The following is a 41,446-nucleotide window of genomic DNA, read 5'->3' on the forward strand; positions in this document are numbered from 1 at the left end:
ATAAGAAACTGTATGCAAGATGGAGTAAGCTTAGTGTAGGTAAGGGAAAAACACCAACATTAAAAAATAGTGCAAAAGGGAAACTAAGTGTGAAATATGGTAAGGTAACCTACGCAAAGGGATATCAGATTACGTATTCCACGAGTTCAAAGTTTACGAAAAGTACAACCAAAAGCTTGTATACCAGTGCCACTTCAAAAACGCTGAGCAATATGAAAATAAAGAAAACGTATTATGTTAAGGTACGGGCCTATCAAACAGATTCTTTAGGCAGCAAAGTTTTTGGTTCCTATAGTACCGTTAGAAAAGTATATATTAAATATTAGTTAAGGAAGGACATCCTTCCTTTTCTTTATAATATTATTTACATGATCACTTCTTTAAGGAAAAAGGAATCGATTACGATGTAACCGATTCCTCATGTATCGTCACTTGTTTTAAGTTTTCTTTTTCAGCATCCAAGCGATGTTTCTTTTCAATTAGCTTATCCATGATATCTTCTGCCATCTCTATTTTTTGTTCATTTAATAGATGATCATCAAAAAATAATTTCATAATTTGATAAGCTTCCCAGTTTACTTTTTCATCCATCAAAAGACGATGATGTCCTTCGTGAAGAATAATGAGCTTTTTACGTTCATGTGGGACTTTATCGTATGCATTTATGGAGCTTTTGATTGAGATAACTTCATCTTCATCACCATGTAGAAATAAGATTGGGCAATCAACCTTTGTAATATACTTTTTAAGGTTTTTAATGAGTTCACTAAAAGCACTATAAAAGGAACGGGGAAGTTGTATTTCTTCTTTTTTATCATTGGTCCATAAAGAAATTGCCGATTTGGTGATCGCATCCGTAATCATATCCATATTTATATAGCTAAATGCCGGCGCAAGTAAAACTAATTTTTTTACAGGTACCATAGCGGCTAAATAAGAAGCTATAACACCGCCCATAGAAAAGCCCACTAGGTAAATATCGCGATTTGTTTTTTTATATTGATCTAGCTGATCTTTTGCACGTTGTACCCAGCACATCCAATCATGATCTTCTTCATCAAATAAATCATACATATCAAACTGGACGATATCATATCCATCTTTTTTACCCCATAAGGCAAGATTATCAAATTCATGTTTACGTCTTCTTCCATAGCCATGAATTGTTAGGATTACAGGCTTTGTTTTTGGGGTTGTTGCTGGATTCTCTTTCTCGAAGTGTTTTTTTAGCCAATCAAACATAACATCCCTCCTTTACTTGTTTAATTATATCATAATTTACTTTTCTTTCTGTGTGAAATTGTCATATAATAAGAGAAGTCTATAAGGAGAATTCATGAAGAAAAAAGCAACGTTACTCATTACAAATCTTGAGAAAATTTATACTATGCAAACAATTAAACAAAAAGATGTTATTTATTCACACGCCTATTTGGCAATGCATCATGATGTCATATTGGAAATCGGTGAGGGAAGCTATACACATCTTTTGGATAAAGATACGCGAATCTTAGAAGGACGCAGTCATTTTGCGATTCCAGCATTTATTGAAACTGATGCAGTTTACCCTGCATGTGATGAATGGAATAAAACCAGAAAGTTGCAAGAATATCGCATGCAGTATATGCAGCATGGGGTCTTAACGATGGCGATGGATAGCCATGCACAATCCTTTCTTGAAATGGATATTGTCCCCAAACAAGCATTGACCTATCCTATTCTATATGGGAATGCTATTATCAAAGCATCAACAAAATATACCAAAAAACGGTTTTGTATTAGTACCAGAGATAACCATTTCATCATGCAGGATCCATTATTGCTGGCACAGTTGCTACATATCAAGCAGGGCATGGATGCCTTATTGCTTTTAAAGGCATTGACATGCTATCCTGCTAAAGCGCTACAATTACCCCATGTTGGTGTATTAAAAAAAGGAAAACAGGCGGATATCTTGATTTGTCATGGTAATTCTTTATCACATCTGTTTCAAGGTTTATATGAGAATCATATAACGCAAATCGTGAAGAAAGGTGTCCGCATCTATCCAAATCTGCTCATATAACACAAAGTTCGACAGTTTTTCAGCTCTTCGTCATATAGTATGTTAGAGAGGTGAAAACAAGTGGAAATCATACAACATGAAAAGGAAAAACAGAATGTGCTTCTGACAGGTGATTATTGTCCTAATCAGGCTCTCATTAATGAATTTCAAACAATCTTTTTTACTTGCAAGGTGACAAAAATTGAATTACCGGGTAAGGAATTAAAAGATTTTGTAGTTGAGGAGCAAGCGCAGTTTCTAATGCTGCATGTCCGCATCAAAAATATAACAAATGAAATATTAAATATGTACAAGGATGACTTTATGATAACTTTTGATGAGGAAGGCCCATTCGAAGCAGAGGATTATTTTGGTGTAAAAAATCAGCTTCCTGATGAATATGCGTTAAAACCAATGGAAGAAATATATGGCTCTTTGATCTTTATCATTTCATCTACAGCCAAAAAAATCATCTTTAGCTATACGGAATATTTTGATGATGAAAGTGAGGGGAAAACGTACAAGCTTAAATATAAAATAGGGTAAGATCCGTCTTAGGGGCGGATTTTATATTACAGAGTTCTTTAAAGCTAGTTGCATTGCATTTACAGCTATAGCAAATCGCTTTTCTTTATTATTTGTGAAAATAAGGTAAATGTTGCTTTGGCTAAGATTTTTCCATAAGCTTTGCTTTCTCTCTGTGCTAGACGATGCTTCTTTTGCTGTTGGATATAAGAAAACTTTCGACAACTAGATAGCTGCTTTTATTATCTTTTTATGTGTCTTTTGTAAACAATGCATAAGGGTGTAAGGATGGCGTTATGCAAAGTACACTTGCTATAAGCTTTTAAAATGTGCTAAACTTTATTTGACGTTTGATAAAGGATACGATGATACTACATCATAGGAGAATGACAGGGGAATAAGACATGGAGAAAGAAGAGCTATTGCAGAAAGCGCGCAAAGAGAATCAGCATGGTGATGAGCGAATAACCTATTTGGATGAGCGTTCCAGTTCATGGAGCTTTCGTGTTATTATGAGTGTGTTGATTGTATATGATGTTGTGGTTTGGCTTATAGGGCCGCCATATACAGATCGCTATTATTATCTTCATAGCTTTGCCCAAATAGGCATGTTTTTATATAATTTGGCGCAATTTTATTACACTCGAAAGAAAAGCAATTTTTTCTTTGTCATTATTTTTGGAGTCAATGCTGTTTACTTCTTATACTGGTTAGTGACAGGAACTTTCCTCTGTGTTGTACGATGAAATAAGAGTGAATCAACATCATTATTGTGTCGTATATGCTTTTGTTGGTATGAGCAAAGTGTCTCGCTATATGGTTTTTCCAATTGAAATAGGTTCGTTTTATCCGAAAGCTATATTGGTGGCAATCTTATGTGTGACAGTAAACAAAACGTTTGAAGAAGCGTTTATTTGGAATAATTCAGAATTTTGTTTTATTTCACTTGACGAATCTAGGAAAATAAAGTAACATTATTCACGTAAACAAAATGACGTAGAAAAGAAGAGTAGACAGTGTATACTTTCTCAGAGAGTTCTCATTTGGTGCAAGAGGATAAAGCGAAGCTGTTGAAAATGGTCTTGGAGTCGCATGGTCGAAGAACGTTTAGGCTATGACGTGTTCGCTCGTTACAGCGATAGAGTATAACTTTCTGTTTGAAGGCGTACTTGATGAGATCTATCTTGCAAAAGATGGGTGAATTTAGGTGGTAACACGATAAGCACAAGCTTTCGTCCTAATGGATGAGAGCTTTTTTTTATAAGAAGGAGGTAGTTGGATGATTCGTTTAGAGCATGTCAGTAAAACATTTGATACCGTTTCCGGTGATGTGCATGCAGTAAAAGAGGTCAATCTGGAAATCCAGGATGGTGAAATCTTTGGCATCATTGGTTTCAGCGGTGCCGGTAAATCGACCTTGGTACGTTGTATCAATCTGTTGGAACGCCCTAGCAACGGCAAAGTTTGGATTGACGACGAGGAATTGACGAAAATGAGTGAAAAGGCATTACGTGAGGTGCGTAAGAAAATCGGTATGATCTTTCAGCATTTTAACTTGATGCGTTCACGTACCGTATATCAAAATATCGCCTTTCCATTAAAGGGGAGTGGCTTATCAAAAGAGGAAATGGATAAGAAAATCACTTCATTATTAGAATTAGTCGATTTAGGCGATAAAAAAGATGCGTATCCATCACAGTTAAGCGGTGGACAGAAACAACGCGTGGCAATTGCCAGGGCCTTGGCAAATGATCCAAAGGTCTTATTATGCGATGAGGCAACCAGTGCCTTAGATCCGCAAACGACGAAGAGCATTTTGAAATTATTAAAACAGGTAAATGAAAAACTGGGGATTACCATCGTTTTGATTACTCATGAAATGGCTGTTATAAAAGAAATTTGCGACCGTGTTGCGGTAATGGAAAAAGGTAAAGTCATAGAAGAAGGAAATATCTTAGAAGTTTTCTGTAAACCACAGGCGAAGGTAACCAAAGATTTCATTGCGACTACAAGCAATATATCCCGTATTTACGAAATGGTAGATGAGGGTAGTGCATTAACAGAATTAAAACCAGGACAGCATCTAGTGAAATTAAATTATGATGCGGTAAATACTTCGAAGGCGTTAATATCCGAAATCTCCCGTGATTTCCATGTGGATACGAATATCATCTTTGGCAATGTAGAAATCATCAAAGACAGCCCATTAGGAGATTTGGTTGTAATCTTTGGTGGCCAAAAAGAAGATATTCAAAATGCAATTGCTTATATGGAAAAACATGATGTGAAAGTTGAGGTGCTGAAAGAATGTTAGAAGTACTAAATGATTTAATTCCAAACATTATGAATAAACTTCCGGAATTCTGGCAAGCCATTCTTGACTTCTTTATCATGTTGGGAATTACCGGTGCTGTATCCTTTATTTTTGGTACATTATTTGGTGTTATTTTAACTGTTACAAGACGTGGTGATATTTTAGAGAATAAAGTGATTTATTTCATTTTGGGAAAAATTATTGATTTGTTTCGTGCGATTCCCTTTGTTATCTTGATTTTCTTCTTAGGGCCAATGACACGCATTATTGCGGGAACGACGATTGGTTTGCGCGGAGCTTTGTTTCCTTTAATGGTAGGAACGATTCCTTTTTTTGCCCGTCAGGTAGAGAGTGCATTGGCTGAAATCGATCGCGGATTAATTGAAGCCAGTCAGGCAATGGGAAGCTCGCCAATGGAAATTATCTTTCGGGTATATTTGAAAGAAAGTATTCCTGGCATTATACGTGCAACAACGATCACCTTGATTTCACTGATTGGTTTGATCACCATGGTCGGTGCTGTCGGCGGTGGTGGCATCGGTGATTTTGCTATTCGCTATGGTTATAATAGTATGCAAAATGATGTGACTTATGTTTGTGTGATTATCTTATTGTTGATTACGACAACGATTCAGGGTGTAGGAAATATCTTAATCCGGAAAACCACCCATTAGAGGTGAAATATGAAACATATATTAAAACAAGGAAGCCGAATCTGTCGAATGTGTTGTACCTGTCAGGCAGGTTTGGATGAAATATAAAAAAATAGAAAGAAAGAGGGAAAAAACAATGAAAAAATTAGTAGCAGGATTCTTAGCTGTTGTCTTACTTGCAGGCTGCGGCGCAAAAAGTGATGATACAGGTAAGGAAGATAAGACATTGCGTATTGGTGCTAGTACAACACCTCATGCAGAAATTATTAAGCATATTCAGCCGGCTTTGGAAAAAGAAGGCTATACGGTGAAAATTACGGAATTCACAGACTATGTAAAACCAAATCAGGCATTAGTAGATGGTGATCTGGATGCAAACTTCTTCCAGCACAAACCATATATGGATGATTGGGCGAAAAAAGCGGGTGCTCAAGATAAGATCACAAGTGTGTTCTCTGTTCACTTTGAACCAATCGGTATTTATTCGGTAAATCATAAATCATTGGATGAAGTGAAAGATGGTATGAAAATTTCAGTACCTAACGATCCTACCAATGGTGGACGTGCTTTAAAATTATTAGCGGATAATAACATCATCACTTTGAAGGATGGAAAAGGTGTAGATGCAACAAAGAGCGATATCGCCAAATATAATGTTAAAGTCGAAATTATCGAGATGCAGGCAGAAACATGTGCAGCCAGCATTCAAGATGTTGACTATGCCGTTGTTAATGGGAATAATGCTTTAAATGCCAAAATCAGTGAAAATGTTCTTACAACCGAATCAAAAGACAGTGAGGCTGCAAAAACATATGGCAATATCATCGCTGTACAAACAGCACATAAAGATGATGAGAAAATTAAAGCATTGATCAATGCCTTAAATACAGAAGATGTGAAAAACTATATTGACGAAACATATCATGGGATTGTCGTGCCTTTAGTTCCGACAAAATAGGCTGAAAAAGTGTCCATTACGGATGCTTTTTTTTCTTAAGAGCCGTCTGCCATTATTAGGAAAAGCTAAGGGAATTGTTGTAAAGGCATGAGAAAGAGTGGTTTTTTTCACCAAAAAACAGTATAATAAATAAAAACATGAACAGGAGGAGATCGTATGGATAAAGAAAAAGGGTTTATTCGCAGAAACAAATTTTTTGTATTACTGCTGAGTGTCTTATTGCTAATCATCCTATCTTTAACGATCTATATCCTAACCCAGAAATTAGTAGAGAAAAACAATACACCGATTGATGTACCGACACAAGAAGAACCTACGCAAGAAGATGCTATGATTACCGAATTTTTAGGAACCTATAATCGCATGGATGATCAAATTCATTTCCATTGGAGCTATTCTGCAGGAAAAACTGAAATCGAAAGTGTTCATTTGTATCATTCAAAGGATAATCCCATTGATGTATCTTCCTATAGCTCTTGGACTTTACCAAGAGATAGCTATGGCTTAACGACAGGGGATAATGATTTTACCTTGATCATTACACAGGCAAATGGTAAGGAAATCAAAAAGACAATAAATGTATTTGTGAAATATGTCGTTCGTTTTGATCAACAGGTGAAGCAGGAAGAGGGACGTACTAGAGTAACACTAACATATCAATATCAAAAGGAACATCCGGTTAAGGTGCCCAAATTGATCATGTTGGATGATACGATTAATTATAATCGTATGGATTATATTGATACGAAATATAAAGAAGAAAATGGAATGATTATCGCGAAAACAACATATGAATTCCAATGGTATGAATATCCAGTCGAGTATCAGCAATTTTCCATCCGCTGGGCTTTTGAGGATATTAATGACAGTGTTGATTTTACATTAGAAAAGGGAAACGCAACGCAGGCAAATCCTAATGAAAATTAAATGGTTCGTGATAAAATGACCGCGTTTCCTCAGCTTTTTACAATGCGTAGTTCACAAAGATGTGTGAGAGGATCTTTCGCCATCTTTTTTCAATTTTTTATAGAAGGGTCAAACGATGTAAGCTGGTAGCAAATAGAAAGAGGAATACCTATTTGCATATAATATCAAAATGCTATCAAATAGAATATGAGAATAGGGCATCTTGATTTACTAGACGAAAATAATGCGAAGAAATAAAAGGAAACGGGGTATCACAATGAAAATATTACATACGGCGGATTGGCATCTGGGCATTGATTTGCATAAGGTATCTTTACTGGAAGATCAAAAATATGCTTTATGGCAAATAAAGAAAATCGTTATGGAAGAAGATGTGGATGTAATCGTAATTGCTGGAGATGTGTACGATACGACCTTGGCAAGCAAAGAAGCGATTGAACTTTATAATCGTTGTATGAGCATGTTATGCTTAGAATTACAAAAGCAGGTCATAGTAATTGCCGGTAACCATGATTCGGCTGTTCGCCTGGCTACCTGTGCAGAATTGTTGGCACCTATGGGACTGCATATTTATGGCAAGTTGGAAGAGAAGGTCAAAGGATTACGGATCAAAGATACAATGTTTTATCCAATTCCTTATTTACATCCTGCACAGGTAGCTCAAGTGTATGAACAACCATGTGCAACACAAGAAGAGGCTTTTCGTATTATTTGTGAAGATATTCATCTGCATAAGGAGAAAAATTTATGCCATGTTGCAATAGCGCATGCTTTTATTGCGGGCTCCAGTGTATGTGAAAGTGATCGATTTGCTCGTGTAGGAGGCAGTGATCTGGTGCCTGCCACACTATTTGAAGAATTTGATTATGTAGCTTTGGGACATCTTCATCGTCCTCAAAAGGTTGGGGAACATGTATATTACAGTGGATCATTATTGCCGTATTCTTTTTCAGAAGCTGAACAGCAGAAACAGGTGCTACTATATGATACATGCAATCAAAAGGTATATGCACGTACCATAGAACCTTTACATCCCCTTTATGTTCTAAAAGGCAGCTTATCATATCTGCAACAGCTAAGACAAGTTGATGACGGATATCCACAGGGCTATGTAAAATTGCAATTGTTAGATGTGTGTGTATCGTATGAAATGCTGACTTATTTTCAGGAACATTATCCAGGACTTTTACAGTTGAGTGGGAAAAATGAGCAGATAAAGAGTAAAATTTCATTGGATGTTGAGCAACTAGATGGATTAAATGATGTCAATATCGTGAAACGCTACTTTCAAGACATGTTTCAGGAAACTCTTTGTGATGAAGATATTCAGCTCTTGCAAGAGGGTCTGTCTATGCTTGAGGAGGTGTAGGGAATGCTGCCAAAACGATTGGAAGTACAGGCATTTGGTCCATATGTAAAGAAACAGCAAATTGATTTTACACAATTTATGAAGGATCGCCTATTTCTTTTGGAAGGAGAAACCGGAAGTGGCAAGACGATGTTGTTAGATGCCATGACATATGCCTTATATGGAAAGAGCAGCGGTGGACAGCGGGAAGATCTGGAAAGTATGCGTTCTCGCTTTGCTTCTGAGCAAATGCCTACGATTGTTGATTTTACGTTTACGATCAAGGAGAAGGAATATCGATTTTTTCGAAGTGTTGAAGTTCGCACCAAACGAAATAAAGAAAAGGCATATAAAGTGAATGTCGATGCTGGTGAAATGATCGATGGTTGCTTTCATCCTTTCTTTGAGAATCCTAAATTGCGTAGTGTCGAAGAAAAGGCACAAGAACTGATTGGTTTATCCTATTTACAATTTGTGCAGGTGATGCTTTTGCCACAAGGAAAATTTGAACAATTTTTAACAAGTCGTAGTGAAGAGAAGCAAGATATCCTGAAAACATTATTTCAGATGGAACGCTGGAGCTCTATAAATGGATGGCTTACAGATAAACTGAATCAGAAACGGAATGCCTTAGATCTTTTAAAACAGCAAATGGCAGCGGATTTACGTTCTTTAAATGAAGAAAGCATGCAAGCAGCACAGCAAACCTATGCTTCGCTCACGGAACAGATTGTACAGGACAATGAACAAAAAAACGCACTTTTACAGCAACAGGAAAACGTTCAAGCAGATCTTCTACAGCAGAAAGAATATCATCGTTGGAAAGAAGACTATAAGCTGAAACAACAACAATGTGAAAAAGAGAAGCAACAAGAAGGGCAAATGAAGCAACAAAAAGAGCAGGTACTGCGTTGGAAGCAGATGCAGCAACTGCGGCATATGTATCAGGAAATGCAGCGCTTGCAAAAAGCGAAGGAATTACGTAAAGCACAATATATACAGGCAAAGGACAGAAAACAGAAAGCTAGCCAGCAATATGCTTGTTTGGATGAGCAAAATAAAAGCATTCAGGGCTATGAAGAACAAATACAGACTGCAAGAGAACAATTGCTACAGTGCGAAGAGCAACTGCGGTTGTTAAAAACCTTTGATAAGCAAAAACAACAAAGTGAACAGCTGGCAACAGCATACCAGGCAATACATAAACAGAATATCGAATGGAAGCAAAAGAATATGGCATTACAAAAGACACAGCAGTTGTTGCAGCAAGAAATACAAGCGTTTGAGCAAGAAGCAAAGCAACATGAACAACTCAAAGCAGATTGGCAGTATTACGTGCTAGCAGAAAAACGTTATCAAAAACAAACAGCGTTACAAGAACAGATGAACAAGCAGAAACAGGCATGGATGAATGCGCAATCTGCGTATCAGCAACAACAGGAAACTTTAAAAAAACGGCAGCAGCAACATGATGCATTGTATCAGCAATTTTTAGAACACAGTGCTTTACAGTTGGCAGAAAGCTTGCAGGAAGGAAAGCCATGTCCTGTCTGTGGTTCTTTTCATCATCCAAAACCATATGTAGCACAAAAAGCCGCCGTTGATTTGCTTACGCTTCGCTCTTTGAAACAACAGTTGGAAGAAGGAAAGCAAAAGGAAGAACAACTGTATCGTTTAGAAGAAAAGCAACAAGCTGCCTATGCCTTGTTAAAGAAACAGCTTAAGGATATCCAAACGCAGATACAGGAATTATTACAAAAACCGTTCCTTTTGGAAGAATATCACCAGATCAAAAAGCAGTATAGAGAGCTAATTAAAGCAGAAGAAAGGCAGAGCCAAAGGCGGCAAAAGTTACAAGTATTACAATCCAGTGCTTTGCAAAGACAAGAACAATTGGAAGCTTCCCTTTTACAAGAGCAGACAAAGCAACAAAACTATCTAATGGCCAAAGCAGAAGTAGCTGCCTTACAAAAGCGACTTCCACAACAAGATTTAAAGCAGTTGCAGACACAATATGAACAACAGCAAAAGAGTCTGAAATACTTACAAGAGCAAAAGAATCTACAGCTTCAGCAAAGGGAAGCAAGCATCATTGAATACAATAAGGCTATTGAACATTATCAGACCAGCGAACAGGAATATAGACAGGCGCAGCAACAGTTACAGCAACAACAAGAACAACTGGAAGAAGAAGTTATCAAACAACAGGTCAAGATAGTGGAACTGGAAACAATGCCATCTGATACGGATATTGAAAACAATGCAAGTGAGGTTGAACGTTATTTCTTGAACCTTACTCATTTAGAAAAAGAAATACGAAAACAAGAAGAATACTTGGCTAAGATCATATGGCTTGATCTAGATAAACTTGTTGCACAAGATGCTAAACTTAAGGAAGAACTGTTGCAAATACAGGAACGCTTAGCGCAAAGACAAAGTGAACAAAAGATCTATGCGCGCACTTTGTCTGCATTACAAAATCAAATGAAAGAATTAGCAATTATTGAACCAGATTATCTTCGCATGCAGCACTTTGTAAAAGCTATGCGCGGAGATCAAGGCATTGGCATAGAACGCTATGTCTTAGGGGTATTATTAGATAACATCACCACCCAAGCCAATAAGCTGTTAGCCCATATCCATGAAGGTCGCTATCAGATTTTTCGCAATGATGATACAACTGGAAGAAGTCGCAAATATGGCTTAGAGCTATCTATTTTTGACACCTATTCCATGGAACCACGAAATGTGGTATCCTTAAGTGGAGGAGAAAAATTCTTAGTATCCTTAGCCATGTCCTTAGCACTATCCATGGTCGTACAAGCAAGGAATGGCGGAATCCGTTTTGATTGTATGTTTATTGATGAAGGTTTCGGTACTCTGGATGAGCATAGCATAGCGGACGCATTGGCTATCTTGCAGACAATGACACAAGGCAAAGGCATGATTGGTATCATTTCCCATGTGGAAATTTTAAAGGAAAATATTCAGGCAGGTATCGCTGTTGTTAAAACCAGAGAAGGCAGTTATATCCAAATACGAAAGGGAGCATAAATATGTATGATAAATTAAAAAGGGTTATAGAAGAAAATAAACATATCGTCTTTTTTGGTGGAGCTGGTGTATCCACAGAAAGTAATATCCCCGATTTCCGTTCACAAAGTGGTATATATAGCAAAAAAACATATCCTTATCCTGCGGAAACAATGATATCTCATGATTTCTTTTATGAGCATACAGAAGCTTTTTATGATTTTTACTTTCATGAGATGGTCTATCCGAATGCGCAGCCAAATCCAGCACATCTCGCTTTAGCAAAATTAGAAGCATTGGGGAAATTAGATGCTGTGATTACCCAAAATATTGATGGACTTCATCAAAAAGCAGGCAGTAAAAAAGTGTTAGAACTTCATGGCAGCATACATCGTAATCGCTGTCAGAGTTGTCATAGTTTTTTTACATTGGAGGATATGCTGAAGCAAAAAGATGGCATTCCTAAATGCCCGAACTGTCATCATACCATCAAACCAGAAGTAGTGTTGTATGGTGAATCACTAGATATGCAAGTAATGGAGGAAGCTGTGACAGCGATTGCCAATGCAGATGTGATGATTATCGGTGGTACCTCTTTAGTTGTCTATCCGGCTGCGGGGTTATTGCGTTATTTTCGAGGTAAGACCTTGGTGCTGTTAAATAAAGCGGTAACAGCAATGGATGATCAAGCAGATATCGTAATTCATGATCCAATTGGCGAGGTGTTGCAGGAAGTAGTGCTCCATAATACGAAGCTTGTTGATTGATGCAAATGGATCGAAGAGAAAAGAAAAACCTCTTTATGGTAGAATCAAATAGGAAGCATTTCACAATAGGACATGACATTGCGCTTGTCCTTTTTTCTTAAACGCATCGATTTCCTTGTACAAATTGTAAAAGTATACAACAGTATCCGCAATTTTCAGAATTATTAATAGCTTTCTTGCAATCAGCTATTGAGAAACGTTTGTACATCCTTTATAATAAATAAGATTCCTGTCTTATTCAAAAGAATTATCTATATGAGACAAACAGGATACTGGAAGATAACGCATGAAATAGCGTAAAGAGGTGTTAACAATGTGTGGATTTACGGGTTATTACGGTTTTGGTAATTACGATCGAAAACAGATATTAGATGCGATGGGTGAATGTATTGCTCATCGTGGCCCTGATAGTGATGGAACATTTTTAGATGATCATGTAGCATTGGGATTTCGTCGTTTAAGTATTATCGATTTAGAAGGAGGCTCTCAGCCTATTCACAGTGAGGATGGCAGACATGTCATCGTATTCAATGGAGAAATTTACAATTATCAGGATATTCGCAAAGAACTGATTGAAAAACATGGCTGTACATTCGCGACACATAGCGATACAGAGGTTATCTTACAGGCATATAAAACCTATGGTGAAGATGCCGTAAAGATGTTAAGAGGTATGTTCGCCTTTGTGATTTATGATAAGGAAACACATACGATGTTTGGCGCACGCGATCAATTTGGCATTAAACCATTTTACTATGCTAAGATGAACGACACCTTATTATTTGGTTCAGAAATTAAATCTTTCTTACCTCATCCAGCTTTTCACAAAGCGGTGAATAAAGATGCTTTAAAAATGTATTTGATTTTTCAATACAATCCATTAGAAGAAACAATGTTCAAAGATGTCTATAAATTAGAACCAGGTACATGTTTTACCTATGATGGCAGTGACTTTAAGGTGAAACGCTATTTTACCTTTGCCTTTGAGGAAACGTCAAGATCATTAGAAGAAACGGTAGAGTGCATTCATCAAAGTGTCAAGGATTCTGTTGCTTATCATAAGATAGCTGATGTTGAGGTAGGTTCTTTCTTATCCGGCGGTGTAGATTCTAGCTATATTGCATCTGTTTTACGTCCGGATAAAACATATTCTGTTGGTTTTGAAGTACAAGGGTTTGATGAAACGACCCATGCTAGAGATTTATGTGAGACACTACATCTGAAAAACAAGAAAAAAACATTAACTTCAAAAGATTTCTTCGATGCTTTACCAAAGGTGCAATATTATTCAGATGAACCTCATGCCAATTTATCGGCTGTACCTTTATTCTATTTATCTGAAATGGCTGTGGAGGATCTGAAAGTTGTACAAAGTGGTGAAGGTGCCGATGAGTTGTTTGGCGGATATGATGCTTATAAAGAAAACAAAAATGATGAACTTTATAAAAAAATCGTACCTGCTGCATTACGCAAAAAGTTAGGGCATTGGGCAAAAGGCAGAGCTGAAAAACGAGGTATGGGCTTTTTACAACGCAATGCTACTTCTTTGGAGGATTCTTATATCGGGCAGGCATTTATTATGGATAATGAAGATGCGGATGAGGTCATGGCAGATGGTTATAAAACAGCTTTATGCTATCAGGATGTTACACGACCTTACTTTGAACGTGTAAAAGAACAAGATGACCTACATAAGAAAATGTATTTAGATATGCACTTATGGTTGCCTCATGACATCTTATTAAAAGCCGATAAGATGACGATGGCACATTCCTTGGAACTGCGTGTTCCTTTCTTAGATAAAGAAGTTTGGAACTTAGCAAAATCGCTGGAAAGTGAATATTGTATAAAAGGCGAAGAAAGCAAACGTGCGTTCCGTATGGCGGCTATGAAAAATATACCAAGTGATTGGGGCAAACGTAAAAAGATGGGCTTTCCTGTTCCATTGCGTGTATGGCTGCGAGAAGAAGCGTATTATGCAAAAGTGAAAACGATGTTTGAAAAACCATATGCGGCAGAGTTCTTCAACCAGAAGTTAATCTTACAATGGCTTGAAGATCATAAAAATAATTTAGGAAATTATCAGCGTAAGATTTATACAGTCTATTCTTTCTTATTATGGTATGAGCAGTATTTTGTTTTACATTAAGGCGCAGTGAAGACCGGTTTAACCGGTCTTTTGTGATGCAACTCAAGGTTGATAACTTGGATGAAAAAGTAAGGTGTAAGCGAAGATCCCAACCGTTTTAAAGAAAACACCAGGAATGGACTTTACGATTCCATTCCTGTCTTTATAAAAAAATTAAAAAAACTATTTACAAATAAAAAGGGATAAGATATAATATAACTCGCCTGATGAAAGAAATCATGGCGGATGTGGTGAAGTGGTTAACACAGCGGGTTGTGGTCCCGTCATGCGTGGGTTCGATCCCCATCGTCCGCCCCATATAAGAACAGGTAACCGGCATCGCCGGTTTTTTTATGCGCGGACGATGGGGATAAACGGTACGTGTCGTAAAAATAAGAAAGAAGAAATGACGTAGCTCAAAGAGGCTGCCCTTGAAAACATTGTAATTCTTAATTCTGTATTGTGATTTTAAAGTAAAATTGCTATAATTGCACGTAAGGAGTGATTCCATGAAAAAGATAGCATTAATGTGTGATTCCAGCGCAGATATCACCAAAGAACAAGCAAAAGAGCTGGATATTCATGTCATCCGCATGCCGATCAGCATGAACGGAAAAGAATTTATTGAAGAAGAGACAATATTTGACAAAGATATCATTCAGGCATTAAAGAATGGTGATCAGGTAAAAACAGCACAGCCCATCATCGGAGATCTTACGCGGATGTGGGATGACTTATTGCAAACATACGATGAAGTATTTTATTTACCTTTATCAAAAGCACTAAGCGGAACTTGCCATGTTGCTATCGGACTGGCTGATGCATATGAAGGAAGAGTCATAGTAGTAGATAGTGAATATGTTTGTTATCCTGTTGTCAAAATGTTGCAAACGGCCCGTAAGATGTTTGAAAAGGGATATACAAGCTTACAAGTAAAAGAAAAACTGGAGAAGGAAGGCAGCCTATTTGCCGTTTTGATCCCAGAAAATTTGACGACATTAAAGAATGGCGGCCGAATTTCGCCAGCTGCTGCAGCGTTAGCAGGTTTATTAAAAATTCAACCATTGCTAAAGGTTGAACATGGGGCAATTGATTTAGTAGATAAAGTACGTACCTTGAAAAAAGCATACAAAGAGGGAATTGCTTATGTTATAAAGGACATTGATCCGGCAGAATATGATTGGATGATCATTGATGCTGATAATCGTGAGGTAAGCAATGAATTAAAGCTTCAATTGGAAGAGGTAATTCATCAACCGGTAGAACAGCAAGTGTTTAAAGCGGTTATTATGTCTCATGCCGGACCTGGCACGATTGGTTTTGGACGCATTAAAAAGATACGGTATTAGCATATGATAGATGCACATGTATCTTTACAGGGATCCTACAGCAAAGCGTTGTTGATGGAATATAGCAAGGTAGCACAAAAGAAACACATTGATGAGCTTTATGTGTTAGAGCCAACCTATAAGTTTCAAGAATGTGAATTGTTGTATCAGGAAATACGGGCAACTTATCCATGTCAGAATCAATGGTATAATAATATAACCAAATGCTCTATTTGTGAATATCAAAATTTTATTGATGAAATGAAGCAAGAGGAGTTCCCAATAGCAATAAAATTCGGTCTATGTGTCAGTTATCTGCCGCAACACGAACGTTTTCTTGAGCAGTTGAAGCAAGCGTATCCATATGATGTTTTTGTCGGCAATATTGAATTTATTGATAATGTTGCTTTTTCATGGAATGAATCTTATGAGATGATGTGGAATAAGTATAATGCTAATTTCTTATATCGTCGCTATTATGAAACTATGAACGCCTTGTTAACAAGTCAATTATTTGATGGGGTTGCAGGGTTTGATGCGATTAAGATTTGTCAGATAAAACCAAGTTTTTCTATGGATCATACATTTCATAAATTAGCGAAAATATTAAAAGAGAAAGCTATTTATGTTGAACATGATACAATCATGGCTTATCGGTATCAACATGGGGATGATGGCTTGCAAGCGGACTTTTTACAAGTGTGCAAGGCGCTGGGAGTTAGAGTTTTACGGGCAAGTAATGCCAGCGTTCCTGAAGAGGTAGGAATGGGATTTTAAGATAATATGAAGGCTGTGATAACGGATGTTCTCCGCTGTCACAGCCTTTTGTTTTATTGAATCAATTGAATCAGTTCTTCACCGTTAGCTAATAATGCTTTTTCCAACTCTTGATTTTCCTTTTTCACGATCCATACACCATCATTTTGTTGTAAGGAAATAGTAACAGTTTGCTCTTTTTCTTCTTTACTATCACGAATATAAGTATATAACGTGGTAAGTATTTCTTGTTGGGCTTTTTGATCAGAAAAGTTCTTATCTTTACTGAGCTTTTCCACTTTCTTCTCTGCTTCTTTCATCCCTTTTTTTACAGCATTACGAATATCTTTTGTTTTTAAGATTATAGCGACTTGTGCATTTTTATCCTTTATGGTTTCCTTTTTTATCGTGAATTGAAATCCATACATCGTATCATGTGCAGCTTTTTGCAATTCGTGATCAATGCCATCTATATAATCCTCATCTTGCATCTGTAAAGATTTCATGCTTGCCAGATTCCATTGAGAAGATGTTTTTAAAGCTGTTTCATCCTGCTTTTGGATTGCTGTCAGAAATTGTTTGGTTACATCAGTTGGTGTCGGTTGTTTTTCTTTTTCACTGCAGCCTGCGCATACCATAAGCATAGCTACGATGATTGCCATCCATCGAAATCGTTTCAAATTATCGCCTCCAATGCAGCTTATTTTAACATTGAATGAAAGAAAAGACAAATTATGTTAATTTGCTTGTCACATTTTTGAGATCTTCTTCCAATTTTTCATACTCACCCGCATAATTATGCCCAATCAAAAATAATTTATAATATGCTTTATATTGCTCGAAATAACGTTTTAGATAAGATGGCTGTTTCACGATGCGTACCTCGTTATAAGCAATATGTGCATGATCAAGAAATTTTATGAAAGAAACATATTTCCTCATGTTCATCACCAGTTTCATTTTAACGAAAAGATAGGGAAAAGTCTACTATTTCTAAGGCTTTGTTGAAAAGATGGAACATATCATACGGAAAGCAGATCATTCAGAAGGAAAAAAGTATTTCCTTTGTGCCGAAGCATAGAAAACGTGGTAAAATAAAAGTAATAAAAAATATCCAAAGGAGATGTATTACTATGTTGAATTTTAGTGATGATGTAAAGAAAGTATTTCTTGCCGGAATCGGTGCAGCTGCTACAACAGCAGAAAAAGCAAAAGAATTAGTAGATCAGCTAGTTAAAAAAGGTGAATTGACTGTAGAGCAGGGAAAAGTGTTAAATGAAGAACTAAAACATGCGGTCAAAGAAAAGCTAAGTACTCCTGTAGATGCAGAAGGTATTAAGAAAGATCTGGAAAAGGTGAGCAAGGAAGAACTTGCGGCAATTAAAGAAAAGATTGAAGAATTGCAAGCAAAGAGTGATGAAGAAGACAAATAATAAGAGTCTAAGCAGTAAACGCCGACTTGCTCAAATCATTAGTATCCTAAAAAAGCATCAGATTACGAAAGGTGTCGATCCAATAAAATTTCGTGAAATTTTAGAAGATCTAGGCCCTACCTTTGTCAAAATCGGACAGATCATGTCAGCAAGGCAGGATATGTTTTCAGAGCGATATTGCGTAGAACTTATCAAACTACGAGATAATGTTGCTCCCATGGATATGGAAACGGTACGTAATGTCATCGAAGAAGAATATGGGATGGATCTAGAAGATGTTTTTATAGACTTTGATGTACAGCCTTTAGGTAGTGCTTCAATCGCTCAGGTTCATAAAGCCAAACTGAAGGATGGACGAGACATTGTTGCTAAGATACAGCGCCCCAACATCTATGCGACCATGGAACGTGATATTTCATTAGTGCGAAGAGCTAGTAAACTTTTACATCTCAATGAAATATTAGGCAGTGTAGTAGACATTAATATCGTTTTAGATGAATTTTGGCATACTGCCAAAGAGGAGATGGATTTTCTTAACGAAGCTAAATTTGCCAAACGTTTTACTGCCCTTAATGAGGACATTCAATATATTGGTGCTCCTAAGATAGAAGAGGAATACAGCACGAGCCGTGTTTTAGTCATGGAATATATTAATGGCTTACAAATCGATGAATTTGAGGTTTTGGAAAAAGAAGGCTATGACCGTAAAGAAATCGCGATTAAGTTAGCAGAAAACTATATCAAACAGATTGTAGATGATGGATTTTTTCATGCTGATCCACATCCGGGCAATTTGCGTATTCGGGATGGTAAGATTGTCTGGATTGATTTTGGCATGATGGGCATGCTTAGCAAGCAAGATAAAGATTTAATGAAAAACGCCGTCATGGCGATTGGCAATAATGATACCCAGAAACTAGTGGATGTCGTTTTGGCTTTAGGTATCCATGATGCTAAAATTGATCATGCCTTGTTTTATGATGATATGGAAAGCTTTATGCGCCGTTATCTACAAATGGAATTGGCAGAAATCAATCTTGGTGTAGCGATACAGGAAATCTTTACGATTGCACATAAGCATAAAATATCGATGCCAAAAGGTATTAGCATGCTCGCAAGAGGGCTAGTCACGATAGAAAGCACTATGGTAATCGTAGATCCAAGTATTAACATTATTTCTATAGCGGCAAATCATGTGGCAGGAAAGATGGTAAAAAAGTGGGACCTAAAAAAAGAACTGACCAAAAATGGCAAACAATTGTATGATGCAACTACTTATGGCATGCGATTGCCGATTCAGTTATATGAAGTCATGCAAATGGTTATGAAAGGACGTTTAAAAATTAATCTAGATGTCATGGGCAGTGATGTACCAATGACTGCTATTAATCATATGGTGAATAAGCTGACTGTTGGTATTGTCAGTGCTGGGTTGTTAATGGCTAGTTCATTACTGTGTACTACACAGATGACCCCAAAAGTATTTGGCATTCCGGCATTAGGTTTCATCGGATATATTACAGCTATTGGTTTAGGCTGTTGGCTGTTATTTGCGGTGATGAAAGAGCATCGTAAACGAAAACGCTGAAGTAAAAAAAGCCCCTATTACCTTACGGTAGTAGGGGCTGATAATTTCCATGGCGGAGCGCATGAGATTCGAACTCACGGTAGCTTTCACTACGCCACCTTTCCAAGATGGTGCCTTAAACCACTCGGCCAACGCTCCAAGGTTACTTTTATTATTTTACTTATTTTCAAATAAATGTCAATAAGAATTTACTACTTTCTACGATATGTCTTGTAAGGAATAACCTTTATAAAAAATTGTTGGTGAAATATGTGCGCAATTTTTACGTTTTTTGCATGATTGCGTCGTATATGTATACGGAAGGGATTCTTTGTCTGTTTCTGTCGTATCGGCATTTTCTCATGCACAAAACACATATACAAGGGTAGGAGGGTAAGGCATATGGAGAATAAACGATTAATTGTGTTTTTTGCAGTATTGTTTTCAATAGTATTTTCCATCGTATACTATGCACTGTTTACAACACTGTCCGATGCAGAAGCACAAAAACGGACATTATATATGGTGCAGGTGGGGTTATACAAACAGCAAGACAGTATTGACGATATGCAACAAAAGCTGAAAAAGGAAGGCATATCATCTTATGTTTGGAAACAAGGAAAGACAACGGCGGTTGTTTGTGGTGTTGATGTTGATGAGAAACAAACAAAGAAGGTAGAGTCTGTGTTGAAAAAGAAGAAGTACAACTATATTCAAAAAAGTGTAACCATTACGGATGCGAAGTTGGCTACCCTAATTGATAAAAAAGAATATGGTGAAGTACTGGAAAGGATCAAAGATGAAAGTTAAAGAATTAAAAGAAGAAGAGCGGCCACGTGAAAAGGCGATTCAGTATGGAGTAAACGCTTTGAGTAACCGAGAATTAATAGCATTATTGCTCAGAAGCGGTACGCAATCGCTAAGTGCTTTAGAATTGGCAGATAAGGTGTTAGCATTAAAAGCAACACTTGGAGAACTGGGAAATGCCAGTATACAAGAGCTTATGTGTATCAAAGGCATTAAAAAAGCAAAAGCCATTGAATTGAATGCCGCTTTTGAATTGTGCCGACGCATTGCTTTTGATAAAGTGATGCATAAGGAACAAATTGAAGAACCACAGGATATTTTGGAATGGTTGAATCAGGAAATCGGCTATGCTAAACAAGAACATTTTTTAGTGTTGTTTCTTGATCAGAGAAATCATGTCTTATGTTATCGTACTATGTTTATGGGCACATTAACTTCTGCAAGTGTCCATCCACGAGAAATCTTTAAAGAGGCGATGCAACAAGGCTGTGCAAAGATTATTTGCGTTCACAATCATCCATCTGGCGATGCAACACCAAGTGATGCTGATATCACATTAACAAAGGCTATTCAAGAGGCTGGGAAAATGGTAGCGATTCCATTGATTGATCATATTATCGTTGCACGGAATACGTACATAAGTTTTCGACAAAAACGACTTATGGATTGAACTATTTCATTTTACCCTTTATAATGGAGAGGTACGAAATAGGTGATAAGATGTCAAAATTTAATCGACTTCAGAAAATAGTAATCGGAATCATCCTGGCCTTTGTGGCATTGGGTGTTCTTTTGAAAAGCATGAGTGGTACGCTAACAAGCAATTTAGGCTATGATGGCATCAGTATGCTGAAATATGCGCTGATCGATCATCCGGTAATGACCGCAAAAGATTGGCTGCAAGATTTGGCAAATTTGTGGAGCGTGAAGGAAGAAAATGATTTACTACGCTATGAACTTAGCCAAAATCCTTCTTACAAGGCAAAATATGATGACGAACGCCGTAAGAACACAGAACTAGAAGCGGCTTTGAAACTGCAAAAGAGCGAAGATAAATATACCATGACATGGGCACATGTGATTTCCCGTGATCAGGCAAGTTGGAATAATCTTATTACCATCGATATTGGAAAAAGAGATGGTGTTAAGGAAGGCATGGCAGTCGAATCGGTAAATGGTATGATCGGCAAGGTTGCCAGTGTGTCAAATCATACCAGTGTCGTGAAGTTGTTAACGAGTGAAGACAAGACGACGACAGCTTCCATTAAGATCAATATTGATAAGAAGACAAGTGTTGATGGCGTATTGCAAAGTTATGATATCAAGCGTGGCATGTATGTCATATATTTATATGATGATACGGATAAAGTGAAGGAAGGCATGCAGGTCATTACAAGTGGCATGGGTGGAGGATATCCTAGCGGCTTGTTGATTGGTAATGTCGATTCTATTCAAGCTTTAAGTAATCAAAGTGGACAGACTATTTATGTACGTCCGGTTGATGATTTTCAAGAATTCACGTTGGTGCGTGTAATTACAGGCGCAAAGGGGGAGAAGTGATATGACACATCTTCTCTTTGTTGTTTTCTGTTTTCTAATCGATGAAGTTTTGATGATTTTATTTCCCAACTCTTATTTGGTAGATACATTGATGTTTATTCCAAACTTGGGTTTTTGTGCAATGATTCTCACTGTTCGCAAGTTTAATCTGATAGACACCTGTTTGTTTGCCTTTGGCTGTGGAATGATCTATGATTTCTGTTTTGCGAATACATTTCTGATTTATGCAATTGTTTATACTCTGGTTGCCTGCCTGCTACATCTTTGGAGCAAGCATATGACCGATACCTTAATAGAATCGTTAATTCTAGCAATTGTGACAATTTTCGTCAAAGACCTTTTGATATACTTCTACATGAGCTTTCAGCGAATGACAGAAATGTCTTTGACACTTTGGGCAGAACGCTATGAATTATTGACCCTACTTGCGAATGCTATCTTAGCGATGGTCATTGTTTATTTGATCAAAATCAAAGACGATTATCTGGAAATGAAAGCCCGTCGGATACGAAAAGGGGAAAAGGTCGAATGGTTCAGATTAAAATCAAAGGAATAAATAAGGATTATCATGTGTTTGTCGAATTTGACGATTTTGATGCATGCTTACAAGAATTACATCATAGACTGCTGCAATGTAGTATTTTCCATACATCTGCGCTTGCAGTCTTTTTTCATTTGCCAAAGATCAATGATGCGCAATTTCTTGCTATTTTGCAAGTTTGTGAACAATGTCATATCATCATGAAAGGCTGCAATGTAGAAACAGAAAAACCGCGAATCAAGATTTTGCAGAAAACGTTAGGGAATGGAGAGCATTATCACTTTCATGAGCCAATCCTTTTATTAGGCACCATTGAACAGCAGGCTTATGTTGTGAGCGAAGCTTCTTTGTATGTGTTAGGAAATATGTATGGGAGTGTGGACCTTTTGCATGCCCATTGTCAATTATACGTTTCAGCTATGCAAGGGAATGTGCGCATCTGTGACAGTCGCTTTCAAAATCTGACATCTTTTTCACCAGCAGAGGTTTATTATGAGCATTGCACAGTGAAACTGAAACAACTAAAGGAGGAGAGAATGTGGGAGAGGCAATTGCAATAACTTCCGGAAAAGGCGGTGTAGGGAAAAGTAGTACCGTCATAAACATCGCAACATTATTAGCTCAAAGAGGCTTTACGGTTTGTATGATTGATATGGATCTGGGATTGAAAAATCTAGATATCATGCTTGGTTTAGAACATCGGGTCATTTTTGATTTAAAGGATGTGTTAGATGGGCGCTGTACGTTGGCAAAAGCCATCATCAAGGATAAACGGGAAGAGAATTTATATTTGTTGCCTGCCTGTAAGACTATCCATATTGATCAATTTCCAAAACATGAGTTGCCTCATATCGTTGAGGCGTTGAAGCAGAAATTTGATTTTGTGCTCTTAGATGCTCCGGCTGGAATTGAAAGTGGCTTTTTACAGGCCATTGCCTGTGTCAAAAAGACAATTGTTGTCACAACATTAGATGTCACAGCATTGCAGGATGCTGATCGTGTCATTGGTATTCTAATGAAAGAAGGAATGGAAGAAATTTCTTTTATCGTGAATCGCATGCAGCCAAGACTTATTGAAAAAGGCATCTGTATAACATTAGAAGAAGCAAAGTCATGGCTAGCAGTGGATTTTTTAGGATATGTGTTTGAAGATGAGGAAATGATACGTGCAAACAATCATGGAACACCTTTAACAAGACGAAAGGATAGCCAATTATACAGTTGTTTTCACTGTATCGTAAAGCGTTTGTTAGGCGAAACCAGCGCTTTGCCAAAATATCGTTCCAAAACAATATTGGCAAAACTGTTTGGATAATGGCGAACTTCCTAGTTTTTTTACGATGTTCATGATAAAATAACAAATAGAAAGCTAGGTGTTCAAATGCTGAAAAAAATATTAAGGAAAATAGATGAGCGGTTCTCTTTATATGCGATGGCGAAGATCATCGGAGTCTTGATCATTTTGTTTCTGCTCATGCAGACACAGCGCATTTGGGGAAATTGGATGAGTATTGCTTATAGTGTTTTACAGCCATTCTTATATGGCTTTGCTTTGGCGTACATCATGAATCCGCTTGTTTTATATATGAAGGCAAAAGGGTTAAATAAAAATTTCAGTATCTTACTGCTATGGATCATCATTTTGGTGATTTTGGTGATATTGATTGTCTTATTGCTGCCTATGCTATATGCGAAAATCAATGAATTCATTTCTTCCTTGATTCAAGGTGTGCAATGGATCAGCTTTAAGATTAAAGAAATTGGTAATCTAAAAGATTTCTCACTTGTGAATAGTCTAACCGACAATATCATTAAATTGCTGGAAGCTTATGATGATTGGATGCCGGGACTTGTATCAAGCCTGCCATCTTGGATGAGTACGATTTTGGATTATGTGACAAATATTTTATTTACGATCATCATTGCCATTTATATGCTGTTTGATTTTGACCGTATGAAAGGTTATGTGAAAAAAGCTTTTCATTTGTTTATTCCAAACAGTGATATTTATTTACATGAGATTGATGAAAATGTTACGGTTTATTTAAAAAGCATGGCCTTATTGATTTTGATTCGTTTTGTTGAATATTGTGCCTTTTATTACTGTGTCGGTCATCATGACTGGCTGATTATTGGAATCATTTCAGCACTTGGCGCGGTAATCCCTTATATTGGCGGTACTGTGGCAAATGCTATCGGTATTTTGACCGGGCTGACACTTCCATCAAGCAATTTGGCAGCCTTGATCATTGGTATTATCGTATTAAGCAACGTGGATAACTATGTCATTTCGCCAATTGTTCATGAGAAACGAAGTGCATTAGGACCGTTAATTACGTTATTTGCGGTATTTGCCGGAGGAGTTATTGGCAATGTCGTCGGCATCATGGTATCTGTACCACTTGTGATTGCTATTAAAACAACGAGTGAATTGTATCAACAACGTCATGAACATAGCACCTTTAATCAGGCGATGAAAACAGAAATAGACGATACACCATCTACATAACACCAAGAAGAGGATGCATTTCCTCTTTTTTTTATCCTGTTACCCTGTTCTAGTTGGTTATGTTTTTGCATATGCTGTATTGTAGGAGGGATGATATGAGCGATCTGAATGATGTAAGAAAACGTATACGTAAACGAAGAGGAACACAAGCAACAGAAAAGGAACACTCATTCTCCCTATTTCGCCTGTTTTATCATACGGTGATGCTGGCAATGGGGATTTGTGTGGTCGTGTTGGCGTTAATGTTAAATGCCAAGCTGAAGCTGATCGAGATGCCGGCATATATTCAAAATTTCAAATTGGATTCACTGACACAATGGATACCTTTTGATAATTGGTTTTCTTTAAAAGAAGAAGCTGTCAGTGCTGCACCTGCCTATACGCCAATCAAGGATAATCAATATCAAAATGGCACAAATAGTGCATATGCGGTTTTTAATGGTGTAGTACTGCATGTACAACGGAGTGATTCTGGAGAATGCAGTGTATCTTTAAAACAGGATAATGGTGTTGTGACAACCTATGGACATTTAAAAGAAGTCAATGTAAAGGCTGATGAACGTATTCTGAAAGGGAAGATGCTAGGCACGTATGAAAATCATATAACGATTGATTTTCTAAAAGATAATAAGGAGATTTCCTATGAAAAAGGTCTTGCGGAAAATTCCGTTTAGTATATCCATTTTATGGTTGCCATATCTGTTCCTATTACGGATCGTACCTATGCAAAAAATCGTTCTGTATATTTTTATGATGTTGACCATTCATGAGCTGGCGCATATTTTGATTGCCCGGCTTTTTCATTATCCAATTCGAAAAATTATCATATATCCTTTTGGTTTGGCCGCTCAAATATCTTATATTGGCTATGGCAGCTTAATCAAGGAAACACTTATATTAGCAGCCGGTCCATTCACTCATATGTTACAGCCATTGCTTCTTTCCTTTCTGTATCAACAAGGTGTTTTATCACTGGCATTTTATACGTATCTGTTACAGATCAATGCCGCATTGCTTGTATTTAATTTATTGCCGATTTATCCTTTGGACGGAGCACGTCTGTTACAAAATTTTTTGCATTGCTTTTTTCCGTTTCAAACTGCGAATCGCATTTGTTATTTCGGCAGCTTTTTGCTGTTGCTTTTCTTTATGTGTTCTTCTTTTTGTAAGGGTATTTCGATGTGGTTATTGTGCATCTGTTTACTATGTGAACAATATGTCGCTTGGAAAAATTTGCCTTGTGATACACTGCGTTTCTATCATTATCGTTTGCTGCACCCAATCCCTTATCCGCCTCTTTTCCATGAGCATCATGACTTATATCGGGGACGCTATAATATCTTAAAATGTTCGCGCGGATGGATGAAAGAGGAAGAGTGGCTGAAGTCGTATTTCTTTGAAAACAGGAGTAGGCGATAGTTGCGAATTATGTTATAATTTGAGGCAAGGAGGCATAGACCTTATGAAAAAGAAATTACTATTTGTTTCCTTGCTGAGCATTCTTTTAGTAAGCGGTTGTGAAGAAAAAACGCCAAGTGTTGCAACCACTGTATATCCAGTACAGTATTTAGTAGAACGCATTGGCGCTGATAATGTAAAAAGTCAGGATATAAGCGAAAATACAATGATCCAACGAGCACAGATCAAAGCGAATTATAAGGATATTCTAGCATCTGCAGATGCATTGTTTTACATTGGCTCCTTAGAGCCTTATATGCAGATGTATGCGGATGATATTCGTAAAGAGACGGATATGGTAGATTTGGCTACTAAAAGTGCCATCTATAAATTTCAACGATATACAACGACCTATGTAAATGATGTCAGTGCTATCGTAGAGTCGCCTTATTATGAAGGAGAAAGTTTTGACAGTGTAGAAACTTATGATAATGACCCTATGTTGTGGATGGATCCGGTTGCCATGACCAGCATGGCGAGTGATATACGCGATTATCTGGTTGATAAATATCCGGTATATCAGAAGATCTTTGATGAAAATTATGATCAATTGGAAATGGATCTTGCTCGTTTAGATGCCGATTTTCAAAGTATTCACGATCAGCATAAAAATATTGCTTTTGTATCCATGACGCCAAGTTTTGGAAATTGGCAGAAGTCTTATGGTATAGAAGTATATCCGGTCATTTTATCAAAATATGGTGCCTTGCCAACCAAGGATCAGTTAGAAATCATAAAAAAGCGTATTCGAAATGATCATGTGCGTTATATGGCAATGGAATCTAATTTGCCAGAAGATATGGTAAGGCTCAGAGAAAAATTAATCCAGGAGCTTGGTTTAATTCCCGTTGAGTTAAATAATGTATCCAGTTTAAAAGAAAGTGATCAAAAGGCTGGAAAAGACTATATGTCGATCATGTATAAAAATTTGGAAACCTTAGAATCCATTGCATCGTAAAAGGTCAACACGACCTTTTTCTTGCGTTTGCTGTAATACTATGCAAATTAAGCATGTTCCATTCGCTCTCATGGATAAGGATATAAAGAAGAAGATGTAAAGGCATTGCAACATGTTTTGTTTAGAAATGCATCATGAAATCATAAAAGAAAGATTCATTAAGAAGCAAAGATGTAGTGGATTGTCATATAAAAAAGAGCAATCAGCAGTGTTATAGCAGGATAAAGTTTTCTTACTTTCCAAGTAGAAAGCGTGCTAGAAGTGCTATGACGTGGTAAAATAATCAAGAAAAGATAAAAATGCATGCTATCGAAAGCAATGTAAATAAATATGGAGGAGCTTATGAAAAAACTATTATTAATTGATGGAAATTCCATGCTGTTTCGTGCCTATTATGCAACCGTATATGGACGCATGATGAAAACCAGCAATGGAATACCGACAAATGCAGTATATGGCTTTATCACAATGATTAATAAAGCCTTTGATATGATACATCCGGATATGGTGTTAGTGGCTTGGGATAGTGGAAAACCAACCTTTCGCCATGAAACTTATACGGAGTATAAAGGGACACGTAAAGAATTAGATCAAGAATTGATCGTGCAGTTTCCAATTGCTCGTGAATATTTGGATGCGTATGGTTTACAGCGTTATGAATGCGATGGTATTGAGGCAGATGATATCATAGGCTGCATGGCACGACAGCATCCTGAATTAGAGATTCATATTTTATCAAGTGATCGAGATTTATTACAATTGATTGATCCTACGACCGATGTCTATCTAATGAAAAAAGGTATCAGTGAAATTGAGGTCATGAATGAAGAAAAATTGATGGAGACAATGGGGATTAAGCCTTCACAGATTATCGATTTGAAAGCATTGATGGGAGATAGTGCAGACAATATCCCAGGGGTAAAAGGTATTGGCGAAAAGACAGCATTAAAACTGTTAAAGGAATATGATACCGTTGATAATGTTTATGCTCACATTGAGGAAATCAAAGGAAAACTGAAAGAAAAATTGGAAACAGATAGGGAAAAAGCCTTTTTATCAAAATATCTGGCAACAATTAAAACCGATGAAACCTTGCCTATTGATATTACAGCGTTGATGCTGCAGCCTCCCAAAGAAGAACTGCATGATTTTTATATAAAATATGAAATGAATAGTTTTGCAAAAAATACACGTAAAAAAGAAGAGGTAACGCGTGATGGAACCTATGCAGTAGTGCAAAAGATATCAGAAGCATTTTATGATGGACATAGTGTTGTTTATGCAGATATCGATAATGAAAATTATTATGATGCTACATTATATGGTTTTGCATTAAGCAAAGAAAATAAAAATGAATACATCACTTTAGAAGATGCAAGAAAAGATCCGGCGTTTTTACAGTATCTAGCTACAAAAAATGACAAGGCGGTTTATGATGCGAAAAACTTCTATCATGCTTGTCATAAAAATAACCTAATCGCAGCAGATGTGAACTTTGATATTATGCTGGCAGCCTTTTTAGTTGATCAAACCATTTCTGATTATGAGAAGTTGGCAGAAAAATATCACTTTGATCAAAGTATTCATAAAGAGGATATCTATGGCAAAAAAGGGAAGCCAAAACTCATCGATTTTGCGCAACAAAGCAAATATGCTATGTTGCAGGCAGAAAATTTATATAGTATTGTAGCTTTATTAGATGAAACCTTGCAAGAAATGGAAATGAAGGATTTGTTTGATACAATTGAGATGCCATTAACGCGCGTATTGTATGCCATGGAAAAAGAAGGCGTATATTGTGATAAGGCAGTTTTACAAAAAATTGCCGATGAAACAGAAGCTAAGATCAACGCGTTAAGTTTGCAGATTTATGAAATAGCAGGGATGGAGTTCAATATCAATTCACCTAAGCAGTTGGCATCTGTATTGTATGATGAATTAGGTTTAAAGGCAGGCAAGAAACGTAGTACAGCAGCCGATGTCTTAGAAAAACTTGTGCATGTACATCCAATCATTCCTCTGTTGTTGGAGCATCGCAAATATCAGAAGATTTATAGTACATATGCAATCGGTTTGGCAAAACATATTTTGGCAGATGGGAAAATACATACGCTTTTCAATCAGATTCAGACACAGACGGGACGATTATCGTCTTCAGAACCTAATTTACAAAATATATCCGTACGTAATGAAGAAGGAAAAGGTATCCGCAAAGCCTTTGTGGCAAGTGAGGGACATGTTCTGTTATCTGCTGATTATTCACAGATTGAATTGCGGATGTTGGCACATATGGCAGATGAGGAACAGATGATCGATGCGTTTAACCATGATATCGATATTCATACCAAAACAGCCATGCAAATATTTGATGTTTCACATGATGAAGTAGATGCCAATATGCGTCGCAGTGCGAAAACCGTGAATTTTGGTATTGTCTATGGACAAAGTGATTTCGGTCTAAGTGAGCAATTGGGCATTTCACGGAAAGAAGCTCATACCTTTATTGAAAAATACTTTGCTTCCTATCCGAAGATCAAAACCTTTATGGATGCGACTATTGCTTACTGTGAAGAACATGGCTATGTGAAAACATTATATAATCGACGTCGTTACATAAAAGAGATAGCAGATAAAAATTATATGATGCGTGAATTTGGAAAACGGGCGGCTATGAATGCACCAATACAAGGAAGCGCTGCAGATCTGATTAAAATGGCGATGATACACATCTATCAAAAAATGCAGGAAGAAAAGGTGAAATCGCGTATGATTTTACAGATTCATGATGAGCTTATCTTTGATGTATGTGAAGATGAAATTGATAAGATGACACAAATTGTAGAAGAAGGCATGCAAAATGTTATGAAATTAAAAGTACCGCTCATTGCACAAGCAAATATCGGCAAGAGTTGGTATGATGCAAAGTAGGTGAAGATATGCCAGAATTACCTGAGGTAGAAACTGTAGTCAGGACCTTAGAACATCAACTGGGCAATGTGACGATCAAGGATTGTCATGTATTATGGGATAACATTATTGCTTATCCTACACCCCAAACGTTCTGTGCACAGATCAAAGGCAAAACGATTCAGCATTATGAACGTTATGGTAAGTATTTATTATTTGATTTAGGTTCCATGATGTGGATTGCCCATATGCGCATGGAAGGGAAGTTTTATATTCAAAAAAGTGATGAGCCTTATGATAAGCATGTGCATGTGCTGTTTGATTTACAGGATGGCAGACAATTGCGCTATCATGATACTCGCAAATTCGGCAAAATGTATTTATATGAGAAACGTAAGGATATCCATCAGTATCCATGCTTTCAAAATATTGGCTTAGATGCCTTTGATGAACGTTTAACACCCACTTATTTATATCATGCATTACATAAACGAAAGATCGTATTAAAAGCTGCTCTACTGGATCAAAGCGTAATTGCAGGAATTGGTAATATTTATGCTGATGAAATTTGCTTTGCACTAGGTATGCATCCAGAAACTAAGATTTATCATTTACGAAAAAAAGATTTTGAACGGCTGTTGCAGGAAACGAGAAGAATCTTACAGGGGGCTATTCGTTATGGAGGTACGACAATACGTTCTTACACCTCAAGTCTTGGCGTGGATGGAAGGTTTCAATTGAAATTAAAAGTACATGCGAAAAAAGGAGAGAAATGCCCGGTATGTCAAGGAGAAATCAAAAAAATAACAGTAGCGACCAGAGGTACCTGTTATTGTCCGACATGCCAGCGAAAACGATGAAAAAAATAGGTTTGACCGGAGTGATGGGAGCTGGTAAATCCAGTGTGATCGCAATATTAAAAGAAAAAGGTATTACCGTTTTAGATTGTGATGCTATCAATGCGAAGCTCCTTGAAAAAGGAGAAGAAGGTTATCTTAAGCTAATAGCGACTTTTGGTAATCAATTGCTAGATGAGCATGAAGAGCTTGATAAACAGCTCATGAGTGATTTAATTTTTAAAGATCCTTTACATAAACAACAGGCTGAAGCCATCTTGCATCCCTTGATCAAAGCCAAAATTGAGCAGGAACTCTTATTACATGCGGATGAGAAAATCGTTGTTGTTGAAGTACCATTGCTATTTGAAGTAGGTTGGGAAGCCTTTTTTGATGCTGTATGGGTCGTGGCTTGTGAAAACTCGCTTTTATTAGAACGTTTGATGAAGTATCGTCATATATCACAAGCAGAGGCGAAGCGACGCTTAGCACATCAAATGTCGCAAGAAGCTAAGATAGCGAAAGCGGATGTTGTTTTGTATAATAATTCGAATAAAGAAAATCTGGAAAGGCAGATTTGTGATATACTGAAAGTAATTAGGAGGTGATGCTGTGGGGGCTATGACGAAATGCCGCATTGAAGTCATCGGCGAAATGACACAGGAACGCCATGCTGCGTTTGTCATGCTGTATTATCCTTTGATTGGTCAAGATGCAGCGATACTTTATAGCACCATGGTTGCCATTGGCACAAGAAACCAAAAAATACGCAATCATCTCTTGATAGAAAAAATCAGTGGTCTCAGCAAAGAGGTCATTGAGAAAAATCGCCATATTTTGGAACAATATCTGTTAGTAAAAACGTATTATCGTGCTGTTGATGATCAATATGTTTATCAGGTATTCATGCCAAAAGAAGGTAATACATTCTTACGACATGAGGTGTTTGGCCGTTTATATCTTAAACAAATGGGAAAACAGGTATATGAATTCAATAAACTGTGCTTTGCTCATGATTTGGAAGATAAGGAAGAATATCAGGAAATCACCATGCCTTTTGAAAATATCATTAAAGATCAGTGGAAAGACAGTGAAGAAGAGAATTTTCAGAAATTAAAGCCAGATGAGGATGATATGCAGCGGATGAGCGATATTCCATTAAGTTTCAATTATGATCGCTTTTTAACAGGATATTCAAAAACACTGTTTCCGCTTACCTGTCGCAATCAAAAAAATCTTCGCTTAATTGGAGAATTGGCCACTATTCATGGTATTTCAGAAATGGATATGCGAAAATATGTATCGCAAAGTATGAATTTAAAAGATAATACATTAAATGCCGAACTATTGAAACGTAAGGTGCGCAATGCCAAACGCAGTGTTATGGTTGATCTTGATGTGAAAAATCCATATGCTTTACCACCGGTGCGCTTTTTACAAAGTAAGCAGCATGGGATTGAAGTTAGCCGCAGTGATGCCTATTTGATAGAAACGCTAATCACTGATTTTAAGATGAAACCAGAAGTTGTAAATGTATTGATTGAATATGTATTGGAAAAAACAAATCAGCGTTTCAGTAAGTCATATGTTGAAAAAATCGCTAGTGTTTGGGTACGTTTAAACATTGATACGAGTGAAAAAGCATTAGCACATATTAAGGAAGAAGAACAAAAACCAATTAAAACAAAGAAGAAGGAACTGCCGGAATGGTTTCAACAAGAGGATGAAGGCAGTGAAAAGGCTAACAAGACGGTAGATGATAAAGAATTAGAAGAGATGATGGAGCGACTGCGAGGTGAATAATGATGGAACCTGTGGAGTTTTCCTTCACATTAAGTGAAGAACAAAAAAAAGCAAAACAAAAGCGTGTGGCTGCTCTTATAAAGCAACCACAGATTAAACAATGGCTGAAACAGTATGATCAAACTGCTGCTTTTGTCGAAGCACATAGTGGAAGATTTCAAGATTATTGCGATGTAATGAAGAAATGTGAGCATTGCCAGGGCATAAGCTTTTGTCGTCAACCGATGACAGGAACACGTATGGAGTTACGCTATGATGGTATCTTACAAAATGTACTGGTGCCTTGTCATTATCAAATCGAACAACAAAAGTTATATGCGCATGAAAAACAATATCGCCAATGTGATATGCCACAATCCTATTTATGTGTGGATCTGGCAAAACTGGATCTAAAAGAAGAAAGCGGTGAATATAAAGGCGTTGTCATGCAGGTATTGCAGACCATCATGGATGAAGATAGCTCAAAAGGGTTATACTTATGGGGGAAACCGGGAGCAGGGAAAAGCTATTTAGCCGCCGGTATGTGTAATTATTTTGCGAAAAAAAAGCGTAGTGTATCTTTTGTCAATGTACCAAAGCTCATATCTGATTTAAAAATGATGTTTCAAGAACCGCTAGCTATGGAAGCAAAACTGGCTAGTATACGGCATGTAGATGTTTTAGTTTTGGATGATATTGGTGGAGAAAGTGTTACCTCATGGAGTCGTGATGATATCCTATTGCCTATCTTAGATGGGCGTATGGAAGGTAAGAAATTAACAATTTTTACAAGTAATTATCGGATGCAGGAATTAAAGGAAAAATGGGCACTGGGTAATGGAAAACAGATGGAGCCAATGGCTGCAGAACGGCTTTTAGAGCGAATTTCTACATTATCAACTGAAATTTTTGTAAAAGGTAATTCAAGAAGGAAATAAATGCTAGTAAAAATTGTAAGAAAATGGTATCATAATAACCGTGAATGGAGGAATTTTTATGGTAAAACGCATAGGTGTTTTAACTTCTGGTGGAGATGCACCGGGAATGAACGCAGCAATTCGCGCCGTCACAAGAGTTGCACTGAACAGTGGAATCGAAGTCTTTGGTATCTATGATGGATACAAGGGTATGGTAGAGGGATATATTGAACCTTTAACAAAAGCCAGTGTCGGTGAGATCATCGATCGCGGCGGAACGATTCTAGGCTCTGCTAGATTGCCGGAATTTAAAGATCCGGATGTACGCGAAAAAGCAGTGCAGCAGCTGAAAAAACGTGGAATAGAAGCAATCGTTGTTATCGGTGGTGATGGTTCCTATCGTGGTGCTTTAGCACTGACTGAAATGGGTATTAATTGTATCGGTTTACCTGGCACAATTGATAATGACATCACTTGTACGGACTTTACGATTGGTTTTGATACAGCCTTAACGACAATAGTTGAAGCAGTCGATAAATTGCGAGACACATCAAGCTCTCATCATCGATGCTCCATTGTTGAAGTCATGGGAAACCGCTGTGGTGATTTGGCCATTTGGTCAGGCATTGCGTGCGGTGCTGAAATCGTTATTACATCTTCAACCGGCTTTGAGGAAGGCGAAGTGCTGGAGAGATTGCGTGATTTAGATTTGATCAAAAAGAAACGTCATGCAATTGTTGTGATTTCAGAAAAAATTACCGATGTTCACCAATTTGCCAAGAAGGTAAGTTTAAATACCGGGTTTTCCGGCAGAGCCACCGTGTTAGGCCACGTACAGCGTGGAGGATCACCAACACCGACGGATCGTGTGTTAGCGAGCCGTATGGGTGAAAAAGCAGTTGATTTGCTGATGCAGGGTATTGGAGGACAATGTGTCAGCATTAAAGACAATCAGATTATTGCAGTTCCTATTGAAGAGGCATTGAATACGCCAAGAGAATCACGTAAGAAGTTGCAGAATCTGTTTGAGCGTCTGGTATAGCATATAAAAGGTAAATAGGTTATTAGGAAAGGAAACAGTTTATGATTGAAAACAGAAAAACTAAAATTATTTGTACGATCGGGCCAGCATCCGAAAGCAAAGAAATGATGACGAAGCTGGTTGAAAACGGTATGAATATCATCCGTTTGAACTTCTCTCACGGGGATTATGAAGAACATGGTAACCGTATCAAAAACATTCGCGAAGTTGTTAAAGAAACAGGAAAGAATGTTGCAATCTTATTAGATACAAAAGGACCAGAGGTTCGTTTAGGTGACTTTGAAAATGGATCTGAAACGTATGAAACAGGAGAAATTATTACCATCGTACGTGAAAAAATGTTGGGAACACATGAAAAATTCCACATTCAATGTCCAGAAGTATTTAACGATGTAGAAGTGAATGGAACGATTTTAATTGATGATGGTAAATGCCGTCTGACAATTCTTGAAAAAAGAGAAGGCGAATTAAAATGCCGTATCGAGAATCCACATACATTGAAAAGCAGAAAAGGCTGTAACTTGCCAGGAGTGCGTTTAAGCATGCCGTTTATTTCTGCAAAAGATGATGCTGATATCCGTTTCGGATGTAAAATGGGTGTTGACTATATCGCTGCATCTTTTACTAGACGTAAAGAAGATGTGTTGGCAATCCGTAAAATTCTTCGTGAAGAAGGAAAACCAGATATTCAGATTATTCCAAAAATCGAGAATCAAGAAGGTTTCGATAATTTAAGAGAAATCTTAGATGTTGCGGATGGTGTTATGGTTGCCAGAGGTGACTTAGGTGTTGATGTTTCATTGGAATTAGTACCAATTTATCAGAAACAGATTATTAAAACGGCAAATGAAATGGGAAAACCAGTTGTTACAGCAACACATATGTTAGAAAGTATGCAAGGAAATCCACGCCCTACACGTGCAGAAGCAAGTGATGTTGCCAATGCTGTGTTAGATGGAACAGATGCAATTATGCTGAGTGGTGAATCAGCTGCCGGCGCTTATCCAATTGAAGCTGTACAGACGATGGATCGCATTGCTAAGGTGATGGAACCAACGTTACCATATCGTGAACGTTTAAAAGCAAGTATTAAAACTTCACAGCGTACAAAAAATGATGCAATCGCTATTTCTGTAGCAGATACAGCTATGGCATTGGATGTTGCTGCGGTAATTGCTTTTACACAGAGTGGTACAACGGCACGCCGTATTTCTAAATTCCGTCCGGAGGCACCAGTAATTGCTGTTACTTTCGATGAAAAGACACAACGTTCATTAGCTATGAACTGGGGTGTTACAACTGTTCTTTCTGAAATTGCAAATAATCAGAACAATGAATGTGAACTGGCACGTGCAATTGCTAAAGAACATGGAATCAAAGTTGGCGAAACAATTATTATAGTTGCGGGATATCCTGTTGGAAATGGTGCAACAAATACCATGAAGATTATTGAAGTAAAATAAATTGACTTCTAGACATGCATAATTCGTGTGTGTCTTTTTTTTGCGAGTTTTTTGCCAGTGAATTGCAAGTTTTCTGCACATCTTTCCATGTTACAATGATAATGTCAAAAAGTGTTCAGGCTGAGTCATGAAGATTTTATAAGAATTTTATTATGGAAATTATATTATAGAAAAGTAAGGAAATATGATATAGTGATGGTATAGGAGGGAGAATATGAAAAAGTTGAGATATCTTTTCATTTTATGTGTGTTCTGTATTGGCTGTACACCAGAGCTTGATGTAACGATAAATGACAACATCGTTATTGAGTATGGTCATGCGATTCATAAGAATGTTTTGATTGATGCTAAGAAATCGAACAAGAATGTGAGCGTTTCTAAGATTGAGGATCTAGATATTAATAAAATAGGACGACAAGAAGTGAAAGTTACATTTACAGATGGAAGCAGAACTCTTGAAAAACAAATGGTGATAGATGTTGAGGATACCGCATATCCAATCATAAAGTTTAAGAAAAAAGTTGTTACTCTAAATGCAGGCGAGAAATACGATGTTAGAAATAATATAAAAACTGTAAAAGATCCTGTAGATGGTGATTTAGCATATAGTGATAAGAAAACTGAAAAGAATGGTTATTATATAGATAGCGGCAAACTGAACACAAAAAAAGCAGGAACCTATGAAGTGATGGTATTTGCAAAAGATGTAAATGGTAATGAAGCAAAAGAAAGCTTCAAAGTTGTGGTAAAGAAAAAGAAGGTTGTGAGACCTGTAAGTGAACCTACAAATAATGGAGTTAGCAATTCTAATACATCGAATGTTTCGGGACAGTCTAATAACAACAACACCAATATTACAAACAATACGAATAAATCTAATGAATCAAATAGCACAAATAAGGCACCTGCTAAGAATGATACGTCTTCTTCAGGAAATAAAACGGATAAACCTTCCGGTAATAAGAAAGATGATGGGAAATTATGTCCGTTAGGAAAAGATCCTTACAAACCTTGTAATGCGATTTTGAATTATAAAGGAGGTTATGGTGTTTATCCAACGATAGAAGCTGCAATGGATGATGGCGAAAGACTGGCATTAGATAGGAAAAGTCCATACTGGATGAAGGGTTTTACTGCCGGTCCTTTATTTAATAATATAAATCATGTCCAAGCTTATACAATCTTTTGGGATATGGAACATTAAACTTAGAAAAATAAATTAAAATATTATGTATATGTAAAGAGAGCAATCGCTCTCTTTTTCTATTGCTGCAAGGAGGAAAATAAATAACATGTACTATTTTAGGATGAAACCACCATAGCCCGGCATTGCTGGGCTTTTTGAATGAAAGAGGGTTACAGAGATAAGCAATAAAGGAGGAAATGTGAAATGGGCTTATTAGACAAATTAAAAAAATTGCCAAAACTAGCCTTGGCAGGAACGGTGTGTTTGACAACGATGTTAAATAATAGTGCCCCTATACATGCTGCAGGAAATACATCATTAAAGTATATGGATGGTTGGAGTATGGCTGGTGAAGCGTATGGACAAGGTGCTATGCTATATCGTGATGGTGAACATGTGTACTGTATTGAACCAGGGGTAGGATATCCAGAAGGAGTATCTTATGGGATACACGATATAGATAAAACTTTATCTCAAACATTAATTAAAAAGCTATCCCATATCTCTTATTATGGTTATGGCTATAGTGGTAGAACCGATAAGAAGTGGGCAGCCGCTACACAGAATTTGATTTGGGAAAAGGTCTTAGGTTATCGCCGTGACTATATTCAGGTTAGTGGTGAGAGTATGACTTCTCTTGAAAATCAGATCATGGATGATGTTAATGATTATTACACAAAACCATCATTTGATAGTAATTCTTATACTTTAGATATTGGTGAATCAATTACCTTGACTGATACAAAAGGAATTTTATCTAAATATAACGTAAAATCAAGTGATGGATTGAGCGTGACTAAGAGTGGCAACAAATTAACCATTACTGCAACTGCATCTGCGAAAGATAATTCAGAAATTATCTTATCAAATGTACCATCATCAAAACAAGGAGATTCCATTATGTATTGGGATGGTGTTGCAGGTCATCAAAAGACGGCAGTATTTTTGGTGAATGACCCTACTTTTGCATATATTGATGTAAAGGTGAATAAATATGGCTCTCTTAAACTTGCTAAAATAGATGAAGATGGGAATAAAGTAGCAGGTACCAGTTTTAAGGTATCTAAAAATGAAGATATGAGTTCTTCTGTAGGTACTTATACAACCGGAGAAGATGGAACAGTTACTGCTAATGAATTACTTCCAGGCAAATACTACATTCAAGAAACAAAAGTTCCTAATCATCTGATTTTAGATAATACAATCCATTCAGTTACTATTGAAGCTAATAAAACAGCTACTTATACAGCTACAAACAAATGGAAACAAGGCAAATTAAAATTACGGAAATTTGATAGTAAGAATGGAAAACAAATCGAAGGTGCTACTTACGGTATCTATAATGAACAAAACCAAGAATTACAGCGTTTAGTTACCAGAGCTACAGGATATGCAGAATCTGGCTATCTACGCTTTGGTAATTATTATGTGAAAGAGATTGCTTCTCCTGAAGGATATGTCTTAAATTCAACAAAATATCCTGTGACGGTTTCAGAAAATGAAGAAGTTATCACCATTAATGCAGAAGATAAACCAATTGAAGGCTATATCGAAATTAAGAAGAAAGATAGCTTGAATGGTGCATCTATCGGTGGAGCAATCTATGGCATTTATGATGCTGACGGAAAAGAAGTGCAACAATTAACGACAAAAGCTGGTACTTATGTAAGATCTAAAGCATTAACTTATGGAAGTTATACCATAAAAGAAATCGTAGCTCCAGAAGGATATGTATTGAGTACACGTACTTATAATGCCACAATCAAAACTGAAGATCAAAATAGCCAAGTCACAGTTGAAGATAAGCCGATTGAAGGATATATTCAGGTAGTGAAGAAAGATAGTAAGTCAGGTAAGACAATCGTAAAAGCACATACCGTGTTTGAAGTATATAGGGCATCTGATGACTCTTTCATTGATACCATCACTACAAATAGCGCTGGTAAGGCTAAAACGGATCTATTGCGTTATGGTGATTATTATTTGAAAGAAAAAACAGCACCTTATGGTTATGCGTACTCAGAAACCAAAATTAAGTATCAGATACGTGAAGAAGGAAAAACTTATACAGCGGAATTTGCTAATGTACGAACACCTGGAAAGATAATGATAAGTAAGGAAGATAGTAAGACAGGGAAGCAGCCATTGGGTGATGCTACTCTTGCGAATGCGATTTATGGTATCTATGCAAAAGACAATATCTTGGATCCAGCAGATGGTGAGATTCTTTATAAGCCAGATGATAAAGTGGCTACTATGACGACGGATGCAGATGGTAATGCATCAAAAGATGGTTTATATCTAGGTGCTTATTACATTAAAGAAATTACTCCAAGTAAAGGCTATACTTTAGATACTACAACATACAATGTTATTCTTGACTATGTAAATCAAAGTGAAGCAATCATTACCAAGAAACAGACTGTTTTAGAAAGAGTGAAAGCACAAGCATTTGAACTTATTAAAATATCAGATCATGGGTCTGGGGAGACTGATCTATTAGAATGTGCGGAATTTACAATCAAATTAAAAGCAGATGTAAATAAAGCTGGTTCATGGGATAAAGCACCAATTGCGAAAAATGCAGAAGGTAAAACCGTAGCTATCATGAAAACTGATCAGAAAGGCTATGCATTAAGTGATGAATTACCTTATGGAGAATATATCGTAAGAGAAACAAAGGTACCTGATGAGCATTACAGGATTGACGACTTTACGGTTATCATAAAAGAAGATAAGCGAGAACCACAAACGTGGCGTATTTTCAATGATAAGAAATTCCATGCTGTGATATCTATCATCAAACAAGATGCGCAGACACAAAAAACCATTGCTGTTTCTGGCGCAACCTTTAAGATAAAAAACTTAGATACTAATTCATATTTTGGTTATTGGGAATGGAATCCTTTCCCTCATTATGTTGATAGTTGGACAAGTGATGAAAGTGGTACGGTAATGACTGGAGATGTTTTAGAACCAGGGAATTATCAATTAGAAGAAACTAATGCTCCAAAACCTTATTTGGTAAACACGACACCCGTAAAATTTAAAGTCAGTTCCAATGTGGCGTATGAAACATTGCCAGATGGTACAACTCCTGTTATTTGCATCATCATGAAAGATATCTCGGTTAAAGGGAAAATAAGCGTAGAAAAACAAGGAGAAGTTTTGACTGATGTAAAAAAAGATGGTAAAGGAAATGTACAATTTGTATATGAAACAAGAAAGTTGCCAAATGCTCAATTTGCAATATTTGCTAAAGAAGATATTTTTGCTCCAGATAACAGCGGGACACTTTTGTATAAGAAAAACCAATTAGTGGAAAGCATTAAAACCGATAAAAACGGTATGGCGCATTCTAACTTGTTACCACTTGGAAACTACATGGTGAAAGAACAGCAGGCGCCAGAAGGATTCATACAAACCAATGAAGTACATGATGTTTCTCTACAATATGAAACCCAAGAGGTGCCTATTGTGTTTGCTTTGGCGGGTATGTTTGAGAATAAACGGCAGAAAGTTCATCTTGATGTACAAAAACTTGATAAAGATACGAAACAACCTTTAGCAAATGCAGAATTTAAACTGTATGCCATGCAAGATATCGTATCGGTAGATGGCAAAATGTTAATTCGCAAGGATGAATGTATTGAAACTGCGACGTCATCAAAAGATGGAAAAGTACCAATAATAAGTGAT

General features: G+C 37.0%; 37 protein-coding genes, 2 tRNA genes, 1 pseudogene and 1 other annotated feature. Of the genes and pseudogenes, 36 read left to right on the forward strand and 4 right to left on the reverse strand.

Annotated elements, in window-relative coordinates; all coding sequences use genetic code 11:
* A pseudogene (locus tag AC1VS3_RS06440) lies at window positions 1-326 on the forward strand (hypothetical protein); the annotation flags it as partial.
* 73 nt (window positions 327-399) lie between these two features.
* Here the strand turns inward: AC1VS3_RS06440 and AC1VS3_RS06445 are convergent.
* Window positions 400-1,242, reverse strand: a complete 843-nt coding sequence (locus AC1VS3_RS06445) for an alpha/beta hydrolase (protein ID WP_008687887.1) — start codon at window positions 1,240-1,242, stop codon at window positions 400-402.
* 94 nt (window positions 1,243-1,336) lie between these two features.
* Here AC1VS3_RS06445 and AC1VS3_RS06450 point away from each other — a divergent pair, with 94 nt between their 5' ends.
* The 14 genes from AC1VS3_RS06450 to AC1VS3_RS06515 all read left to right on the forward strand — a co-directional run bounded on the left by AC1VS3_RS06450 (window position 1,337) and on the right by AC1VS3_RS06515 (window position 16,802).
* Window positions 1,337-2,065, forward strand: coding sequence for an amidohydrolase family protein (locus AC1VS3_RS06450; RefSeq protein ID WP_008687890.1), 729 nt, complete (start codon window positions 1,337-1,339; stop codon window positions 2,063-2,065).
* A gap of 60 nt (window positions 2,066-2,125) precedes the next feature.
* Complete coding sequence (locus tag AC1VS3_RS06455) at window positions 2,126-2,590, forward strand: hypothetical protein (protein ID WP_008687893.1); 465 nt, start codon at window positions 2,126-2,128, stop codon at window positions 2,588-2,590.
* 383 nt (window positions 2,591-2,973) lie between these two features.
* Entirely contained in the window at window positions 2,974-3,315 is a 342-nt protein-coding gene (locus AC1VS3_RS06460; protein ID WP_008687895.1) for a DUF6442 family protein, read from the forward strand.
* 242 nt (window positions 3,316-3,557) lie between these two features.
* Window positions 3,558-3,812, forward strand: a binding site (T-box leader).
* Window positions 3,813-3,848: 36 nt separating this feature from the next.
* A complete protein-coding gene (locus AC1VS3_RS06465) occupies window positions 3,849-4,883 on the forward strand; it encodes a methionine ABC transporter ATP-binding protein (protein ID WP_008687897.1) in 1,035 nt (344 codons plus the stop codon).
* Window positions 4,877-5,557 (forward strand): methionine ABC transporter permease, encoded by a 681-nt coding sequence (locus tag AC1VS3_RS06470; RefSeq protein ID WP_008687898.1) that lies wholly within the window; start codon window positions 4,877-4,879, stop codon window positions 5,555-5,557. The genes AC1VS3_RS06465 and AC1VS3_RS06470 overlap by 7 nt, the downstream gene beginning before the upstream one ends.
* A 115-nt stretch (window positions 5,558-5,672) precedes the next feature.
* Complete coding sequence (locus AC1VS3_RS06475) at window positions 5,673-6,494, forward strand: MetQ/NlpA family ABC transporter substrate-binding protein (RefSeq protein WP_008687899.1); 822 nt, start codon at window positions 5,673-5,675, stop codon at window positions 6,492-6,494.
* Between the two features lie 156 nt (window positions 6,495-6,650).
* Complete coding sequence (locus AC1VS3_RS06480) at window positions 6,651-7,421, forward strand: hypothetical protein (protein ID WP_008687900.1); 771 nt, start codon at window positions 6,651-6,653, stop codon at window positions 7,419-7,421.
* A 256-nt stretch (window positions 7,422-7,677) separates the two neighbouring features.
* On the forward strand, window positions 7,678-8,790 hold the full coding sequence (locus AC1VS3_RS06485) for a metallophosphoesterase family protein (protein WP_008687901.1): 1,113 nt from the start codon (window positions 7,678-7,680) through the stop codon (window positions 8,788-8,790).
* Window positions 8,791-8,793: 3 nt separating this feature from the next.
* Entirely contained in the window at window positions 8,794-11,823 is a 3,030-nt protein-coding gene (locus AC1VS3_RS06490; RefSeq protein WP_119983639.1) for an SbcC/MukB-like Walker B domain-containing protein, read from the forward strand.
* A gap of 2 nt (window positions 11,824-11,825) precedes the next feature.
* On the forward strand, window positions 11,826-12,569 hold the full coding sequence (locus AC1VS3_RS06495; protein ID WP_008687904.1) for an NAD-dependent protein deacylase: 744 nt from the start codon (window positions 11,826-11,828) through the stop codon (window positions 12,567-12,569).
* A gap of 313 nt (window positions 12,570-12,882) precedes the next feature.
* Window positions 12,883-14,718, forward strand: a complete 1,836-nt coding sequence (gene asnB, locus AC1VS3_RS06500; protein ID WP_008687905.1) for an asparagine synthase (glutamine-hydrolyzing) — start codon at window positions 12,883-12,885, stop codon at window positions 14,716-14,718.
* A gap of 221 nt (window positions 14,719-14,939) precedes the next feature.
* Window positions 14,940-15,015 (forward strand) — tRNA-His (locus tag AC1VS3_RS06505).
* A 191-nt stretch (window positions 15,016-15,206) separates the two neighbouring features.
* On the forward strand, window positions 15,207-16,046 hold the full coding sequence (locus AC1VS3_RS06510) for a DegV family protein (protein WP_008687907.1): 840 nt from the start codon (window positions 15,207-15,209) through the stop codon (window positions 16,044-16,046).
* Window positions 16,047-16,049: 3 nt separating this feature from the next.
* Window positions 16,050-16,802 carry a PHP domain-containing protein gene (locus tag AC1VS3_RS06515; RefSeq protein ID WP_008687909.1) on the forward strand — a complete coding sequence of 251 codons (753 nt, stop codon included), beginning with the start codon at window positions 16,050-16,052 and terminating at the stop codon, window positions 16,800-16,802.
* 53 nt (window positions 16,803-16,855) lie between these two features.
* Here AC1VS3_RS06515 and AC1VS3_RS06520 read toward each other — a convergent pair whose 3' ends face one another.
* Entirely contained in the window at window positions 16,856-17,461 is a 606-nt protein-coding gene (locus AC1VS3_RS06520) for a hypothetical protein (RefSeq protein WP_008687911.1), read from the reverse strand.
* 52 nt (window positions 17,462-17,513) lie between these two features.
* Entirely contained in the window at window positions 17,514-17,729 is a 216-nt protein-coding gene (locus AC1VS3_RS06525; RefSeq protein WP_008687912.1) for a hypothetical protein, read from the reverse strand.
* A gap of 185 nt (window positions 17,730-17,914) precedes the next feature.
* Here AC1VS3_RS06525 and AC1VS3_RS06530 point away from each other — a divergent pair, with 185 nt between their 5' ends.
* Window positions 17,915-18,214, forward strand: a complete 300-nt coding sequence (locus tag AC1VS3_RS06530; protein ID WP_008687914.1) for a phasin family protein — start codon at window positions 17,915-17,917, stop codon at window positions 18,212-18,214.
* Window positions 18,198-19,802 carry an ABC1 kinase family protein gene (locus AC1VS3_RS06535; RefSeq protein WP_008687916.1) on the forward strand — a complete coding sequence of 535 codons (1,605 nt, stop codon included), beginning with the start codon at window positions 18,198-18,200 and terminating at the stop codon, window positions 19,800-19,802. Before AC1VS3_RS06530 ends, AC1VS3_RS06535 begins: the two co-directional genes overlap by 17 nt.
* A gap of 50 nt (window positions 19,803-19,852) precedes the next feature.
* Here the strand turns inward: AC1VS3_RS06535 and AC1VS3_RS06540 are convergent.
* A tRNA-Ser gene (locus AC1VS3_RS06540) sits at window positions 19,853-19,940 on the reverse strand.
* A 243-nt stretch (window positions 19,941-20,183) separates the two neighbouring features.
* Here AC1VS3_RS06540 and AC1VS3_RS06545 point away from each other — a divergent pair.
* The 19 genes from AC1VS3_RS06545 to AC1VS3_RS06635 all read left to right on the forward strand — a co-directional run.
* On the forward strand, window positions 20,184-20,591 hold the full coding sequence (locus AC1VS3_RS06545) for an SPOR domain-containing protein (protein ID WP_008687918.1): 408 nt from the start codon (window positions 20,184-20,186) through the stop codon (window positions 20,589-20,591).
* On the forward strand, window positions 20,581-21,258 hold the full coding sequence (gene radC / locus AC1VS3_RS06550; RefSeq protein ID WP_008687920.1) for a RadC family protein: 678 nt from the start codon (window positions 20,581-20,583) through the stop codon (window positions 21,256-21,258). Before AC1VS3_RS06545 ends, radC begins: the two co-directional genes overlap by 11 nt.
* A gap of 50 nt (window positions 21,259-21,308) precedes the next feature.
* Window positions 21,309-22,148 carry a rod shape-determining protein MreC gene (gene mreC / locus AC1VS3_RS06555; RefSeq protein ID WP_008687921.1) on the forward strand — a complete coding sequence of 280 codons (840 nt, stop codon included), beginning with the start codon at window positions 21,309-21,311 and terminating at the stop codon, window positions 22,146-22,148.
* 1 nt (window position 22,149) lies between these two features.
* Entirely contained in the window at window positions 22,150-22,704 is a 555-nt protein-coding gene (locus tag AC1VS3_RS06560; RefSeq protein ID WP_008687923.1) for a hypothetical protein, read from the forward strand.
* A complete protein-coding gene (locus AC1VS3_RS06565; RefSeq protein WP_008687924.1) occupies window positions 22,677-23,249 on the forward strand; it encodes a hypothetical protein in 573 nt (190 codons plus the stop codon). The genes AC1VS3_RS06560 and AC1VS3_RS06565 overlap by 28 nt, the downstream gene beginning before the upstream one ends.
* Window positions 23,228-24,004 carry a septum site-determining protein MinD gene (gene minD, locus AC1VS3_RS06570; RefSeq protein WP_008687926.1) on the forward strand — a complete coding sequence of 259 codons (777 nt, stop codon included), beginning with the start codon at window positions 23,228-23,230 and terminating at the stop codon, window positions 24,002-24,004. Before AC1VS3_RS06565 ends, minD begins: the two co-directional genes overlap by 22 nt.
* Before the next feature lie 66 nt (window positions 24,005-24,070).
* A complete protein-coding gene (locus AC1VS3_RS06575) occupies window positions 24,071-25,198 on the forward strand; it encodes an AI-2E family transporter (RefSeq protein WP_008687928.1) in 1,128 nt (375 codons plus the stop codon).
* 95 nt (window positions 25,199-25,293) lie between these two features.
* Complete coding sequence (locus AC1VS3_RS06580; RefSeq protein WP_008687931.1) at window positions 25,294-25,872, forward strand: M23 family metallopeptidase; 579 nt, start codon at window positions 25,294-25,296, stop codon at window positions 25,870-25,872.
* Window positions 25,841-26,617, forward strand: coding sequence for a site-2 protease family protein (locus AC1VS3_RS06585; RefSeq protein ID WP_008687933.1), 777 nt, complete (start codon window positions 25,841-25,843; stop codon window positions 26,615-26,617). The genes AC1VS3_RS06580 and AC1VS3_RS06585 overlap by 32 nt, the downstream gene beginning before the upstream one ends.
* A 43-nt stretch (window positions 26,618-26,660) precedes the next feature.
* Window positions 26,661-27,614, forward strand: a complete 954-nt coding sequence (locus tag AC1VS3_RS06590) for a metal ABC transporter substrate-binding protein (RefSeq protein ID WP_008687935.1) — start codon at window positions 26,661-26,663, stop codon at window positions 27,612-27,614.
* 342 nt (window positions 27,615-27,956) lie between these two features.
* A complete protein-coding gene (polA, locus tag AC1VS3_RS06595; RefSeq protein WP_008687937.1) occupies window positions 27,957-30,542 on the forward strand; it encodes a DNA polymerase I in 2,586 nt (861 codons plus the stop codon).
* 8 nt (window positions 30,543-30,550) lie between these two features.
* Complete coding sequence (gene mutM / locus AC1VS3_RS06600; protein ID WP_008687938.1) at window positions 30,551-31,381, forward strand: DNA-formamidopyrimidine glycosylase; 831 nt, start codon at window positions 30,551-30,553, stop codon at window positions 31,379-31,381.
* Window positions 31,378-31,965 carry a dephospho-CoA kinase gene (gene coaE, locus AC1VS3_RS06605; RefSeq protein WP_008687939.1) on the forward strand — a complete coding sequence of 196 codons (588 nt, stop codon included), beginning with the start codon at window positions 31,378-31,380 and terminating at the stop codon, window positions 31,963-31,965. The genes mutM and coaE overlap by 4 nt, the downstream gene beginning before the upstream one ends.
* A gap of 13 nt (window positions 31,966-31,978) precedes the next feature.
* The gene (locus AC1VS3_RS06610; RefSeq protein WP_008978542.1) at window positions 31,979-33,160 is read left to right on the forward strand and encodes a DnaD domain protein; all 1,182 of its coding nucleotides are present in this window, start codon (window positions 31,979-31,981) and stop codon (window positions 33,158-33,160) included.
* The gene (locus tag AC1VS3_RS06615; RefSeq protein WP_008687941.1) at window positions 33,160-34,077 is read left to right on the forward strand and encodes an ATP-binding protein; all 918 of its coding nucleotides are present in this window, start codon (window positions 33,160-33,162) and stop codon (window positions 34,075-34,077) included. The genes AC1VS3_RS06610 and AC1VS3_RS06615 overlap by 1 nt, the downstream gene beginning before the upstream one ends.
* A 58-nt stretch (window positions 34,078-34,135) precedes the next feature.
* A complete protein-coding gene (gene pfkA, locus AC1VS3_RS06620; protein ID WP_008687942.1) occupies window positions 34,136-35,098 on the forward strand; it encodes a 6-phosphofructokinase in 963 nt (320 codons plus the stop codon).
* A 41-nt stretch (window positions 35,099-35,139) separates the two neighbouring features.
* Window positions 35,140-36,561: a pyruvate kinase gene (gene pyk / locus AC1VS3_RS06625; protein WP_008687943.1), complete on the forward strand. Its 1,422-nt coding sequence runs from the start codon at window positions 35,140-35,142 to the stop codon at window positions 36,559-36,561.
* A 214-nt stretch (window positions 36,562-36,775) separates the two neighbouring features.
* Window positions 36,776-37,765, forward strand: coding sequence for a hypothetical protein (locus AC1VS3_RS06630; RefSeq protein ID WP_008687947.1), 990 nt, complete (start codon window positions 36,776-36,778; stop codon window positions 37,763-37,765).
* 186 nt (window positions 37,766-37,951) lie between these two features.
* Window positions 37,952-41,446: SpaA isopeptide-forming pilin-related protein (locus AC1VS3_RS06635; RefSeq protein ID WP_481275554.1), on the forward strand; the 3,495-nt coding region annotated here is incomplete at its 3' end.

The sequence above is a fragment of the Longicatena sp. genome (genome assembly GCF_982403165.1).

Bases quoted from the DNA above. Each gene is read 5' to 3' on its own strand.
- AC1VS3_RS06445 (WP_008687887.1), bottom strand. From the start codon at position 1,242: ATGTTTGATTGGCTAAAAAAACACTTCGAGAAAGAGAATCCAGCAACA.
- AC1VS3_RS06450 (WP_008687890.1), top strand. From the start codon at position 1,337: ATGAAGAAAAAAGCAACGTTACTCATTACAAATCTTGAGAAAATTTAT.
- AC1VS3_RS06460 (WP_008687895.1), top strand. From the start codon at position 2,974: ATGGAGAAAGAAGAGCTATTGCAGAAAGCGCGCAAAGAGAATCAGCAT.
- AC1VS3_RS06465 (WP_008687897.1), top strand. From the start codon at position 3,849: ATGATTCGTTTAGAGCATGTCAGTAAAACATTTGATACCGTTTCCGGT.
- AC1VS3_RS06470 (WP_008687898.1), top strand. From the start codon at position 4,877: ATGTTAGAAGTACTAAATGATTTAATTCCAAACATTATGAATAAACTT.
- AC1VS3_RS06475 (WP_008687899.1), top strand. From the start codon at position 5,673: ATGAAAAAATTAGTAGCAGGATTCTTAGCTGTTGTCTTACTTGCAGGC.
- AC1VS3_RS06480 (WP_008687900.1), top strand. From the start codon at position 6,651: ATGGATAAAGAAAAAGGGTTTATTCGCAGAAACAAATTTTTTGTATTA.
- AC1VS3_RS06485 (WP_008687901.1), top strand. From the start codon at position 7,678: ATGAAAATATTACATACGGCGGATTGGCATCTGGGCATTGATTTGCAT.
- AC1VS3_RS06490 (WP_119983639.1), top strand. From the start codon at position 8,794: ATGCTGCCAAAACGATTGGAAGTACAGGCATTTGGTCCATATGTAAAG.
- AC1VS3_RS06495 (WP_008687904.1), top strand. From the start codon at position 11,826: ATGTATGATAAATTAAAAAGGGTTATAGAAGAAAATAAACATATCGTC.
- asnB (WP_008687905.1), top strand. From the start codon at position 12,883: ATGTGTGGATTTACGGGTTATTACGGTTTTGGTAATTACGATCGAAAA.
- AC1VS3_RS06510 (WP_008687907.1), top strand. From the start codon at position 15,207: ATGAAAAAGATAGCATTAATGTGTGATTCCAGCGCAGATATCACCAAA.
- AC1VS3_RS06515 (WP_008687909.1), top strand. From the start codon at position 16,050: ATGATAGATGCACATGTATCTTTACAGGGATCCTACAGCAAAGCGTTG.
- AC1VS3_RS06525 (WP_008687912.1), bottom strand. From the start codon at position 17,729: ATGAACATGAGGAAATATGTTTCTTTCATAAAATTTCTTGATCATGCA.
- AC1VS3_RS06530 (WP_008687914.1), top strand. From the start codon at position 17,915: ATGTTGAATTTTAGTGATGATGTAAAGAAAGTATTTCTTGCCGGAATC.
- AC1VS3_RS06535 (WP_008687916.1), top strand. From the start codon at position 18,198: ATGAAGAAGACAAATAATAAGAGTCTAAGCAGTAAACGCCGACTTGCT.
- AC1VS3_RS06545 (WP_008687918.1), top strand. From the start codon at position 20,184: ATGGAGAATAAACGATTAATTGTGTTTTTTGCAGTATTGTTTTCAATA.
- radC (WP_008687920.1), top strand. From the start codon at position 20,581: ATGAAAGTTAAAGAATTAAAAGAAGAAGAGCGGCCACGTGAAAAGGCG.
- mreC (WP_008687921.1), top strand. From the start codon at position 21,309: ATGTCAAAATTTAATCGACTTCAGAAAATAGTAATCGGAATCATCCTG.
- AC1VS3_RS06560 (WP_008687923.1), top strand. From the start codon at position 22,150: ATGACACATCTTCTCTTTGTTGTTTTCTGTTTTCTAATCGATGAAGTT.
- AC1VS3_RS06565 (WP_008687924.1), top strand. From the start codon at position 22,677: ATGGTTCAGATTAAAATCAAAGGAATAAATAAGGATTATCATGTGTTT.
- AC1VS3_RS06575 (WP_008687928.1), top strand. From the start codon at position 24,071: ATGCTGAAAAAAATATTAAGGAAAATAGATGAGCGGTTCTCTTTATAT.
- AC1VS3_RS06580 (WP_008687931.1), top strand. From the start codon at position 25,294: ATGAGCGATCTGAATGATGTAAGAAAACGTATACGTAAACGAAGAGGA.
- AC1VS3_RS06585 (WP_008687933.1), top strand. From the start codon at position 25,841: ATGAAAAAGGTCTTGCGGAAAATTCCGTTTAGTATATCCATTTTATGG.
- AC1VS3_RS06590 (WP_008687935.1), top strand. From the start codon at position 26,661: ATGAAAAAGAAATTACTATTTGTTTCCTTGCTGAGCATTCTTTTAGTA.
- polA (WP_008687937.1), top strand. From the start codon at position 27,957: ATGAAAAAACTATTATTAATTGATGGAAATTCCATGCTGTTTCGTGCC.
- mutM (WP_008687938.1), top strand. From the start codon at position 30,551: ATGCCAGAATTACCTGAGGTAGAAACTGTAGTCAGGACCTTAGAACAT.
- coaE (WP_008687939.1), top strand. From the start codon at position 31,378: ATGAAAAAAATAGGTTTGACCGGAGTGATGGGAGCTGGTAAATCCAGT.
- AC1VS3_RS06610 (WP_008978542.1), top strand. From the start codon at position 31,979: ATGACGAAATGCCGCATTGAAGTCATCGGCGAAATGACACAGGAACGC.
- AC1VS3_RS06615 (WP_008687941.1), top strand. From the start codon at position 33,160: ATGATGGAACCTGTGGAGTTTTCCTTCACATTAAGTGAAGAACAAAAA.
- pfkA (WP_008687942.1), top strand. From the start codon at position 34,136: ATGGTAAAACGCATAGGTGTTTTAACTTCTGGTGGAGATGCACCGGGA.
- pyk (WP_008687943.1), top strand. From the start codon at position 35,140: ATGATTGAAAACAGAAAAACTAAAATTATTTGTACGATCGGGCCAGCA.
- AC1VS3_RS06630 (WP_008687947.1), top strand. From the start codon at position 36,776: ATGAAAAAGTTGAGATATCTTTTCATTTTATGTGTGTTCTGTATTGGC.